This window comes from Streptomyces sp. NPDC057287 (assembly GCF_042667905.1).
Lineage (GTDB): Bacteria > Actinomycetota > Actinomycetes > Streptomycetales > Streptomycetaceae > Streptomyces.
In genome coordinates this window covers 352408-409781 of the sequence record NZ_JBHUYV010000001.1, presented here as the reverse complement: position 1 = coordinate 409781, position 57374 = coordinate 352408, and the positions used below count along the sequence as shown (strand labels likewise).

Annotated in this window: 45 protein-coding genes and 1 pseudogene; 22 read left to right on the top strand and 24 right to left on the bottom strand. The window is 72.3% G+C overall.

What is annotated here, in order from left to right:
• Nucleotides 1-131: 131 nt before the first annotated feature.
• The 4 genes from ACFUNE_RS01775 to ACFUNE_RS01760 form a co-directional block, all read right to left on the bottom strand.
• Nucleotides 132-3047, bottom strand: a complete 2916-nt coding sequence (locus ACFUNE_RS01775; protein WP_383561111.1) for an AAA family ATPase — start codon at nucleotides 3045-3047, stop codon at nucleotides 132-134.
• Between the two features lie 80 nt (nucleotides 3048-3127).
• On the bottom strand, nucleotides 3128-3322 hold the full coding sequence (locus ACFUNE_RS01770) for a hypothetical protein (RefSeq protein WP_383561109.1): 195 nt from the start codon (nucleotides 3320-3322) through the stop codon (nucleotides 3128-3130).
• An 11-nt stretch (nucleotides 3323-3333) separates the two neighbouring features.
• The gene (gene lanM, locus ACFUNE_RS01765; protein ID WP_383561107.1) at nucleotides 3334-6600 is read right to left on the bottom strand and encodes a type 2 lanthipeptide synthetase LanM; all 3267 of its coding nucleotides are present in this window, start codon (nucleotides 6598-6600) and stop codon (nucleotides 3334-3336) included.
• Nucleotides 6601-6685: 85 nt separating this feature from the next.
• Nucleotides 6686-7750: a LacI family DNA-binding transcriptional regulator gene (locus tag ACFUNE_RS01760; protein WP_383561105.1), complete on the bottom strand. Its 1065-nt coding sequence runs from the start codon at nucleotides 7748-7750 to the stop codon at nucleotides 6686-6688.
• 110 nt (nucleotides 7751-7860) lie between these two features.
• On the opposite strand from ACFUNE_RS01760, the gene ACFUNE_RS01755 reads away from it, so the two are divergent.
• From ACFUNE_RS01755 to ACFUNE_RS01745, 3 genes are read left to right on the top strand one after another with little or no spacing between them, the layout of a single operon-like run.
• Nucleotides 7861-9012 (top strand): Gfo/Idh/MocA family protein, encoded by a 1152-nt coding sequence (locus ACFUNE_RS01755; protein ID WP_383561104.1) that lies wholly within the window; start codon nucleotides 7861-7863, stop codon nucleotides 9010-9012.
• Complete coding sequence (locus ACFUNE_RS01750) at nucleotides 9009-10151, top strand: dihydrodipicolinate synthase family protein (protein WP_383561102.1); 1143 nt, start codon at nucleotides 9009-9011, stop codon at nucleotides 10149-10151. Before ACFUNE_RS01755 ends, ACFUNE_RS01750 begins: the two co-directional genes overlap by 4 nt.
• The gene (locus ACFUNE_RS01745; protein WP_383561100.1) at nucleotides 10148-10981 is read left to right on the top strand and encodes a sugar phosphate isomerase/epimerase family protein; all 834 of its coding nucleotides are present in this window, start codon (nucleotides 10148-10150) and stop codon (nucleotides 10979-10981) included. Before ACFUNE_RS01750 ends, ACFUNE_RS01745 begins: the two co-directional genes overlap by 4 nt.
• A 323-nt stretch (nucleotides 10982-11304) precedes the next feature.
• Here ACFUNE_RS01745 and ACFUNE_RS01740 read toward each other — a convergent pair whose 3' ends face one another.
• Nucleotides 11305-11685: a winged helix-turn-helix transcriptional regulator gene (locus ACFUNE_RS01740; protein ID WP_383561098.1), complete on the bottom strand. Its 381-nt coding sequence runs from the start codon at nucleotides 11683-11685 to the stop codon at nucleotides 11305-11307.
• A 128-nt stretch (nucleotides 11686-11813) separates the two neighbouring features.
• Here ACFUNE_RS01740 and ACFUNE_RS01735 point away from each other — a divergent pair, with 128 nt between their 5' ends.
• Both ACFUNE_RS01735 and ACFUNE_RS01730 read left to right on the top strand, forming a co-directional pair.
• The gene (locus ACFUNE_RS01735) at nucleotides 11814-12221 is read left to right on the top strand and encodes a RidA family protein (protein ID WP_383561096.1); all 408 of its coding nucleotides are present in this window, start codon (nucleotides 11814-11816) and stop codon (nucleotides 12219-12221) included.
• A gap of 285 nt (nucleotides 12222-12506) precedes the next feature.
• A complete protein-coding gene (locus tag ACFUNE_RS01730) occupies nucleotides 12507-13913 on the top strand; it encodes a hydrogenase expression protein HypA (RefSeq protein ID WP_383561094.1) in 1407 nt (468 codons plus the stop codon).
• Nucleotides 13914-14032: 119 nt separating this feature from the next.
• Here the strand turns inward: ACFUNE_RS01730 and ACFUNE_RS01725 are convergent, their stop codons facing one another.
• Nucleotides 14033-14779, bottom strand: coding sequence for a class I SAM-dependent methyltransferase (locus tag ACFUNE_RS01725; protein WP_383561092.1), 747 nt, complete (start codon nucleotides 14777-14779; stop codon nucleotides 14033-14035).
• Between the two features lie 412 nt (nucleotides 14780-15191).
• Complete coding sequence (locus tag ACFUNE_RS01720; protein WP_383561090.1) at nucleotides 15192-15575, bottom strand: VOC family protein; 384 nt, start codon at nucleotides 15573-15575, stop codon at nucleotides 15192-15194.
• A gap of 103 nt (nucleotides 15576-15678) precedes the next feature.
• Here ACFUNE_RS01720 and ACFUNE_RS01715 point away from each other — a divergent pair, with 103 nt between their 5' ends.
• Both ACFUNE_RS01715 and ACFUNE_RS01710 read left to right on the top strand, forming a co-directional pair.
• The gene (locus ACFUNE_RS01715) at nucleotides 15679-17946 is read left to right on the top strand and encodes an ATP-dependent RecD-like DNA helicase (RefSeq protein ID WP_383561088.1); all 2268 of its coding nucleotides are present in this window, start codon (nucleotides 15679-15681) and stop codon (nucleotides 17944-17946) included.
• A 197-nt stretch (nucleotides 17947-18143) separates the two neighbouring features.
• Nucleotides 18144-19442, top strand: coding sequence for a citrate synthase (locus tag ACFUNE_RS01710; RefSeq protein WP_073746777.1), 1299 nt, complete (start codon nucleotides 18144-18146; stop codon nucleotides 19440-19442).
• Nucleotides 19443-20014: 572 nt separating this feature from the next.
• Here ACFUNE_RS01710 and ACFUNE_RS01705 read toward each other — a convergent pair.
• From ACFUNE_RS01705 to ACFUNE_RS01695, 3 genes are all read right to left on the bottom strand, one after another.
• On the bottom strand, nucleotides 20015-22516 hold the full coding sequence (locus tag ACFUNE_RS01705; RefSeq protein ID WP_383561086.1) for a heavy metal translocating P-type ATPase: 2502 nt from the start codon (nucleotides 22514-22516) through the stop codon (nucleotides 20015-20017).
• Between the two features lie 269 nt (nucleotides 22517-22785).
• Nucleotides 22786-23088: a heavy-metal-associated domain-containing protein gene (locus ACFUNE_RS01700; protein WP_383561084.1), complete on the bottom strand. Its 303-nt coding sequence runs from the start codon at nucleotides 23086-23088 to the stop codon at nucleotides 22786-22788.
• Nucleotides 23089-23185: 97 nt separating this feature from the next.
• Complete coding sequence (locus tag ACFUNE_RS01695) at nucleotides 23186-23932, bottom strand: TetR/AcrR family transcriptional regulator (protein ID WP_383561082.1); 747 nt, start codon at nucleotides 23930-23932, stop codon at nucleotides 23186-23188.
• 151 nt (nucleotides 23933-24083) lie between these two features.
• Between ACFUNE_RS01695 and ACFUNE_RS01690 the strand changes: the two genes are divergently transcribed.
• Both ACFUNE_RS01690 and ACFUNE_RS01685 read left to right on the top strand, forming a co-directional pair.
• Nucleotides 24084-26330: an MMPL family transporter gene (locus tag ACFUNE_RS01690; RefSeq protein WP_383561080.1), complete on the top strand. Its 2247-nt coding sequence runs from the start codon at nucleotides 24084-24086 to the stop codon at nucleotides 26328-26330.
• Between the two features lie 197 nt (nucleotides 26331-26527).
• Nucleotides 26528-27580 (top strand): zinc-dependent alcohol dehydrogenase family protein, encoded by a 1053-nt coding sequence (locus ACFUNE_RS01685; RefSeq protein ID WP_383561078.1) that lies wholly within the window; start codon nucleotides 26528-26530, stop codon nucleotides 27578-27580.
• Nucleotides 27581-27599: 19 nt separating this feature from the next.
• On the opposite strand, the gene ACFUNE_RS01680 is transcribed toward ACFUNE_RS01685, so the two are convergent.
• Entirely contained in the window at nucleotides 27600-27791 is a 192-nt protein-coding gene (locus tag ACFUNE_RS01680) for a helix-turn-helix transcriptional regulator (protein WP_383561076.1), read from the bottom strand.
• A 157-nt stretch (nucleotides 27792-27948) separates the two neighbouring features.
• On the bottom strand, nucleotides 27949-28875 hold the full coding sequence (locus ACFUNE_RS01675; RefSeq protein ID WP_383561074.1) for a sugar phosphate isomerase/epimerase family protein: 927 nt from the start codon (nucleotides 28873-28875) through the stop codon (nucleotides 27949-27951).
• A gap of 168 nt (nucleotides 28876-29043) precedes the next feature.
• Here ACFUNE_RS01675 and iolC point away from each other — a divergent pair, with 168 nt between their 5' ends.
• From iolC to ACFUNE_RS01640, 7 genes are all read left to right on the top strand, one after another.
• On the top strand, nucleotides 29044-30069 hold the full coding sequence (iolC, locus tag ACFUNE_RS01670; RefSeq protein WP_383561072.1) for a 5-dehydro-2-deoxygluconokinase: 1026 nt from the start codon (nucleotides 29044-29046) through the stop codon (nucleotides 30067-30069).
• Nucleotides 30066-30956, top strand: coding sequence for a deoxyribose-phosphate aldolase (locus tag ACFUNE_RS01665; protein ID WP_383561070.1), 891 nt, complete (start codon nucleotides 30066-30068; stop codon nucleotides 30954-30956). The genes iolC and ACFUNE_RS01665 overlap by 4 nt, the downstream gene beginning before the upstream one ends.
• 204 nt (nucleotides 30957-31160) lie before the next feature.
• A complete protein-coding gene (gene iolB / locus ACFUNE_RS01660) occupies nucleotides 31161-32045 on the top strand; it encodes a 5-deoxy-glucuronate isomerase (protein WP_383561068.1) in 885 nt (294 codons plus the stop codon).
• The gene (iolD, locus tag ACFUNE_RS01655; RefSeq protein WP_383561066.1) at nucleotides 32042-33958 is read left to right on the top strand and encodes a 3D-(3,5/4)-trihydroxycyclohexane-1,2-dione acylhydrolase (decyclizing); all 1917 of its coding nucleotides are present in this window, start codon (nucleotides 32042-32044) and stop codon (nucleotides 33956-33958) included. Before iolB ends, iolD begins: the two co-directional genes overlap by 4 nt.
• A 13-nt stretch (nucleotides 33959-33971) precedes the next feature.
• The gene (locus ACFUNE_RS01650) at nucleotides 33972-35480 is read left to right on the top strand and encodes a CoA-acylating methylmalonate-semialdehyde dehydrogenase (protein ID WP_383561064.1); all 1509 of its coding nucleotides are present in this window, start codon (nucleotides 33972-33974) and stop codon (nucleotides 35478-35480) included.
• Between the two features lie 117 nt (nucleotides 35481-35597).
• Nucleotides 35598-36194 carry a DUF4291 domain-containing protein gene (locus ACFUNE_RS01645; RefSeq protein WP_383561062.1) on the top strand — a complete coding sequence of 199 codons (597 nt, stop codon included), beginning with the start codon at nucleotides 35598-35600 and terminating at the stop codon, nucleotides 36192-36194.
• Nucleotides 36191-36952, top strand: a complete 762-nt coding sequence (locus ACFUNE_RS01640) for an SDR family oxidoreductase (RefSeq protein WP_383561060.1) — start codon at nucleotides 36191-36193, stop codon at nucleotides 36950-36952. Before ACFUNE_RS01645 ends, ACFUNE_RS01640 begins: the two co-directional genes overlap by 4 nt.
• 108 nt (nucleotides 36953-37060) lie before the next feature.
• Here the strand turns inward: ACFUNE_RS01640 and ACFUNE_RS01635 are convergent, their stop codons facing one another.
• Nucleotides 37061-37480, bottom strand: a complete 420-nt coding sequence (locus tag ACFUNE_RS01635; protein ID WP_383561058.1) for a GNAT family N-acetyltransferase — start codon at nucleotides 37478-37480, stop codon at nucleotides 37061-37063.
• A gap of 131 nt (nucleotides 37481-37611) precedes the next feature.
• Here ACFUNE_RS01635 and ACFUNE_RS01630 point away from each other — a divergent pair, with 131 nt between their 5' ends.
• The 3 genes from ACFUNE_RS01630 (at nucleotide 37612) to ACFUNE_RS01620 (ending at nucleotide 43028) form a co-directional block, all read left to right on the top strand.
• Nucleotides 37612-40419 (top strand): alpha/beta fold hydrolase, encoded by a 2808-nt coding sequence (locus ACFUNE_RS01630; protein ID WP_383561056.1) that lies wholly within the window; start codon nucleotides 37612-37614, stop codon nucleotides 40417-40419.
• Nucleotides 40416-41306 (top strand): ABC transporter permease, encoded by an 891-nt coding sequence (locus ACFUNE_RS01625; RefSeq protein WP_383561054.1) that lies wholly within the window; start codon nucleotides 40416-40418, stop codon nucleotides 41304-41306. Before ACFUNE_RS01630 ends, ACFUNE_RS01625 begins: the two co-directional genes overlap by 4 nt.
• Nucleotides 41307-41432: 126 nt before the next feature.
• Nucleotides 41433-43028, top strand: coding sequence for a von Willebrand factor type A domain-containing protein (locus ACFUNE_RS01620; RefSeq protein ID WP_383561674.1), 1596 nt, complete (start codon nucleotides 41433-41435; stop codon nucleotides 43026-43028).
• Between the two features lie 113 nt (nucleotides 43029-43141).
• Here the strand turns inward: ACFUNE_RS01620 and ACFUNE_RS01615 are convergent, their stop codons facing one another.
• The 9 genes from ACFUNE_RS01615 to ACFUNE_RS01575 all read right to left on the bottom strand — a co-directional run bounded on the left by ACFUNE_RS01615 (nucleotide 43142) and on the right by ACFUNE_RS01575 (nucleotide 53624).
• Entirely contained in the window at nucleotides 43142-43456 is a 315-nt protein-coding gene (locus tag ACFUNE_RS01615; RefSeq protein ID WP_383561672.1) for an L-rhamnose mutarotase, read from the bottom strand.
• A gap of 14 nt (nucleotides 43457-43470) precedes the next feature.
• A complete protein-coding gene (rhaS, locus tag ACFUNE_RS01610) occupies nucleotides 43471-44556 on the bottom strand; it encodes a rhamnose ABC transporter substrate-binding protein (RefSeq protein WP_383561051.1) in 1086 nt (361 codons plus the stop codon).
• Between the two features lie 35 nt (nucleotides 44557-44591).
• Nucleotides 44592-45644 (bottom strand): ABC transporter permease, encoded by a 1053-nt coding sequence (locus tag ACFUNE_RS01605; RefSeq protein ID WP_383561049.1) that lies wholly within the window; start codon nucleotides 45642-45644, stop codon nucleotides 44592-44594.
• Nucleotides 45628-46680 carry an ABC transporter permease gene (locus ACFUNE_RS01600; RefSeq protein WP_383561047.1) on the bottom strand — a complete coding sequence of 351 codons (1053 nt, stop codon included), beginning with the start codon at nucleotides 46678-46680 and terminating at the stop codon, nucleotides 45628-45630. The genes ACFUNE_RS01605 and ACFUNE_RS01600 overlap by 17 nt, the downstream gene beginning before the upstream one ends.
• A complete protein-coding gene (locus tag ACFUNE_RS01595) occupies nucleotides 46677-48200 on the bottom strand; it encodes a sugar ABC transporter ATP-binding protein (RefSeq protein WP_383561045.1) in 1524 nt (507 codons plus the stop codon). Before ACFUNE_RS01595 ends, ACFUNE_RS01600 begins: the two co-directional genes overlap by 4 nt.
• Nucleotides 48201-48471: 271 nt before the next feature.
• Complete coding sequence (locus ACFUNE_RS01590) at nucleotides 48472-49038, bottom strand: GNAT family N-acetyltransferase (protein ID WP_383561043.1); 567 nt, start codon at nucleotides 49036-49038, stop codon at nucleotides 48472-48474.
• Nucleotides 49039-49307: 269 nt separating this feature from the next.
• Entirely contained in the window at nucleotides 49308-50447 is a 1140-nt protein-coding gene (locus ACFUNE_RS01585; RefSeq protein WP_383561041.1) for an FHA domain-containing protein, read from the bottom strand.
• A 26-nt stretch (nucleotides 50448-50473) separates the two neighbouring features.
• On the bottom strand, nucleotides 50474-52255 hold the full coding sequence (locus ACFUNE_RS01580; protein ID WP_383561039.1) for a serine/threonine-protein kinase: 1782 nt from the start codon (nucleotides 52253-52255) through the stop codon (nucleotides 50474-50476).
• Nucleotides 52256-52331: 76 nt separating this feature from the next.
• Nucleotides 52332-53624 carry a phosphoribosyltransferase family protein gene (locus ACFUNE_RS01575; RefSeq protein WP_383561037.1) on the bottom strand — a complete coding sequence of 431 codons (1293 nt, stop codon included), beginning with the start codon at nucleotides 53622-53624 and terminating at the stop codon, nucleotides 52332-52334.
• A 145-nt stretch (nucleotides 53625-53769) separates the two neighbouring features.
• Between ACFUNE_RS01575 and ACFUNE_RS01570 the strand changes: the two genes are divergently transcribed.
• Nucleotides 53770-54579 (top strand): HAD-IIA family hydrolase, encoded by an 810-nt coding sequence (locus tag ACFUNE_RS01570; RefSeq protein ID WP_383561035.1) that lies wholly within the window; start codon nucleotides 53770-53772, stop codon nucleotides 54577-54579.
• 191 nt (nucleotides 54580-54770) lie between these two features.
• Here ACFUNE_RS01570 and ACFUNE_RS01565 read toward each other — a convergent pair.
• A pseudogene (locus ACFUNE_RS01565) lies at nucleotides 54771-54971 on the bottom strand (DNA polymerase III); the annotation flags it as partial.
• A 127-nt stretch (nucleotides 54972-55098) separates the two neighbouring features.
• Entirely contained in the window at nucleotides 55099-55938 is an 840-nt protein-coding gene (locus tag ACFUNE_RS01560; RefSeq protein WP_383561033.1) for a helix-turn-helix domain-containing protein, read from the bottom strand.
• A gap of 112 nt (nucleotides 55939-56050) precedes the next feature.
• On the opposite strand from ACFUNE_RS01560, the gene ACFUNE_RS01555 reads away from it, so the two are divergent.
• Together ACFUNE_RS01555 and ACFUNE_RS01550 are read left to right on the top strand one after the other, a co-directional pair.
• On the top strand, nucleotides 56051-56647 hold the full coding sequence (locus ACFUNE_RS01555; protein ID WP_383561031.1) for an NADPH-dependent FMN reductase: 597 nt from the start codon (nucleotides 56051-56053) through the stop codon (nucleotides 56645-56647).
• A gap of 243 nt (nucleotides 56648-56890) precedes the next feature.
• The coding region (locus ACFUNE_RS01550; protein WP_383561029.1) for a hypothetical protein at nucleotides 56891-57374 on the top strand (484 nt) is incomplete at its 3' end.

The following is a 57374-nucleotide window of genomic DNA, read 5'->3' as shown; positions in this document are numbered from 1 at the left end:
ACATCGGTGCGCACCCCGCATCTTCCGGGGCGGGCACCCGACCCCTGCCGCCCGGGGCCCCCATGTTGCGGGGACGTTCCCCCACCCTCCCGGCCCCCGCCCCGCAGCCTCCCGGGCCGGCCGACGCGCCCTCAGGGCTGGTCGACCACGCACTCCGCGGCGAACTCGCACAGGGCCGTACGGTTGGCCCGCCCCGTCTTGCTGATGAGACTGGCCAGGTGCTTCTCCACCGTGCGGGGCGAGATGGACAGCCGCTGGGCGATCTGCTGGTTGCCCGGACGCTCCGCCAGCAGCACGAACACCTCGTACTCACGCGGCGTCACCCCGTTGGTCCGCAGCGGCGGGGGGATCCGGTCCCGGCCACCGCGGTGCTGGGTCACGCTCACCCCGGCCTGCCGCAGAGCGGCCCGGCACGCCGCCGCCGGCGGCTGCGCCCCGGCACCGTAGAAGTACTCCTCCGCGGTCCGCAGCCACAGGACCGGCTCGCCCCACCCGTCGGCGAGCGCCGCTTCCGCGACCAGCCTCAGACCGAGATGACGGGCCACCGGGAAGGCCGCGGACCGGGCGTGGAAGGCGGCCGTCCGCTGTGCGGCACCCGCGTGGTCGCCCTCCCGGCCGAGCAGCACGGCCTCCGCCAGTTCGAGGAACTGCCGGTTCCAGGCCAGGGCCGCACCCGGCGCACCCGCCACGTCCTCGTACTCCCCGCGGTCCGCCTCACCGGCCAGCACCCGCAGGAGCGGGCGGAGCCCGAAACGGCCGCTCAGGTAGTAGTAGCTGGGATGGTCGCGCTCCCAGGCGAGGACGGCGTCCAGTTCGGCCAGGGCGCGGGGGCGGTCCTCGTCCAGCAGCGCCCCGATCGCCCCGCAGAAGCCCAGCCGCAGGGGCACCAGCGCGGACCGTTCCCCTCCCGCCCGGCGGAACGCGGCCAGGGCCCGGTCCGCCTCCCGTCTTCGGCCGCGGTGCGCCGCCATCGCCGCCCCGGCCAGCAGCAGGTACCGGTGGGCGCCGTGGTTGCCGATGCGGGCGCTCGCCTCCACCGACCGCCCGGTGATCTCCTCCGCCTCGTCCCACCGGGCGGACATCACCGCGTTCATCGCGAGCAGCCCGTCGACCGTCTGCGCCAGCAGCAGCGAACCCAGCTCCGCCGCCGCGGTCCGCGCCGAGTGGAGACGGGCCGCGTCACCGGTCCGCATGAAGGCGTTCACCCCCAGGCGCACGAGTGCCTCCACCCGCCACAGGGGCAGGGAGTGCTCGGTGGACAGGGAGAGCATCCGCTCCAGGCACGCGTCGGCGGCGTCGAACCCCCGCTCCCTGGACAGCAGCGCCAGTAACTGCCAGGCCTGACAAGCCACGACCGGCAGCCCCTCCGCCTCGGCGGTCTCCGCGGCCGTGAGGGCGGCCCGCTCGGCCGCCTCCGGCTCCCGCCGGTCCTCACCGGGGAGCAGCGAGAGATGCCCGTCGACGACCGCGAGCGACGCCCGGCGCGCGGGGGACGGCGACGGGCCGACCAGGCCTCTGGCCGCGGCGATCTGACGGGCCGTGTCGGTGGCCCGCTCCGCCATGACGGCCACCCAGGCGATCTTGATGTGGACGTCCCCGCGCCGGGCCGCCGCCTCGGAGTGCGCGGGGACCGGGGGCAGGGCATCGGCCAGCGCCAGGGCGCCGTCCAGGTCGCCGCCCTCGGCCCGGGCCACCGCCAGGGACTCCTGCACGCCGGCGAGGTCCGCCTCGGCCGCCAGGGAGAGGGAACGTTCCAGCAGCACCACGGCCGAGCCGTGCGAGCCGGCGGCGAGCATCCGCCGCCCCGCCTCCGCGAGCTGGAGGGCAGCGCCCGCGCGGTTGCCCGCCGCGAGCTCCAGCGAGGCCACGAGCTGCCGCCGGTCCTCGTCGAGCGGCTCTCCCGAATGCTCGACGGCCGATGCGGCACGGCGGGCGAGCGCGGCGCGCTCGGCCGGTGCGAGGGAGGAGACCAGCGCCTCCGCGGTGAGGGCGTGACGGAAGGTGTAGCGGTCGGGAGCCGCCCCGTCGGGGGCGATCACACCCGTCTCGACGGCGGACCTCAGGTGGGTGAACAGGGCCCGGTCCGCCAGCCCGGTGACGGTCTGGAGGACCGCCACGGAGAACTGGCTGCCCAGGGTGGCGGCCGTCAGCAGAAGGTCCCGCACCGGCTCGTCCATCCGGTCGAGCCGCTGGGCCCAGCTCCGGAGAATGCGCGACGGAAGAGTCCCGTCCGGCTGGTCCGCGGCCTCCCAGCCGTCCCCCGCGCGCCGCAGCCTGCCGGTGTCGAGCAGGTCGTCGAGCAGTACCTCGACCAGGTACGGGTTGCCCGCCGCGCGTGCGACGAGCCGCTGGTGGACCGCCTCGGGTATCCGCTCGGGCGGCGTCTCCAGGCAGGCGCCCGTCAGGGCCCGCACCTGGGCGTCACCGAGCCCCCGTAGCTCCACCACCGTCGCGGTGTGGCGCTGCTCGGCGGAGCGTACGAGGTCCAGTGCGGTCCCCTGCTCGGGGCGCAGGGTGCCCAGCAGCAGGACCGGGAGGTCCGCCAGGTTGTCGATGACGTACTCGACGACCGCGACGGTCTCCGTGTCGCAGTCGTGCAGGTCCTCCAGCAGCACCACGCAGCCCGTGTCCCGGCCCAGGACCGACAGCAGCCGCAGCAGGGCCTCGGCCAGCTCGACGACGGTCTCCGTGTAGCCGGCGGCCGCACCGTTCCTCCACTCCGGCACGAGCCTGGCCAACGCCGGGTGGTAGGGGGCCAGTTCCGGATCGGACGGTGTTCCCGCGGCCCGGAAGTGGGACGACAGGGCCTCCACCAGGGGTCGGAAGGGGACGACCAGACCGGTGGAACCGGCCCGGCCACGCAGCACCGGCATCCCCAGTCCGTAGGCCCGGTAGGCGCATTCGCCCACCAGCCGGGACTTGCCGATCCCCGCTTCACCGACGAGGAACAGCGCGCGCCCCGAACGCCGTCGTGCGGCGTCCAGGGCGCTGCTCAGCAGGCCGATCTCCTCGTCACGTCCGACGACGACCGGCGAATTCGCACGCATGGCCGCAGGCTACTGGAGCCGTACAGAGTGCGGCAGTAGGCGCATTCCCGCTCATGACGGTGCGCCCCGGTGGGAAAGGGTTACATCGGGACCGTGAAGGTGGTCCACGGCAGGTCGGGGCCGGTCGGGTCCCCGTCCGAGGCACTGAGGAGCCTGCTGCGCAGACCGAGTCCGCCCCTGTTGCCGAGCGATATCCGGCCCGCGGGGTGTTCGCATGCGCCCTCGTGCGCCGTGGCGGTGTCCGCGTATCCGGCCGATTCGCTGATCTGCGTCATCTCTGCCTCATCTACTGGTCGTTGGTCGACAACGTCATGGGTGCGGGAGACCGGTCGGCCCCCGCGGAGTGGCGCATGAGCAGTGCCGGGCCTATCCGGTCGGGGAACCCCGCCCGCAGCAGCCCGTGTCCGATGCCCGACAGACCGGTGAGCAGTCCCGGGTGAGGTACGTGTCCTGGCGTCCCGCAGCGCGACTGCGCCCGGTCGGCCGCGGCCAGCAGGGTGCCGGTGCGGCGCAGCCAATGGGGGCGCAGGCGGGGCAGCGCGGCGTGGCCGAGCAGCTCCAGCACGCCCAGCTCGCCGTGGCAGAGGCTGTCGTCGCCGGGCGGCGCGGACTCCGCCACCTCACCGGCCCGTTCCGCCAGCCAGTCGCACAGCTCCGGATCGGCCAGGGCCTCGGGGCTGTCGGCCACGGCGAGAGCGATTCCCGCCGCCCCCTCGCACCAGGCCCCGCCCGGTCCCGCGCCGCGCGCGGCGCCGCGCAGGACGTTCAGCCCGGCGCTCCGGTGGCGCGGGCCGCCGCCCGCCCCGGCGAACCGCAGCAGCGCCCAGCCGGTGCCCGCCGCCCCGTCCGCGAAGCCCCCGGACGCGGGTGGCGGCGCCGCCACGAGCCGTTCGGCGCAGAGCTCGGCGCCACGCCAGGCCTCGGCCCGGCCGGTGGTCCGGTGCACGGCGAGCAGCGACACCAGGCCGCCGGCCGCCCCGCCGCGCACCCCGAGTCCCTCCTCGGCGGAGCCCGCCGCAGCGGCCAGCCGGGTGGCCGGGCCCGCCCAGTCCAGCACCCGGCTGTCGTCCAGCAGCGTTCCGACCTCGGCCAGGGTGTACGCGATGCCGCCCAGGCCGGAGAAGGCGCCGGAACCGAGCAGTCCGAGATCGTCCCCGTGCTGGTGCAGCGCGTCCAGGAGCCCCGGTACCGGAGCCAGCGCGGCCCGGGCGGCGTCGGCGTAGCGGGCCGCCCCCGTCAGGGACGCCAGCTGCGCGAGGAACAGTGCCGGCCCGGTGTAACCGCCCGCGAGATCGGCGGCCAGCGGTGTGAGACGCCAGTAGCGTTCGCCGAGCAGCTCCAGGCCGATCCAGTTGGTCCGGCTGCCGCTGTGGTACGCGAGCGAGACGAGCTGGTCGCCGACCGAGCGCGCGGCGGAGAGCAGGCGCTCCGGTTCCGGTGCGGTCGCCTCGGTCCGCGGCCTGCCGCACCCGGCGCCGCGGTGCGGGGGCTCGGTGGAGGTGCTCACCATGGCCGTGCGGATGATCCGTTCCTGGTCCTGCCGGTCCACCGTGTCCAGGGCGCGGACCTTCGCCTCCACCCGCGCCAGCCCGGTGGGCCCCGCGGGCCCCCGCATCCGCAGCCCGTTGCCGCTCCACACCTCCGCGGTGTCAGGGCGGGTGGTGAACACCGGTACGTCGCCCTGCCACAGCTCCGCGATCTCCTCGTCCTCCAGACCGGGCAGCGCGGGAGTGCCCAGGGCCCCGGTGCGCAGCAGCGCGAACACCTGCTGGCGCTCGGCGGCGTCCCGCATCAGGTCGGGGTGGGTCGACTCGTGCAGCAGCGTGGCGTACGTCCAGGTCGGCCTGGGCACGAAGCGGATCTCGTCATCGGCGAACAGGCGCAACAGCCCGTTCGGGCCGAGGAGTTCGTCGCGGGCGTCACTGACGGCCGTGTACGCGGCGCGGAAGCCGTCGCAGAGCGCGTCGGTGAAGCGGAAAGGATCGGCCGGGACCCCGTCCAGCGTGGGGCGGTTGGCCGATGCGGCGAACCGCCCCGCGCTGCGCACCAGGTGCATGGTGTCGGTGCCCGTCGCCGCCCAGGAGGCCGTCTCCAGCGGGGAGGAAGCCGCCCGGCCGCCTCCGACGGCGGACATGTCGAGCGCCGCGCTGTCCCCGACCAGCAACTGCGGGAGCAGTCCGACGCGGTGGACCGAGGCGTGGAGGGCGCGGGCGGCCGGATCGGCGGGCGGGGCCGGGGTCAGGGGCGGGTGGAACAGGGTCTCCACGTCGACCAGGACGGGATGGGAACCGCAGGCGATGAGGTTCTCGTGGTGCAGGTCCGTGCCGTCCAGCACGTGCAGCAGCGCCAGCAGCGCGCCCAGCCGCCGGTAGAAGAGCGTGGTCTCGGCCGTCGAGCGGCAGGGAGCGCTGGTGACGAACTCCGCCCAGCCGTACGCGCCCCGGTCCAGGACCCGTGGCGCACGCAGAACCGGAGCCCCGGCAGGGGAGTCCGTGCGGGGGTTCGCAGGGGAGTCCGCCCGGGAGTTGAACCACTCCACCAGGGTGTCGAAGTGCCGGTGCGCGGCGAGCGGGCGCGGCTTGTAGACCAGCCGGGCGCCGTCGGCGAACCGGAGCAGCATCACCGACCGGCCTCCGCGATGACTGTCACCCGTGCCGGACTCGACCCCGGTCAGCATGTGCGGCCCGTAGTCGGCGGACCGTCCCGCTCCCCGGTCCCCGAGCACCGCGGAGGAGCCGAGGAGCTGTCCGTCCGCCGCGAGCCTGCCGAGCATCTCGGCGAAGGCGTCGGCCGCGTTCATGGCCGTCTGCGCGAGGACCCTGGCGAGGACCGGGTACCGGGAGAGCAGGGACGAGAGGCCGGCCCGGCCCGCGGTCAGCCGCAGGAAGTCCCGGAAGCGCTCACGGGGCCCCTCGCCGATCAGCCTGCCGCCGGTCCGCGCCTCGTGCAGTTCCGACACGAGGGTCCTGGCGGCCAGCAGGGCCAGGCGCCGGCCGACGTCGTTCCGGAAGCCGTCCAGCACACCCGGGGGGCAGCTGGTCTGCCCCGGCCGTGCGGCACCCCCGGACACCGCGCCCGCCAGCCGGTCCGCGGCCCGGGCCGCGAACGGCGCGACGACCAGGAGGAAGCCGGTCAGGTCCGGGTACTCGCGGTCCGGGATCCGTGCCTCCCGCGGAGCCCGGGCGACCGCCTCGCGGACGAATCCGGCCCAGCCGGGCTCCGTGTCCGGACGGGGCCCGACGGTGCCGGGGGCCCACCACGGATCGCCGTGCTCCCGGGCGCCGAAGAGGTGGGTGGCGTCCGGCACCGGTGCGTGTCCGGGGCCTTCGTCGGGCGCGGGGGCGCCGACGGGTGCGGGGCGTTCTTCGGCCGCGGGGGCGCCGACGGGTGCGGGGCGTTCCGCGTGTCCGGGGACGCGGGCGTGTCCGGGGCCTTCGGCGGCCGCCGGGACGCGCGGTGCGGTCGCCCTGTTCGTGCCCCCGGTCGCTTCCTTCTCCACCACCGCGTTCACCTCCCCGGTCGAGGGAGGCCTCAGTGGTTCTCCCGCGCCCATCCTGGAGGGGGCCCGCGCCCGGCACATGGGGGAGTCGCCCCCATCTTTCGGGGTGCGGCGCCGCGGGCCGTACGGGCACCGCGGTTCAGCGGGCCGGGGCGGCTGTCGATCCCCGTTCCATGAGTTCGGCGGTGATGGTCGCCATGCCGCCCGGCGGAGGTGTCTCCTTGCCCATCGCCAGGCGTCCGGCCCGCGCCCCCGCCTCGTACAGGGGCAGCCGCACGGTCGTCAGGGCCGGCACGGCGTCCACCGAGAAGGGCAGGTCGTCGAAGCCGGCCACCGAGACGTCCTCGGGAATGCGGAGCCCCCGGTCCCGGACCGCCGCACAGGCACCCAGTGCCACGGTGTCGTTGGCGGCGACGACGGCCGTCACCTCGGGTGCCCGGCGCAGGAGTTCGAGCGTGGCCTCGTAGCCGGAGCTCCGGTCGTAGGGGCCGTGCACGGTGATGTTCTCCTCGTCCCCGTAGAGCCCCGCCGCCTTCATGGCCTCGCGGTGGCCCTCCAGCCGGTGCCGGGTCGTGGTGCGCTCCGAGGGGCCTGCCACGTATCCGATCCGCCGGTGTCCCAGGGCGATGAGGTGCTCGGTGAGGCGCCGGGCGCCGCCCCGGTTGTCGAAGGCCAGCGCGGCGTGGACCGCGTCGGTGTCCTGGAGCGGTGGGCGCCCGCAGAAGACGATCCGGGTGCCGGCGTCCGCGAGCTTGGCCAGCTTCGCCGCCATCGCGGCCTGGTGGGCCGGGTCCTCCAGCGCGCCGCCGGTGAGGACGACGGCCGCGGCGCGCTGACGCTGCAGGAGGGTGAGGTAGGTGAGCTCCCGCTCCGGGGACCCGCCGGTGTTGCAGACGACGGCCAGCTTCTCGCCGCCCCCGCGGCCGGACCCGTCGCCCGGACCGCCGATCTCGCTCTGCGCGGCTCCGGCCATGATGCCGAAGAACGGGTCCGCGATGTCGTTGACGAGGATCCCGACCAGGTCGGACGTGGCGGCGGCGAGGGAGCTGGCCGGGCCGTTCAGCACGTAGTCCAGGTCGTCCACCGCGCGCAGGACCCGCTCCCGGGTGGACGCGGCCACCGGGTAGTTGCCGTTCAGGACACGGGACACGGTGGCCGGGGACACCCGGGCGCGGGCCGCGACGTCCGCCAGGGTGACTGTCATCGCTCTCCTCCGAGGAGTTGTGAAGCGGTCCCCCTTGTCCGGGCCGCTGTCGGCAGGCTAGCGTCATACCGTATAGAAAGCGCTTGCTACGGCTGTATGGAGGGAACTTCGTGACACGCAGGACAGTGCGCATCGCCATGAACGGCGTCACGGGACGCATGGGATACCGGCAGCACCTGGTGCGCTCGATCCTCGCGATCCGCGAGCAGGGCGGCCTCGACCTCGGCGGCGGGCAGGTGCTGTGGCCCGAACCCGTGCTCGTCGGCCGCCGCGCCCACGCGCTGGAGGCACTGGCCGCCCAGCACGGTCTGACCGAGTGGTCGACCGACCTGGACGCGGTGCTCGCCGACGAGTCGATCGACATCTACTTCGACGCCCAGGTCACCTCGGCCCGCGTCGAGGCGATCAAGAAGGCCATCGCCGCGGGCAAGCACATCTACACCGAGAAGCCCACCGCCACCGACGTCGAGGGTGCGCTCGACCTCGCCCGCCTCGCCCGCGACGCCGGCATCAAGCACGGCGTGGTCCAGGACAAGATCTTCCTCCCGGGCCTGCTCAAGCTGAAGCGCCTCATCGACGGCGGATTCTTCGGCGAGATCCTGTCCGTACGCGGCGAGTTCGGCTACTGGGTCTTCGAAGGCGACTGGCAGGACGCCCAGCGCCCCTCCTGGAACTACCGCGCGGAGGACGGCGGCGGCATCGTCGTCGACATGTTCCCGCACTGGGAGTACGTCCTGCACGAGCTCTTCGGCCAGGTCACGAGCGTCTCGGCACACGTGCAGACGCACATCCCGCAGCGCTGGGACGAGCAGGGCAAGCCCTACGCCGCCACCGCCGACGACGCCGCGTACGGCACCTTCCAGCTGGCGGGCGGCGCCGTCGCCCAGATCAACTCCTCCTGGGCGGTCCGCGTCAACCGCGACGAGCTCGTCGAGTTCCAGGTCGACGGCACCCACGGCTCCGCCGTCGCGGGCCTCCGCAACTGCCGGGTCCAGCACCGCTCGGCCACCCCCAAGCCCGTCTGGAACCCGGACCTCCCGGTCACCGAGCCCTTCCGCGACCAGTGGCAGGAAGTCCCCGACAACGCCGAGTTCGACAACGGCTTCAAGGCCCAGTGGGAGCTCTTCCTGCGCCACATCGTCCTCGACGAGCCCTACACCTGGGACCTGATGGCCGGCGCCCGGGGCGTCCAGCTCGCCGAGCTCGGCCTCAAGTCCTCCGCCGAGGGCCGCCGCTTCGACGTACCGGAGCTGAGCCTGTGACCATCCACCTCCCGCAGGGCCCGTACGAACCCCGGACCACCCCGCTCGACCTGGCGCCGAACGGGGCACCACTCGCCTCCCGTACGGTCTTCTCGGCCGCCCATGTCGTCGCCGACCCGTACGCCGACATCAGCCCCGACGACCCGGCCGCCGTCGACTGGGACGCCACCCTCGCCTTCCGCCGCCATCTCTGGTCGCACGGGCTGGGCGTCGCCGAGGCCATGGACACCGCGCAGCGCGGCATGGGCCTGGACTGGGCCGGCGCGGCGGAGCTGATCCGCCGTTCGGCCGCCGAGGCGAAGTCCGTGGGCGGCAGGATCGCCTGCGGCGTGGGCACCGACCAGCTCACCGGCCCCGCCGGCCTGCCCGAGGTGCGCGCCGCCTACGAGGAGCAGCTCGCCCTGGTCGAGGAGAGCGGCGCCCAGGCCATCCTGATGGCCTCCCGCGCACTGGCCGCCGCGGCGAACGGACCCGAGGACTACCTGGAGACGTACGCCCATCTCCTGCGCCAGGCCACGGAACCGGTCGTCCTGCACTGGCTCGGCCCGATGTTCGACCCGGCGCTGGAGGGCTACTGGGGCAGCGCGGACCTCGACGCCGCCACCGACACCTTCCTGAAGGTCATCGCGGAACACCCGGACAAGGTCGACGGCATCAAGATCTCGCTGCTGGACGCCGAGCGGGAGATCGACGTACGGCGCCGCCTGCCCGGCGGGGTGCGCTGCTACACGGGCGACGACTTCAACTACCCCGAGCTGATCGCGGGCGACGACCGCGGCTTCAGCCACGCGCTGCTCGGCATCTTCGACCCGCTCGGCCCGCTCGCCGCCCACGCGGTCCGGGTCCTGGACACCGGCGACGTCCAGGGATTCCGCGACCTCCTCGACCCCACGGTCGAGCTGTCGCGCCACCTGTTCGAGGCCCCGACCCGCTTCTACAAGACGGGCGTCGTGTTCCTCGCCTGGCTCGCGGGTCACCAGGACCACTTCACCATGGTCGGCGGCCTCCAGTCCGCGCGCTCGCTGCCGCACCTTGCGAAGGCGTACGAACTGGCCGACGGCCTCGGCCTGTTCCCTGACCCCGGGCTGGCCGAGTCCCGAATGCGCGCGCTGCTGACCGTCCACGGAGGAAGCCGATGAGCCCCGACCTGTCCCGCCTCTCCGTCAACCAGGAGACGGTCAGGCAGCTCTCCCTGCCGGAGCTCGTCGAGGGCTGCGCCAAGGCGGGCATCGGGAAGGTCGGCCTGTGGAGGGCCCCCGTGCAGGAGTACGGCGTCGAGCGCGCCGGGCGGCTGATGAGGGAGGCGGGCCTCACCGTCACCAGCCTCTGCCGCGGAGGTTTCCTCACGGCGTCCGATCCGGCGGCGCGGGCCCGCGCGCTGGACGACAACCGGGCGGCGGTGGACGAGGCCGCGGGGGTGAACACCGACACCCTGGTCCTGGTCTCCGGCGGGCTCCCCGAAGGGGACAAGGACCTGTACGGCGCCCGCGAGCGCATCGCCGACGCGCTGGCCGAGCTGGCCCCGTACGCGCGGGAGCGGGGCGTGCGCCTCGCGATCGAGCCGCTGCACCCGATGTTCGCGTCGGACCGCTGCGTCGTCTCCACCCTGTCCCAGGCCCTTGACCTCGCGGAACGCTTCCCCGCCGAGCAGGTCGGGGTGGTCGTCGACGCGTACCACGTCTGGTGGGACGACCAGGTCCCCGCGCAGATCGCCCGGGCGGGGGCGGGCGGGCGGATCCACTCCTTCCAGCTGGCCGACTGGATCACCCCGCTACCGGCGGGTGTTCTGGTGGGCCGTGGCCAACTGGGCGACGGATGCGTGGACTTCCGGACGATGCGCCGGCAGGTCGAGGCGACCGGCTTCGACGGGCCGATCGAGGTCGAGATCTTCAACGAGGGGCTCTGGGCCCGCGACGGTGCCGAAGTGATCGTCGAGGTCGCCGCCCGGTACCTGGAACATGCCTGCTGAGAGCCGGTCGACGGCGCGAAGGTAAAGAGATCGTCAAGTCGTGCAACCTTTCGGTACCTTCCCCGGTCGTACTCAGCGTCGGGACTTCCGGGGAGGGGTCCGGGGGGATCGGGAAGCCCGACGGAGGGGGAAAGCGAGGGGGGTCCGGCCTTATGGCCGGGCCCCATTCCGCTGTTCGGGGCAGTGCGGGTGCGCCGTCCCGACCTGGCCCCCGGCGCTGTCACGGCTTGCTCTCCGGCCCCGGGTGCCGACACGGCTTGCTCTCCGGCCCCGGGTGCCGACACGGCTTGCTCTCCGGCCCCGGGTGCCGACACGGCTTGTTCTCAGGCGTCGAAGTCCCGGCGGGCCGCGTCGATGTGACCGAGATTCCGGTGGGTCCACTCACACATCACGTCGACCGTCTTCCGCAGCCCCTGACCCGGCTCCGTGAGGGTGTACTCGACCTTCGGCGGGACCGTCGGGTACACGGTCCGCCCGACCAGGCCGTTGCGCTCCAGCATGCGCAGGTTCTGCGTGAGCATCTTGTGGCTGATCCCCCCGACGGCGCTTCGCAGCTCGCTGAAGCGCAGGGTTCCGTCGCCCAGGGCCTCGATGATCAGGAGCGCCCACTTGTTGGCGACGTCCGAGAAGATCTCCCGCGCCAGCGAATCCGCGCGCCGCAGGTCGGCCTGCTCGTCCGGTGAGCCGCTGAACTGCTTGGTCACCTTCTGGTTCCCCTGTCACCGAAAAGTGCGTTCTTCCACGTCAGCCCTGACTCTCCTACGGTTTCCCAGTAACCACAAGAGAGCACGTGCCGTCCCAGTCGGGGCCGCGCGGCGAGGAGGCGGACAGCATGGCCATCACCCTGACGAACCCCACGGGCCTGCCGGAGACCGGCGTCTACCGGCAGGTGTCGGTCGCGACCGGCTCGAAGCTGGTCTTCGTCGCCGGACAGGTCGCCTGGGACCGCGACGGCGTCACGGTCGGCGAGGGCGACCTGGCGGCCCAGGTCGAGCAGTGCTACGTCAACGTCGCCACCGCGCTGGCGGGTGTCGGCGCCACCTTCGACGACGTGGCGAAGCTGAACGTCCACGTCGTGGACTGGACCCCGGACAAGATGCCGCTGCTCCTGGAGGGGATCGACCGGGCGTCCGCCCGGCTGGGGACCACCCCGGCGTCGCCGGCCACCCTGCTGGGCGTCGCCGCACTGGACGTCCCCGAGCACATGGTCGAGGTCGAGGCCACAGCCGTCATCGACTGAGGGGGCCGGGCCGGTCCCGCGCCAGGGCGAGGGGTGCGCTCCGTCGACGTCATACAAGGGGCGTGCCGTCGGTGGCGGGCTCCGTCGGCCGACCATGGTCAACGGAGTTCCTGTACCGTCGTCCCGGGCCCGGACCGTTCAAGCGTGTCAGCCCTCTACGCCTGCCAACACGCCTGCGGTGACCGGGACTTCGCTCATCTGACGGACGGGGAGGGTGAGGTCCGGTCGTGCGTGGATGCGGAGCACGGCACGGTGCCGAACCTACATATGAGTAAGGAAATCGGCATGGCACGTCAGCGTGATCCTTCCAGACACATACCGCCGGGCCCGGGCACGTCCTCCGGCGCCCCCGATGCCTCCGGTGCGTCCGGGAGTTCGCCGGTGTCGGCCCGCCGGGCGGAGCCGACGCAGGGGGTCACCGGGGACCCCGGTGAGGCCCTGGGGCCGGACTCCCCGAGCGGCCGCACGGACACGTCGTCCACGGCGGCCGACCCGGGCGCCGGTGTCCGGGGCCCGACGGGCGGGAGCCCGGAGGGCGGAGGCTCCGGGAACGAGGCGGGGGAGGGCGCGGACGCCCGGACGCGGAGCGCGCAGCGAGCGGGTACCGCCGGAACCGCTTCCACGGCTTCCGGCACCGGTACCGCGCCGGGCACCGGCGGCCCGGTGCCGTCGGCGGAGGAGGTGTCCGAGCCGGCGTCGGCGGACTCCGAGGAGAGCACGACGACTTCGGCTTCGGCGGCGCCCGCCTCCGGCCCGGCTGCGGCGCACGCGGCCACCGGTGCCGTCGGCGGGCAGCCGCGCACCGCAGTCGCGGTCGCGGCGGCGAGCGGCGGTGGCGCGGGAACGGGAACGGGTACGCGCGCGGCCGGCGAACTGCTCGGCAGCCGGCCGAAGAAGCCGATGCTGGCCGCAGCGGCGATCATCGGCGCGATCCTGGTCTCCGTACCGTTCCTCGTGGCGGGCCAGGACGACGGAAAGCCCGAGAAGGAACGCACGCAGAACGCGGCAGGCACGGTCCTGGGCGCCGAACGCTCCGAGCAGCCGGAGAACTACACCAGCAAGTCACCCAGCCCTTCCGCGACTCCGAGCAAGGAGAAGGAAAAGGTGAAGCCGTCCGAACCGCCGGCCGCCAAGCCGGTGGCCGTACCCCCGCCGGTCACGCCCGAGCGCAAGCCCACGGCCACGGTCACGGCGAAGGCCCCGCCGAACACGGCTGCCAGCGCGTTGAGCGGCCTCGCCAAGAGCGACCCCGAGGGGCGGCACATCTGCTACCGGGCCTTCGTGTCCGGGAGTGGCTGGCAGACGCCGGTGTGCGACGGGACGATGGCCGGGACGGCGGGCCAGGGCAAGCAGATCACGGCCCTCAACATCGCGGTGTGGAACGTCGGCGGTTCCTCCGCCAACGCCCTGCAGCACGACCAGGGTTCGACGAGCGGCAGCGCCAAGTGGGCGCCGAGCTGGACGGCGACCGTCGCAGACGGCAAGAACAACTACATAGGCAGTTCGAAGAAGGGCGCCCCGTTCCTGACGGGCTTCGCCATGAACGTCGGCAAGGGCAACGTCTGCCACACGGCCAGGCTGGACGGCGGTGGCTGGGGCCCGCAGTACTGCAAGAACAGCCGGCCCGAGTACATGTTCGTCGGCACCACGGACAACAGCAAGTGGTTCGAGGCCGTGAAGCTCACGGTGTGACCACGGGCTTCGGCCCGCGAGATGGAGCCCCCCGGTTGTCGCCGGGGGGCTCCACGCCTCTCGACCCCCGGAACGCGCTGCTGGGCGTCCCCGGGACCCGGCGGCCGAGGCCGCGGCGGTCACCGACCGAGGGTGCCGGGCTCGTCCGGCTTCCTGAAGAGCGCGGCCCAGAGGAAGTCCTCACCGAAGTACGGGGATGCGGCCGGCTCGTCCCGCATCCGCCGCAGTTCGATCTCCTCCATCCCGGAGAAGATCCAGCGCAGCGACTCGGGCGTGTAGGCGAGGCCGCCCCGCCGCCCCGTGCCGCCGTAGAACTCGGCGTCGGGCAGTTCGGAACCCATCGCGCCGGAGGCGAAGCAGCTGAGGGCGAGACGGCCGCCGGGGACGAGAGCGCGCCCGACGAGTTCGAGATAGCTGACGCGCCGGTGCGGCGGGAGGTGGTGGAAGCAGCCCGAGTCGTAGATCAGGTCGTACGGCCCGGCAGGCGCACCCTCCGCGAAGACGTCACCGCAGTGGAAGCGGATGTCCGCCCCCGCCCCGGCGGCCCGCTCCTCGGCCCAGGCGATGGCCCCGGGCGACAGGTCCACCGCGTCCACCTCGAAGCCGAGCGAGGCGAGGTGCAGCGCGTTACGCCCCGGCCCGCAGCCGACGTCGAGGGCGCGCCCCGGGGTGATCAGCCCGCGCTCGGCGTACGACACGAGGCTCTCGTCGGGCTTGGCCACGAAGAACGGCACGGGCTTGGACCGGTCCTCGTAGAACCCGTCCCACCAGCCGGCCCCTTGCTCCGTCCACCGGTCGGCCTCCGGTGCGAACAGGCTGTCCATGAGCCGCAGGACATCGTCCACCGAGCGTATGTTCCGGTGCATCCGGAACCCCCTTCCCGAGGTGTCGATTCTAGCCGAGCCAGGGGAATAACCCCAGGTCAGAGGTGGTGAGGTGTCGTCGCGTACGGGCGGCTGCGGGGGCCTCGCGCGAGGACCGGGCGGGGAGGTCCGAGGCGAGCCGTAGCTGTCCCGAACGGCCGCCCGACGGGCGTGAAGGGGGCGCTGAGCGGGGCGCCGAGGCGCCTTTCCGCGGACGTCCACGCACGGCGCGGCCAACAGGGCCTTCGCGAAGGGCGGAAGGGCAGCGGCGCTGTACGACCGCGCCGCCGAGGGCGATCCCGATGCGTTCTGCGTCCCCTCCGGCTCCTGTGCGGGACGGGGGAGCGTGGCGGGAGGCCGGCCGGGCTGCTGGGCGGGCGGCGTCCCGCCATGCACGACGCGTCGGGTGCCGGCCTCAGGAAGCCGTCGCCGCGCGGTCGGCCGCACTGCGGAGAACACAGAATTCGTTGCCCTCGGGATCCGCGAGGACGACCCATCCGGCACCATCGGGCTCCCGGCGGTCGTCGAGGAGGGTGGCGCCGAGACCCAGCAGCCGCTCGACCTCCTCCTCGCGCGTGGTCTCCGGGCGCAGGCACAGGTGGAGCCTGTTCTTGATCGTCTTGGGCTCCGGCACCTGGTTGAAGTGCAGCAGCGGGCCCTCCGGCAGCATCACGTCGATCTCGGGATCACCCGGGCCGTCCTCCGGATGCAGAGGACGACCGAGCACCCCACTCCAGAACCGAGCCAGTTCATAGGCATCCGCACAGTCGACCGCCACGTTCTGCAACACCGAGACCATGCACGAGAGCCTGCCTGGAACACCGCAGCACTATCAAGCCCCTCTGTCGGTGGCGGGCGATAGCCTCCCAGGGACCAGGAACACGGGATGAGCAGGTGGGGTCGTGCCGAGCAGGGGAGTTGAAGCCGAGCGGGGTGGCCGCGCAGGTGTCTGCGAGGTCACCGGCGTCCTTGAGCGCATCACCTACGCCAACGAGGAGAACGGGTACACCGTCGCCCGCGTCGACACCGGACGCGGTGCCAACGACCTCCTCACCGTGGTCGGCTCGCTGCTCGGCGCCCAGCCCGGCGAGTCCCTGCGGATGGAGGGGCGTTGGGGGTCCCACCCGCAGTTCGGGAAGCAGTTCACCGTCGAGAACTACACGACGATTCTCCCGGCCACCATCCAGGGCATCCGCCGCTACCTCGGCTCCGGCCTGATCAAGGGCATCGGGCCGGTCATGGCCGACCGCATCACCACCCACTTCGGCGTCGACACCCTCGACATCATCGAGCAGCATCCGAAGCGTCTGGTCGAGGTCCCCGGACTCGGCCCGAAGCGGACGAAGATGATCGCCGCGGCCTGGGAGGAGCAGAAGGCGATCAAGGAGGTCATGGTCTTCCTCCAGACCGTCGGCGTCTCCACCTCCATCGCCGTGCGCATCTACAAGAAGTACGAGGACGCCTCCATCTCCGTCGTGAAGAACCAGCCCTACCGGCTGGCCGCCGACGTCTGGGGCATCGGGTTCCTCACCGCCGACCGCATCGCCCAGGCCGTCGGCATCCCGCACGACAGCCCGGAGCGGGTCAAGGCCGGACTCCAGTACGCCCTGTCGCAGTCCACGGACCAGGGGCACTGCTTCCTCCCCGAGGAGCGGCTGATCGCCGACGGGGTGAAGCTGCTCCAGGTCGACACCGGCCTCGTCATCGACTGCCTGGCCGAGCTCGCCGAGGACCCGGAGGGCGTCGTGCGGGAGAAGGTGCCGGGGCCCGAGGACGGGCAGCCGGTCACCGCCGTGTACCTGGTCCCCTTCCACCGCGCCGAGATCTCCCTGGCCTCCCAGGTGCAGCGCCTGCTGCGGACGCCGGAGGACCGGATGCCGGCCTTCCAGGACGTCGACTGGGACAAGGCGCTGGTCTGGCTCGCGCGGCGGACGGGGGCGACGCTGGCCCCCGAGCAGGAGGCGGCCGTCCGGCTCGCGCTCAGCAGGAAGGTCGCCGTCCTCACCGGGGGCCCCGGCTGCGGGAAGTCGTTCACCGTCCGCTCCGTGATCGAGCTGGCCCGCGCCCGGAACGCGAAGGTGGTGCTGGCCGCCCCCACCGGACGCGCCGCGAAACGGCTCTCGGAGCTGACCGGTGCCGAAGCGTCCACGGTGCACCGGCTGCTGGAGCTGAAGCCCGGCGGGGACGCCGCGTACGACCGCGACCGGCCGCTGGACGCCGACCTGGTCGTCGTCGACGAGGCCTCGATGCTCGATCTGCTGCTCGCCAACAAGCTGATCAAGGCGGTGGCACCCGGTGCCCATCTCCTGCTGGTCGGCGATGTGGACCAGCTGCCTTCCGTCGGTGCCGGCGAGGTCCTGAGGGATCTGCTCGCCGAGGGCGGACCGGTCCCCGCGGTGCGGCTGACCACCGTCTTCCGGCAGGCGCAGAAGTCCGGTGTCGTCACCAACGCGCACCGGATCAACTCCGGGGTGCCGCCGCTGACCCAGGGGCTGGACGACTTCTTCCTGTTCGTGGAGGACGAGACGGAGGACGCCGGGGTGCTCGCCGTGGATGTGGCGGCCCGCCGCATCCCCGCCAAGTTCGGCCTGGACCCCCGCCGTGACGTGCAGGTTCTCGCCCCGATGCACCGAGGTCCGGCGGGTGCCGGTCATCTCAACGGACTGCTCCAGCAGGCCATCACCCCGGGCCGTCCCGGCCTGCCGGAGAAGCGCTTCGGCGGCCGGGTCTTCCGAGTGGGCGACAAAGTGACGCAGATCAGGAATAACTACGACAAAGGAGAGAATGGGGTATTCAACGGTACGGTCGGTGTCGTCACCGCTCTCGACCCGGACGAGCAGAAGCTGACGGTCCTGACCGACGAGGACGAGGAGATCGTCTATGACTTCGACGAACTGGACGAACTGGCCCATGCCTACGCGATGACCATCCACCGTTCCCAGGGCAGCGAGTATCCGGCGGTCGTCATCCCCGTCACCACGAGTGCCTGGATGATGCTCCAGCGGAACCTCCTGTACACCGCTGTGACCAGGGCCAAGAAGCTGGTCGTGCTGGTCGGTTCACGCAAGGCGATCGGTCAGGCGGTCCGCACGGTTTCCGCAGGCAGGCGCTGTACGGGACTGGATTTCCGGCTCCGTGGCGGTACGGCAGGAGGTGTCCCGGAAAAATGATCGATCAAAACGGTGGGATACATCACTGAGCTCTTCCGGAACCGGGGTCCAGGGGGCAGGATGAGAAAGTTGACGGCACTCAGTGCCGCCAGTAGGTCCAATGGACGACCCCGAGTGCACTCTCCTGAGCCAAATGGGGGAGGGTGGAGACAGTCAGGGCACCTCGAAGAAGAGGCACTACGTCGGTGAGGGATGACGTGAGCGAGCACACCAACAACGCTGTAGTACTGCGGTACGGCGATGACGAGTACACCTACCCGGTGATCGACAGCACCGTCGGCGACAAGGGCTTCGATATCGGGAAGCTCCGGGCCAATACGGGCCTGGTCACGCTGGACAGCGGATACGGCAACACGGCCGCCTATAAATCCGCCATCACCTACCTCGACGGCGAGCAGGGCATCCTGCGGTACCGCGGCTACCCGATCGAGCAGCTCGCGGAGAGCTCGACGTTCCTCGAGGTCGCCTACACGCTGATCAACGGTGACCTTCCCAAGGTCGACGAGCTGTCGGCCTTCAAGAACGAGATCACCCAGCACACGCTGCTGCACGAGGACGTCAAGCGCTTCTTCGACGGCTTCCCGCGCGACGCCCACCCGATGGCCATGCTGTCCTCGGTCGTCAGCGCGCTGTCCACCTTCTACCAGGACAGCCACAACCCGTTCGACGAGGAGCAGCGTCACCTCTCGACGATCCGGTTGCTGGCCAAGCTCCCGACGATCGCGGCGTACGCGTACAAGAAGTCGATCGGTCACCCGTTCGTCTACCCGCGCAACGACCTCGGCTACGTCGAGAACTTCCTGCGCATGACGTTCTCCGTCCCGGCCCAGGAGTACGTGCCGGACCCCGTCGTCGTCTCGGCGCTGGAGAAGCTGCTCATCCTGCACGCGGACCACGAGCAGAACTGTTCGACCTCCACCGTGCGTCTGGTCGGTTCCTCGCAGGCGAACATGTTCGCCTCGATCTCCGCCGGCATCTCGGCCCTGTGGGGCCCGCTCCACGGTGGCGCCAACCAGTCGGTGCTGGAGATGCTCGAGGGCATCCAGGCCAACGGTGGCGACGTCGACTCCTTCATCCAGAAGGTGAAGAACAAGGAGGACGGTGTCCGCCTGATGGGCTTCGGCCACCGGGTGTACAAGTCCTTCGACCCGCGCGCCAAGATCATCAAGGCCGCCGCCCACGACGTGCTGTCGTCGCTCGGCAAGTCCGACGAGCTGCTCGACATCGCGCTCAAGCTGGAGGAGCACGCGCTCTCCGACGAGTACTTCGTCTCGCGCAACCTCTACCCCAACGTGGACTTCTACACCGGCCTGATCTACCGCGCCATGGGCTTCCCGACCGAGATGTTCACCGTGCTGTTCGCGCTCGGCCGCCTTCCCGGCTGGATCGCCCAGTGGCACGAGATGATCAAGGAGCCGGGATCCCGCATCGGCCGCCCGCGCCAGATCTACACCGGCGAGGTCCTGCGCGACTTCGTCCCGGTCGAGGGCCGCTGAAGCCCGTAGACCGCTGACACACCCCGGCCGCTCCGGCCGGCATCCTTCGCCCCGCGTACCGCGCTCGCACATCGGAGCGCGGTGTCCGGGGCGATTCGGCTTTTCCGGGCCCCTGAGGGGCGCCCCGGCTCTCCGGCGCCCGGCTGGGCCCCCTCGGAGCCCGCGGTGCCGGTCGTCCGCCCGTCGGAGCCCGGCGGTGCTGGTCCGCCCGTACATGCGAGAAACGCCCTGCCGTCGATCCCCCCACGGGTCGACGGTCAGGGCGTTTCCCATATCCCGGAGCGGATTCCCCCCACGGGATCCGGCCGGGCGTCTGAAGGGAGCCTGAACTCCCGTTGTTCTTCCGGTGGTGCGTATTCAGTTCGGTCCTGCTGTGCGGCTGCCGGGGTACGTACGGGAGGGCCGCTCAAAGCTCCCCGGTGCACGTGCCCCGGCCGACATCTGCCATGGAGCGTCCCCCAAGACACTCCATCGGACGTCCCCCAAGACATCCTTGGCATCGCACTCTTAGACTCACCAACTCATCAGATGGTTACCCTCAAATCGGTGTGATCTAAGTCTCTTTGTAGAAATTATGTGAAGGAGCGCAACCTCAGGCTGTTCGTCACGACGAAGACCGACGAGAACGCCATAGCCGCACCCGCGATCATGGGGCTGAGCAGCCCGAACGCAGCCAAAGGCAGTGCGGCCACGTTGTAGCCGAAGGCCCAGAAGAGGTTGCTTCTGATGGTGGACAGAGTACGCCTCGACAGGCGGATGGCGTCAGCGGCAACCTTAAGATCTCCACGAACCAGTGTGAGGTCGCTCGCTTCGATCGCCGCGTCGGCCCCGGTGCCCATCGCCAGCCCCAGATCGGCCACCGCGAGCGCCGCCGCGTCGTTGACGCCGTCGCCCACCATGGCGACGGACCGGCCCTCGGCCCGGAGGCGCCGGACGACCTCGGCCTTGCCCTCCGGCAGGACCTCCGCGTGGACCTCGTCGATCCCCACCGCGTGAGCCACGGCCTCCGCCGCCGCCCGGTTGTCGCCGGTCAGCAGAATCGGGTGGAGGCCCAGCGCGCGGAGCTCGGCGACGGCCTCCGCACTGCTCTCCTTCACCGTGTCGGACACCTCCAGCACGCCCCTGGCCGCACCGTCCCAGGCCACGGCGACCGTCGTGCGGCCCTCGCCGGCCGCGTCGGCCAGCGCGCCGGCCAGGGAGGGCGGGAGGGCGATCCCGGCGTCGGCGAGGAGCTGCGGCCTGCCGGCCACCACGTGGTGTCCCTCGACGGTGCCGTGCACCCCGAGGCCGGGCACGTCGGTGAAGTCCACCGGTGCGGGCAGCGCCGTGTCCGTGCGGGCGGCAGCGCCGGCGGCGACCGCCCGGGCCACGGGGTGCGCGGAGGCGTGTTCGAGGGCGCCGGCGAGGCGGAGTACGTCGGACTCGGCCGTGCCGGGCAGGGTGTGGACGCGCCCGAGCGTCATGCGGCCGGTGGTGACCGTGCCGGTCTTGTCGAGGACGACCGTGTCGATCCGGCGGGCCGTCTCCAGGACCTCGGGGCCCCTGATGAGGATTCCGAGCTGTGCGCCGCGCCCGGTGCCGGCCATGAGGGCGGTGGGGGTGGCGAGGCCCAGCGCGCAGGGGCAGGCGATGATCAGTACGGCCACGGCGGCGGTGAACGAGGCCGTGATGTCGTCGGTGGCGAGCAGTTGGGCCACCAGCGTTCCCAGGGCGATCAGCAGCACCACGGGGACGAAGACCGCCGAGATCCGGTCCGCGAGGCGCTGCGCGGCGGCCTTGCCGCTCTGGGCGTCCTCGACGAGAGCGGCGATCCGGGCCAGCTGGGTGTCGGCGCCCACGCGGGTCGCCTCGACGACCAGACGCCCGGAGACGTTGAGTGTGGCGCCGGTGACGGAGTCGCCCGGGGCGGTGTCCACCGGGAGCGACTCCCCGGTGAGCATGGAGGTGTCGACGGCCGAGCTGCCCTCGACGACGGTGCCGTCGGTGGCGATCTTCTCGCCCGGTCGCACGACGAAGCGGTCACCGACGAGGAGTCTGCCGACCGGGACGCGGACCTCCACGGGGCCGGGTCCGCGTCGTGGGACGCCGGGCACGGGGCCCGGGGCGGCCTCCGGGCGTGCATCCGTGGGCCCGTGCCCGGTGTCCGGGGCGGCGTCCGGGCGTCGATCCGTGGATCCGTGGCCCTGTTCCGCTTCCGGGCGCAGGACCGTGACGTCCTTGGCGCCGAGGCGGAGCAGCGCGCGCAGGGCGGAGCCCGCCTTCCGCTTGGACCGGGCCTCCAGGTAGCGGCCGAGCAGGATGAAGCCGACGACTCCGGCCGCCACCTCCAGGTAGATGGTGGAGGCGGGGGCGGTCCGGGAGGCGGTGACGTCGAAGCCGTGCCGCATCCCGGTCATGCCCGCGTCGCCGAGGAAGAGGGCCCACACCGACCAGCAGAACGCCGCCAGCGTGCCGATCGACACCAGTGTGTCCATCGTCGCGGCCCCGTGTCGCAGGTTCGCCCACGCGGCCCGGTGGAAGGGCAGCCCGCCCCACACCACGACGGGAGCGGCGAGGGTGAGCGAGAGCCACTGCCAGTTGTCGAACTGGAGGGCGGGGACCATCGCCATGAGGATCACCGGCACGGCCAGCACCGCCGAGACCAGGAGGCGCTGCCGGAGTGCTGCGAGGGACTCGTCGGCCGCACGGTCGGCCGCGTCGCGGGAACCGTCGGCCCCGCCGCCGGCCGCCTCGTGGAACCCGTCGCCTCCGGTGTCCCGGTGCGTGGTGGTGGCCGGCGGCGGGACTTCGGCTTCGGGCGTCGGGACCTGCGGCGCGGATGCCGGGCGGACGACGGGCAGGGCCGTGTAGCCGGTCTTCTCGACGGTCGCGACGAGGTCGTCGAGCGTGGTTCCTGCGCCGTAGGAGACGCGGGCCTTCTCGGTCGCGTAGTTGACGGTGGCGGTGACGCCGTCCATCCGGTTGAGCTTCTTCTCGACGCGGGCCGCGCACGAGGCGCAGGTCATTCCGCCGATCGTGAGCTCGGCGTCCGAGGCCTCCGGCGCCGGGGCCTCGGATGCCGTGGTGCTGGCCATGTGTGCGGACTCCTGGGTCGAGCAGTCGGGCCGTTCCCCACCAGTATCTGCCTCTCCTGGCGGCGGGACCGGCCCGACGGAAATCGCTGGGGGCGCGGGCCCCGGGGCCGGCGGTGCGGCCGGTCGTGGGGGCCCGCAGGCCTCGGGAAGGCGGAGGCCGCCCGCGGGTGCAGTGGTGGAAGCGTGCCGCGGACGCCCGGGGCGGGCGCGGACGGTGGGTGCGGCGGGTGGGTGCGGCGGTGGGTGCGCCGGTGAGGTGCGGCCGGGTTTCAGGCGCGGCCGACGAGCTCGTAGCCCGCCTCGTCGACGGCGGAGCGTACGGCTTCGTCGGTCAGCGGCGCCGCGGAGGCGACGGTCACCCGGCCGGTGGCGGCCTCCGCCTTCACCGAGGTGACCCCCGCGAGCCCGGAGAGCTCCTCGGACACAGCCCCTTCGCAGTGGCCGCAGGTCATGCCCTTCACCTCGTACACCGTGGTGACGCCCGCCCGGGCGTCCGCGGCCCCGTCGTGGCAGGAGCCGGTGGACGAGCAGCAGGAGCCGGCGGCCCGGGGCGTGTCGGTTTCGGCGGTCATGACGTTCTCCTCTTCGCAGGCACATACGGATGTGGCGGATGAGGCGCGAGGGGCGCCGGAGAGCCCGGTGCGTCTACCCGTACGAGCAACTATACCCCTAGGGGGTATCGATGCCCCCGGGTGGCACCCCTTCGGGCGTGTCGCACACCAGTGGCTCCAGGTAGCGGTAGATCACGTCCTTCAACTCCCTGATGTACGCCTCCCGTTCGGCCCCCTCGTGCTCCATGACCAGGTCGAGGCCGGCCTTGAAGAGGACGAAGGACATGGTGGCGGTGCGGGTCGCCCGGTCGGCGGGGAGTTCCGGCAGGAAGGCGCGGAGCAGCTGCTCGGTCCTGGTGAGCATGCCGGCGTGCAGGGCGTCGTGCTCGCGGGTGATCACGCCGGGGATCTCGGAGCCATGGGTGAGGACGGCGAACGCGGGGTTCTCGCAGTTGAAGGCGATCAGTGGGTCGAGGACCGTGTCCAGCAGTCTGTCGAGGGGCAGTTCGATGTGGCTGAGGACGAACGCGGCGCCGTACGTCTCCCGCCAGCGGTGCATGAGCCGTTCGCCGAGCTCTATGGCGATCGCTTCCTTGTTGGGGAAGAACTGGTAGAGCGTGCCCGGTGAGACGCCTGCCTCGCGGGCGATGGCGTTGGTGCTGGCGCCGTTGTACCCGCTGGAGCTGAAGACGTCGGCGGCGGCTTCGAGTAGCTGGGCGATGCGCGCCTCGCCGCGCGCCTGACGCCGGCGAGGGCGCCCCGGCGCCCCGTCTCCGGCGTCGGGGTTCGGGTCCGCGCCTGTGGTGCGCTTGCCGCTCTGTGCGGCCGCGGCGGCTTCTTCGGCTCTGCCCTCCGGCACGGTCATCCCCAGCTTTCACGACGCGGTTGACAAATACGAGCAGCCACTCGCATTCTGAGGAAACACGAGCGAGGACTCGTGTTTGCCAGTCTACGTGGCAGTGGCCGACCCATGCTGCCTTGTGCTGCCCGGGTCCCGGTGAAGGGGGCACCGCACCATGTCCGAAGTCGAGAGCCCGGAGCGAGTCGGGGGATGGACCCGTCTCGTCACCGCGCGACCACGGCTTTCCCTGTTGGGCGCCCTGTTGATCACGGCGCTCGCCGTGTTCGCGGGCAGCGGAGTGGCCGACCGGATGGGCAGCGGCGGCTGGGAGGCGCCGGACGCCGAGTCGACGTACACGACACAGGTGCTGGAGCGGGAGTTCCCCGACTCGCAGCCCAATCTCCTTCTGCTCGTCGACAGCGGCGGTGCCTCGGTCGACGACCCCGCGGTGGCCGCCGAGGCCGCCCGGCTCGCCGAGCGGCTGTCGGCCGAGCCCGGCATCAGCGGCGTCGGCTCGTACTGGCGGACGAAGTCCCCCGCCCTGCGCTCCGGCGACGGGCACGAGGCGATCCTCGCCGCCCGGATCGGAGGGGACGAGAAGGGCGCCGGGGAGGTCCTCGACCGGATCGCTCCTGCCTACCGGGGCACCCACGGCCCCGTCGAGGTCTCCGTCGGCGGCCCCGTCGCCGTACGGCACGAGATGCAGAGCATCATCCAGGAGGATCTCCTGCGGGCCGAGCTCATCGCCCTGCCGGTGACACTGGTGCTGCTGGTGATGGTCTTCGGCAGCGCGATCGCCGCCCTGCTGCCGCTCGCCGTGGGCATCGTCGCGATACTCGGCACCAACGCGGTGCTGCGGGGCATCACCGAGTTCACCGACGTCTCGGTCTTCGCCCAGAACCTCACCACGGCGCTGGGCCTCGGACTCGCCATCGACTACGCCCTGTTCATCGTGCGGCGGTTCCGGGAGGAGATCGCCGCCGGAGCGGAGACCCGGGCCGCGATCGGCACGACCCTGCGCACGGCGGGCCGCACGGTCCTCTTCTCCGCGCTGACGGTGGCGGTGTCGCTGGCCGCGATGATGGTCTTCCCCCAGTACTTCCTGCGCTCCTTCGCCTACGCGGGCATCGCCGTGGTGCTGCTCGCCGCCGCCGCTGCCCTGATCCTGCTGCCGGCCGCTCTGATGCTGCTCGGTCCACGGGTGAACTCCCTGGACCTGCGCCGGCTGCTGCGCCGCCGCGAAAGGACGGGCGCGGAGGCGGGCGCGGGTGAGAGCCCCGGCAGGGGGTGGGCCCGCTTCTCGGTGCTCGTGATGCGCAGGGCCCCGGTCTTCGCCGTCGTCACCACCGTCGGGCTCGTGCTCCTGGGGCTCCCCTTCCTCGGCGTGAAGTTCGGTACGGCGGACGACCGGCAGCTGCCGGCCGCGGCTGAGTCCCGCGTCGTCCAGGAGCACATCCGGGAAGGGTTTCCCGGCAGCCCGGGCGGCGGACTCGAAGTGCTCGCCGAAGGCGCGGCGAGCCCCCGCGAGTACGCCGCGTTCCGGGAGCGGATCGACGCGCTCCCCGGAGTGCAGCGGGTCGACGGACCCGTCACGGGAGACGGAGTCGCGTACTACGACGTCCTGCCCGAGGGGGAGTCCGTCGGACAGGGGGCACAGGACCTGGTCCGGAAGCTGCGGGCCGAGCCCGCACCGTTCGACACCAAGGTGACCGGCACGGCGGCCGTCCTGGTCGACTCCAAGGACGCCATAGCCGACCGGCTGCCCTGGGCGGTGGGAATCATCGTTGTGGCGACGCTGCTGCTGGTCTTCCTGCTGACCGGCAGTGTGCTGATCCCCCTCCAGGCGGTCGCCCTCAACGCGCTCAGTCTTACCGCGATGTTCGGAGCGGTGGTCTGGGTCTTCCAGGAAGGAAACCTCTCAGGTCTCCTCTCCTTCACCAGCACGGGTGACATAGAGACGACCCTGCCCGTGCTGATGTTCTGTGTGGCCTTCGGCCTCTCCATGGACTACGGCGTCTTCCTGCTCTCCCGGATCAAGGAGGAGTACGACCGGACCGGCGATCACGAGCACTCGGTGACCTTCGGGCTGCGCCGTACGGGCGGACTGATCACCGCGGCCGCCGTCATCCTGGCCGTGGTCATGGTGGCCATAGGTACCTCGCGCGTGACCAACACGAAGATGCTCGGCCTCGGGATCGCGCTGGCCGTGCTGATGGACGCCATGGTGGTGCGCAGCCTGCTGGTGCCGGCCGTGATGAAGCTGATGGGACGGGTCACCTGGTGGGCCCCCGCGCCGCTGCGCGCGTTCCACGAGCGGTTCGGGCTGAGCGAGGGGGAGCCCGCCCGAGCCGGTGCGCGGAGCGACGGGGAGATATCCGCGGCGGGTGACCGCGAGCGGGACAAGATCACGGCCGGAGCGTAGATTCGCCGGGTCGAGGAGCCGGGCGGAGCAAGTCGTCCGGATGGAAGTGAGCAGTACGGAGTGAGCCGTCCGGACCGTGCGAGCAGCACGGAGTGAGCCCGACGGAGTCAGCCGTCCATCCGGTGCGAGCCGTCCGGTGCGAGCAGTCCGTCCGGTGCGCACCGGACGGAGCGAGTCGGACCATGGGGGCGGGGCGGATGCGGGCAGTGGTGTTCGAGGAGTTCGGGCGGGAGGCCCGGGTCCGGGACCTCCCGGATCCCGCCCCCACGGCCGGGGGAGTCGTGGTCCGGGTCGAGGCCACGGGTCTGTGCCGGAGCGACTGGCACGGCTGGATGGGCCATGACCCGGACATCGCTCTCCCGCACGTACCCGGGCACGAGCTGGCCGGAGTGGTGGAGGAGGTGGGTCCTGACGTCCACAACTGGCGGCCCGGCGACCGCGTCACCGTGCCCTTCGTCTGTGCCTGCGGCCGGTGCGCCGCCTGCGCGGCCGGCGCCCAGCAGGTCTGTGAACGGCAGACCCAGCCCGGCTTCACCCACTGGGGGTCCTTCGCCGAGTACGTGGCGCTGGAGGCGGCCGACGTCAATCTGGTCGCGGTGCCCGACGGGCTGTCGTCCGCCACGGCGGCAGGACTGGGCTGCCGGTTCGCCACGGCGTTCCGCGCCGTCGTGGGGCAGGGGCGGGTGGCTCCGGGCGAGTGGGTCGCCGTGCACGGCTGCGGCGGGGTCGGGCTGTCGGCCGTGATGATCGCGGTCGCGTGCGGAGCCCGGGTCGTCGCTGTCGACGTCTCCCGGCAGGCCCTCGACCTTGCACGGGCGTTCGGGGCGTCCGCGTGCGTGGACGCCTCGGCTCACCCTGCCGGAGCGGACCCGGCCGTTCGTGAACTGACCGGCGGCGGTGCGCATCTGTCGCTCGACGCGCTGGGCTCCCCGGTCACCTGCGCCGCCTCGGTGCGGAGCCTGCGACGGCAGGGCCGTCACGTCCAGGTCGGGCTGTTGCCGTCGGCCGCCGGCGATCCGGTCGTGCCGATGGCGCGAGTGATCGGACTGGAGCTGGAGATCCTCGGCAGCCACGGCATGGCCGCCCACGCCTACCCGCCGATGATGGACATGGTCCGGGCCGGCACCCTGCGCCCCGACCTGCTGGTGACGTCCACCATCACTCTGGACGCCGCCCCGGCGGCCCTCGCCGCGATGGGCACCGCGCCCGGAGCGGGTGTCACCGTCATCGAACCGGCGAAGGAGGTCTGAGCCCCGGGAGCGCCCGGACTCAACGGCCCCGGTTGCTGGGCCTGGACGCGATCCACGCGAGGACGGTGTCCACGTACCAGTAGGGCTTCCCGTTCCGGACATCGTCGGGCGGCGGGAGGAGGCCGTGCTTGCGGTACGAGCGGATCGTGTCCGGCTGGACGCTGATGTGCGCCGCAATGTCCTTGTACGACCAGAGTGTTCTGTCCGTCATGAATGACACCTCTCTGTACGTCCGTGCGCCTCTGTTCCGGTGAACGAGAAGGCCCTGGTCCGGGCAGGGGGCGTCGCGAGCCCGTGACAGAGGCCCAGCGGAACGCGGACATACGTGACGGAGAAGTGACCACTGGGGCGGAAGGGGGCGGGGAGGCTCAGGAGGACGGGCGTGCCGGCCCGCAGCCGCGGAGGAACTCGCGGGTACGGCGGGCGATGGGCAGTGGCTTGTCGGGCGGGCACGGATACATGTCCTGCTCGACGATGGCGAACAGGTCGGTGCCCAGGGAGCGCGCGGCGTCCAGCACGGGCTCCAGCGCGGGCACTCCGCCCGGCGGCTCGCACATCACGCCGCGCGCGACGGCGGGACCGAACGGCACCTCGTCCGCCACGACATCGGCGAGCACCACGGGGTCGACCTGCTTGAGGTGCAGATAGCCGATCCGTTCCCCGTACGTCCGGATGAGCTTCACGCTGTCCCCGCCGCAGTACGCGTAGTGGCCGGTGTCGAGGCAGAGGGAGACCAGGTCCGGGTCGGTCGCGTCGAGGAAGCGGTTCACGTTCTCCTCGCTGTCGATGTGCGTGTCGGCGTGCGGGTGCACGACGATCCGCAGCCCGTACCGGTCCCGCACCTCGCGCGCCAGGCGTTCCGTCTGCGTGGTGAGGTCGTGCCACTGTGCGGCCGTGAGCGTGCGGTCCTCCAGCACCTCGCCCGTCTTGTCGTCCCGCCAGAACGAGGGGATGACCACCAGATGCCCGGCGCCCATCGCCCGGGTGAGTGCCGCGATGCCCGCGACATGCTCCCAGGTCCGGTCCCAGACCGAGGGGCCGTGGTGCAATCCGGTGAAGACGGTGCCCGCGGAGACGGCGAGATTCCGGCGTGCGGTCTCGTCCGCGAGCCGGGCGGGGTCGGTCGGCAGATAGCCGTACGGGCCGAGCTCGATCCACTCGTAGCCCGCCTCGGAGACCTCGTCGAGGAATCGCTCCCAGGGCACCTGCTGCGGATCGTCGGGGAACCACACGCCCCACGAGTCGGGTGCCGAACCGATGCGGATGCGGGCCGGAGAGGGTACGGAGGAGGTCATATCGCCCACCCTCCAGTCCTCCTGGAGGAGTGTCAAGAGTTCGTCCGAATGTCCGGACAAAGTGTTGACAGGGTTCCGGGCGCGGGCTAGACCTGGGAGCGGCCGTCCGGCCGTGGCCGACTCCCGGGACGATGCGCCGGGCCGGAGCACCGGGTCGAAGGGATGCGTATGCCTGAGCCGTACGACGTGATCACCATCGGGCGTATCGGGGTGGACATCTACCCGCTGCAGACCGGCGTACCGCTGGCCCGGGTCGAGACCTTCGCGAAGTTCCTCGGCGGCTCGCCGTCCAACGTCGCCGTGGCCGCCGCCCGGCTGGGACGGCGTACGGCGGTGATCACCCGGACCGGCAGGGACGGTTTCGGCGACTACCTCCACCAGGCGCTGGAGGAGTTCGGAGTGGACGACCGCTGGGTGGGTGCCGTCGCGGACCGTCCGACACCGGTCACCTTCTGCGAGATCTTCCCGCCCGACCACTTCCCGCTCTACTTCTACCGGCAGCCCAAGGCCCCCGACCTGGAGATCCACCCGGAGGAGCTCGACCTGGACGCGGTGCGGTCCGCCCGGGTGTTCTGGATGACCGGCACCGGGCTGTGCGCCGAACCCAGCCGCACCGCGACCCTCACCGCCCTCCGGGCCCGCAGCGCGGCAGCGGCCACGGCGCCGCACGCGTCCGGAACCCCGCGCGCCACCGTCTTCGACCTCGACTGGCGCCCCATGTTCTGGGGCGACGGCAAGGGCGGGGACGACGAGTCGGCCCGTGCCCACTACCGCGAGGCGCTCGCCCACGCCACGGTCGCCGTAGGCAATCTCGACGAGTGCGAGATCGCCACCGGCGAACGGGAGCCGCACGCGGCGGCCCGCGCCCTGCTCGCGGCCGGACCCGAACTCGCCGTCGTCAAACAGGGTCCGGCGGGTGTACTCGCCGCCCGCAGGGACGGCACCGTCGCCGAGATCCCGCCCCTCCCCGTGGACGTCGTCAACGGGCTCGGCGCAGGGGACGCGTTCGGCGGTGCCCTCTGTCACGGCCTCCTCTCCGGGTGGGACACGGAGCACGTGATGCGCTACGCCAACGCGGCCGGGGCCATCGTCGCCTCCCGCCTCGCCTGTTCGTCCGCGATGCCCTTCCCGCACGAGGTCGAACAGGCCCTCGCCGACGGGGTGGTCGGCGCATCCGGGGGGACCGCCCCGTGACCCCGCCCGCCGCGGCGGGCGTCGCCGATCTCGTAGGGCTCCGCGCCCGCCACCCCGAAGCCGTCGCCGAGGCCGCCGCTGCCCGCCGCAGGCGCCCTCTCGTGGGCCCCACCGGGCGCCTGATGATCATCGCTGCGGACCATCCGGCCCGCGGAGCCCTCGCCGTCGGCGACGACGACCTGGCCATGGCCGACCGCTTCGACCTGCTGGAACGCCTCTGCCTCGCCCTCGCCCGCCCCGGCGTCGACGGGGTGCTCGCGGGCGCCGACGTCCTGGAGGACCTGCTGCTCCTCGGCGCACTGGAGGGCAAGGTCGTCCTCGGGTCCATGAACCGCGGCGGACTCGCGGGGGCGGCCTTCGAGCTCGACGACCGCTTCACCGGTCACCGTCCCGCCGACCTCGCCCGCCACGGCTACGACGCGGGCAAGCTCCTGCTGAGGATCGACCACGACGACCCGGGCTCACTGGACACCCTGCACACCGCCGCGCGCGCGGTGGACGAGATGGCCGCGCTCCGGCTCCCGGTCTTCATCGAGCCGTTCCTCTGCCACCGCACCCGCGACGGGCTCCGCACGGACCTGGGTGCCGCCGCCGTCACCACCTCCATCGCCATCGCCTCGGGTCTGGGCGGCACGTCCGCGTACACCTGGCTCAAGGTCCCCGTCACCGATGACCCCGACGCCATGGACCGGGTGATGCGGGCCTCCACCCTCCCCGCCGTCCTGCTCGGCGGGGAGGTCGCCGGAGACCCCGACGCGGCGTACGAGAGATGGCGCAGCGCGCTGCGGCTGCCCACCGTCCAGGGGCTGGTGGTCGGGCGCTCGCTGCTCTACCCCGCCGACGGGGACGTGGCGGGCGCGGTCGACACGGCCGTGGGGCTTCTGTGACCGCGCGCCGCCGGTCCTCCGTCCACACCGCGGGTCTCCGCGAACGGACCGCGGCAGGGTCCCGCGGACGCACGGCGGGTCTCCGCGGACGCACGGCGGCAAGGCCTCGCGGGCACACGACCGCGGGACGTCCGTGGAAGGGACGGGACGACGGGTAGGGATGGGACGACGGGTAGGTACGGGACGACGGGTAGGGATGGAGCCATGACGACGACCGACGAGCAGCAGAGGCACCACCTCAGGGCCGGACACGCGTCACGTGGCCCCTACGCCCTCGACATCGACCCCGAACGGGCCGGATGGGAGCGGTCGAGTCTGCGTGTCCTGGAGCTCGAGCCGGGAGGCGTTCACACCCTGGTCACCGGGGAGAGCGAATGGATCGTCCTGCCGTTGTCCGGTGGCTGTACGGTGCAGACAGCAGGTGAGGTCTTCGAACTGCTGGGCAGGAAAGACGTGTTCGGCGCCGTGACCGATTTCGCCTATGTCCCACGCGACGCCCGCGCCCAGATCGCCTCCGGCGCAGGAGGCCGCTTCGCCCTGGCAGGAGCGAAGTGCGAGCGACGACTCCCCGCTCGCTACGGCCCCGCGCCGGAGGTACCGGTCGAGCTCCGCGGTGCGGGCACCTGCTCGCGCCAGGTGAACAACTTCGCCGCCGCCGACACGTTCGAGTGCGACCGGCTCATCGCCGTCGAAGTCCTCACGCCCGGGGGCAACTGGTCCTCGTACCCGCCGCACAAGCACGACGAGCACCACCCCGGCACCGAGTCCGTCCTGGAGGAGATCTACTACTTCGAGGTCGAGGGCGACGGCCTCGGCTACCACCGGGTCTCGCCGTCCCGCCCCGGCGGCACGGACGTCCTCGCCGAAGTCGCCACCGGTGACGCGGTCCTCATCCCCGACGGCTGGCACGGGCCGTCCATCGCGCCGCCCGGCCGCACCCTGTACTACCTGAACGTGATGGCCGGCCCCGGCGAGCAGCGGGAGTGGCTGATCCGCGACCACCCGGGCCACCGCTGGATCCGAGACACCTGGCCCGGTCTGCCCGTCGACCCGCGGCTTCCGCTCCTCGGCCCGGAGACCGCCCGATGACCACACCGCGCACCGCGCCGGGCCCCGCCCCGGAGCCCACCCGCAGGCTCACCACGGCCCAGGCCCTGATCGCCTTCCTCGCCCGCCAGTACACCGAACGCGACGGCCGGCGCCACCGTCTCATCAACGCGACCTGGGGCGTCTTCGGCCACGGAAACGTCGCCGGCATCGGACAGGCGCTCGTCGAGGCCGGGCCCGCGATGCCCTACCTCCAGGGCCGCAGCGAACAGGCCATGGTGCACGCCGCCGTCGGGTACGCCCGGCAGTCGGGCCGGCTCTCCGCCCACGCCGTCACCACCTCCATCGGCCCCGGAGCCACCAACCTCGTCACCGGTGCCGCCCTCGCCACCGTCAACCACCTGCCCGTCCTCCTCCTCCCCGGCGACACCTTCGCGACCCGCCCCGCCGACCCCGTGCTCCAGCAGATCGAAGTGCCCCACGCCGGCGACGTCTCGGTCAACGACTGCCTGCGCCCCGTCTCCCGCTACTTCGACCGGATCACCCGCCCCGAGGCGCTGATCCCGGCCGCCCTGCAGGCCATGCGCACCCTCGCGGACCCGGTGGCCACAGGCGCTGTCACCCTCGCCCTCCCGCAGGACGTGCAGGCCGAGGCGTACGACTGGCCTGCGGAGTTCTTCGCGACGCGCGTCTGGAACGTACGCAGACCGGCCCCCGACCCGTACGAACTCGACCAGGCCGTCCGTGCGGTGCGCGCCGCGCGCCGTCCGCTGATCGTCGCGGGCGGCGGCGTCCACCACAGCGCCGCCGAGGAGACCCTCGCCGCCTTCGCGGCGGCCACCCGCATCCCCGTCGCCTCCACCCAGGCGGGCAAGGGGTCCCTGCGCCACGACCACCCCGCCGACGTCGGCGGCATCGGCCACACCGGCACCGCCACGGCCGACGCGCTCGCCCGCGAGGCCGACCTGGTGATCGGCATCGGCACCCGCTACACCGACTTCACGACCGCCTCCGGCACCCTCTTCGCCGACCCGGCCGTCCGCTTCCTCAACCTCAACATCACCGGCTTCGACGCCCACAAGCTCGCGGCCCTCCCCCTCGTCGCGGACGCCCGCACCGCCCTCGAAGCGCTCGGCGAGGCACTCCGCTCCCGGGGCCACCACGTCGACCCCGCGTACGAGAGCGCGTACACCGACGCCAAGGACCGCTGGGAGCGCCGCGTCGACGCCGCCTACGCCACCGCCGACCCGGGCGCCCGCCCCACGCAGGCCCAGGTCCTCGGACTGCTCGACGAGCTGGTCACCGAGGACGACATCCTGATCAACGCGGCCGGCTCCCTCCCCGGGGACCTCCACAAGCTGTGGCGGGCCCGCTCCCCACGCCAGTACCACGTCGAGTACGGCTACTCCTGCATGGGATACGAGATCCCCGCCGCCCTCGGGGTCCAGCTCGCTGCGCCGGACCGGCCCGTCTGGGCGCTCGTCGGCGACGGCACCTATCTGATGAACCCCACCGAGATCGTCACCGCCGTGCAGGAGGGCCTGCCGGTCAAACTCGTCATCCTGCAGAACCACGGATACGCCTCCATCGGCGGCCTCTCCGAGTCCGTCGGCGCCGAACGCCTCGGCACCGCCTACCGGCACCGCACGGAGTCGGGGGCCTTCAGCGGTGCTCCGCTGCCCGTCGACCTGGCGGCCAACGCGGCCTCGCTCGGCATGCGGGTGCTGCGGGCGGACACGGTGGGGGAGCTGCGCGGGGCGCTCGCCGAGGCACGCGAGGCGGACCGTCCCACTTGTGTCTACGTCGAGACCGAAACGGCAGACACAGTGTCGGGGCCCCCTCCCGCACAGGCGTGGTGGGATGTTCCCGTAGCCGAAACCGCGACCCGCCCGTCGGCGGTCGAGGCCAGGAAAGAGTACGACCGGCAGATCGCAGCCCGACGCCGCCACCTGTGAAGGAGACCCCGTCATGAAGACCGTCAACCACTGGATCGGTGGCAGGCCCTTCGAGCGGGCCGCGGGCACGTCGGGCACCTACGGTCCGGTCACCGACCCGGCGACCGGCGCCGTCTCCACGCAGGTCGCGCTCGCCTCCATCGAAGAGGTCGACGCGGCGGTGTCCGCGGCGAAGACGGCGTACGAGAGCTGGGGCACCTCCTCGCTCTCCGCCCGCACCGCCGTCCTCTTCCGCTACCGCGCCCTGCTGGACTCCCACCGGGACGAGATCGCCGCCCTGATCACCGCCGAGCACGGCAAGGTGCACTCCGACGCGCTGGGCGAGGTCGCCCGCGGTCTGGAGATCGTCGAGCTGGCCTGCGGCATCACCACCCAGCTCAAGGGGGAGCTGTCGACCGAGGTGTCCAGCCGGGTCGACGTCTCCTCGATCCGCCAGTCCCTCGGCGTCGTCGCGGGGATCACGCCGTTCAACTTCCCGGCCATGGTGCCGATGTGGATGTTCCCGCTGGCCATCGCGTGCGGGAACACCTTCGTGCTGAAGCCCAGCGAGAAGGACCCGTCGGCCGCCAACCTGCTGGCCGAACTGGCCGCCGAGGCGGGACTGCCCGACGGTGTGCTGAACGTCCTGCACGGTGACAAGGTGGCCGTGGACGGGCTCCTCGCCCACCCCGACGTCGCCGCCGTCTCCTTCGTCGGCTCCACCCCCATCGCCCGCTACATCCACGCCACCGCCTCCGCCAACGGCAAGCGGGTCCAGGCACTCGGCGGCGCGAAGAACCACATGCTGGTCCTCCCCGACGCGGACCTGGACGCCGCGGCCGACGCCGCCGTCTCCGCCGCGTACGGCTCCGCCGGTGAGCGCTGCATGGCCATCTCCGCCGTCGTAGCCGTGAGTTCCGTCGCGGACGAGCTGGTGGCGAAGATCCGCGAGCGTGCCGAGAAGATCAAGATCGGCCCCGGCGCCGACCCCTCCTCCGAGATGGGCCCGCTGATCACCGCCGCCCACCGTGACAAGGTCGCCTCCTACGTCACCGGAGCAGCCGCGCAGGGCGCCGACGTCGTCCTGGACGGCACCGGCCACACGGTCGAGGGCTTCGAGGACGGCCACTGGATCGGCCTGTCGCTCCTGGACAACGTCTCCACCGACTCCGACGCCTACCGCGACGAGATCTTCGGTCCGGTCCTGTGCGTCCTGCGCGTGGACACGTACGAGGAGGGCGTCGCCCTCATGAACGCCTCGCCGTTCGGCAACGGCACCGCGATCTTCACCCGCGACGGCGGTGCGGCCCGCCGCTTCCAGCTGGAGATCGAGGCCGGCATGGTCGGCGTCAACGTGCCGATCCCGGTACCGGTGGGCTACCACTCCTTCGGCGGCTGGAAGGACTCCCTCTTCGGCGACCACCACATCTACGGCAACGACGGCGTGCACTTCTACACCCGGGGCAAGGTCGTCACCACCCGCTGGCCCGACCCGGCCGACGCCCCCGCCGGCGTGGACCTCGGCTTCCCCCGCAACCACTGACCCACGCCCCGGCCGTCCCCGCTCACGGGTCCCGGCTCCCGCGCCGGACCCGTGAGCCCGGCGCGGGAGCCGGAAAACCCGTGGCCGGGGGCGCGGCGCCCCGCCATCCTGGGTGCCATGACCGCACCGCAACACGAGATCCGCGCCCGGCACACGGCCACCACGGTCACCGTCTACCAGGCGTACCGACCGGACATCGGGCTGCCCGCCGCCCGGGACGGCCGCTTCCCGCCGGCCTGGAAGCGCGACCGCATGACCTGGATCAAGCCGAGCTTCCTGTGGATGATGTACCGCTGCGGCTGGGGCACGAAGGAAGGCCAGGAGACCGTGCTCGCCGTCGAGATCACCCGCGAGGGCTTCGCATGGGCCCTGGAGAACGCCGAGCTCTCCCACTACGTCAGGGGCGTGCACCCCGACCGGGCCACCTGGCAGCGCGGCCTGCGCCGCAGCCCCACCCGTGTCCAGTGGGACCCCGAACGCGACCTTCACCTCAACCCGCTGCCCTACCGCTCCCTCCAGCTCGGGCTGAGCGGTGAGGCGGCACGGCGCTACGCGGACGAATGGCTCGTCTCCGTCACCGATGTCACGCCGCTCGCGCACGAGGTACACCGGCTCGTCGGGGCCGGCGAGCGGGACCGGGCGGCCCGGCTGCTCCCGGCGGAGACGCCGCTCGCCGGCCTCGGCGCGCCCCGGCCCGTACCCGCGGGCCTGTGAACGCCGGTAGCCGCCCGACGGCGCTGGTCACGGGGGCCGGACGGTCGGCGGGGATCGCCGCATCCGTGGCGCTGGACCTGGCAGGGGCCGGCTGGGACGTGGCCTTCACGTACTGGACCCCGTACGACGCGCGGATGGCGTGGGGCGCTGATCCCGCTGCGCAGGACGAGCTTGGGAAGGCGGCGGCGTCCCTCGGGGCGCGGACACTCGCCGTCGAGGCCGACCTGAGCGACCCGGCCGTGCCGGCTCAGCTCTTCGAGCGCGTGGAGAGCGAGCTGGGAAACGTGACCGCCCTGGTGCTCTGCCACGCCGAGTCCGTCGACTCCGGGCTGCTGGACACCACGGTGGAGAGCTTCGACCGCCACTTCGCGGTCAACGCACGGGCGACCTGGCTGCTGATCCGCGAGTACGGGCTGCGCTTCGGAGGGCGGCACGGGACCGGGCGGATCGTCAGCCTGACCAGCGACCACACCGCCGGGAACCTGCCGTACGGGGCGAGCAAGGGGGCGATGGACCGGATCACGCTGGCGGCCTCGCACGAGCTGGCCCACCTGGGCGTGAGCTGCAACGCCGTCAACCCCGGACCGACCGACACCGGATGGATGGCGGAGGACCAGAAGTCCGACCTGGCCCGCCACACGCCCCTGGGGCGCCTCGGCATGCCGCAGGACTGCGCGAACCTGGTCACCTTCCTCTGCTCGGCGGAGGGCGGCTGGGTCAACGGCCAGCTGCTGCAGAGCAACGGAGGCCTCGCGTAGCGGGCACGCCCCCGGCCCGCCGCCTGAGGGCAGTCCCCGGGACCGTCGCCGGAGGACACCCCCCGGCCCGCCGCCGGAGGGCATGCCTCCTGGTCCGCGGCCGGCCGGTCAGCGACCCGTGGTGAACTCCCAGGTCAGCATGGCGAACACCCCGTCGTCCGCCGCTCCCGCCGAGCGGTAGGTGGCGAGCGCCGCCTCGTTGTCGCGGTCGACGCCGACCCACATGTCGTAGCAGCCGCGCTCCCGGGCCTCGGCCGCCAGGGCCTCCGTCAGGGCGCGCCCGATTCCCCGGCGGCGGGACCCCTCGCCGACGGAGAGCTCGTACAGGCACATCTCGGTGCCCTTGTCCGGGTGGAGCATCTCGATGCCGGAGACGAACCCCGCCGGGGCACCGTCCACGTAGGCGATCAGCATCAGATGCCCGTCCGCCGCCAGGAAGCGGGCCGCCCACTCAGGACGCGGCGGGGCGTCGTAGAGGTGTGCCGCGGCGAGGAGCTCCGCCGTGGTGTGCGCGGGCCGGATGTCCATGAATGAGCCTTTCGTGACGGCCGTGTACCGCAAGCGGAGTACGGGGAGAGCCGGTCCTACCTCCCAGGGATGCCGCGGACCTCCCCCCGGGGGCTCCCAGGGGCGCGGACCGCTCCGTCTAGGGTCGAGTCATGGAGAATCCGACTTCCCGGTGGCGGCACCGGCTGCCCCGCACCCCAGGCCGGTGGGCCGCGGTCGTCGCCGCCCTCGCCGTACTCGTGGGTGCCGGTACCTGGACCGCCGCCGCCGCCGACAGTAAGCCGTCCGTGCACCGGCACGACCGGATGATGAAGATGAACGGGGTGTCGGTCGACACCTCGTACTTCACCACCGGAGGCTCGGAGCGCCGCCCGGCCGTCCTCATCGGGCACGGCTTCGGCGGCAGCAAGAACGACGTGCGTGCCCAGGCCGAGAAGCTGGCCGCCGACGGGTACGCCGTGATGACCTGGTCCGCCCGAGGATTCGGGAGGACGACCGGGGAGATCACGCTCAACGCACCCGACGCCGAGGTCAAGGACGTCTCCGGACTGATCGACTGGCTGGCGCAGCGTCCCGAGGTGGAGCTCGACGCGAAGGGCGACCCGCGCGTCGGAGTCACCGGCGCGTCGTACGGCGGCGCCATCTCGCTGCTCGCAGCCGGGCACGACGACCGGGTCGACGCCATCGCACCTGTGATCAGCTACTGGAACCTCGCCGACGCGCTCTTCCCGAACGGCGTGTTCAAGAAGCTCTGGGCCGGGATCTTCGTCAGCTCCGGTGGCGGCTGCGAGAGGTTCTCGAAGCAGCTGTGCGAGATGTACGAGCGGGTCGCCGTCAACGGCAAGCCGGACGCCGCCGCGCGTCAGCTCCTGACGGAACGTTCCCCCGAGGCCGTGGCCGACCGCATCGACGTACCCGCGCTGATCCTCCAGGGACAGAGCGACTCGCTCTTCCCGCTCGGCCAGTCCGACGCCATGGCCCGGGCCATCAAGGACAACGGTGCTCCGGTGTCCGTCGACTGGATCGCCGGAGGCCACGACGGCGGCGACGACGAGGGCGACCGTGTCCAGGGCCGGATCGGCGACTGGTTCGACCGGTACCTGAAGGAGGACGAGGGCGCCGACACCGGGCCGGGATTCCGGGTCACCCGGACCGGCGGCGTCGACTCCACCGACGGCGCGGCCCTCAAGCGGGGCGCGAGCAGCGCCACCTACCCCGGCCTGACCAGCGGAGGCCGGAAGATCCCCCTGACCGGTGCGGGGCAGCAGCCCGGCGCCGGACCGCAGGGCATGACGCCCGGCGGCCAGGACACCCCCTCGAACGGTGACCAGGACGCCCCCTCGACCGGTGGCCGGGACGACTCCTCGACCGGTGGTCAGGGCGGCGGGGGCAGGAGCGCCGCTGCCGGCGGCCTCACCCAGACCTTCCGCAACCCCGCCGGGGCCAACCCGCCCTCCATCTCCGCCGTCCCCGGCATCGGGGGCGGGCTCTCCCAGCTGTCCTCGCTCGGCGTCGGGTTCTCCCTCGACTTCCCCGGGCAGTACGCGCGCTACGACTCGGCCCCGCTGGACAGCACCGTCCACGTCACCGGATCGCCCACGGTCCGTGTGAACGTCAATGCGGACAAGGGCGACGCCGTGCTGTTCGGCAAGGTCTACGACGTGTCGCCGGACGGCAAGCAGCAGGTTCTGCCCTCCCAGCTCGTCGCCCCCTACCGGATCACACCCGGCGAGCAGGGCAAGCCGGTCGAGCTGGCGCTGCCCGCCGTCGACCACGAGGTCGAGGCCGGCCACCGGCTCCGCTTCGTCCTCTCCGCGACCGACCTCGCCTACGCGTCACCCGCCGAGCCCGCGACGTACACCGTCTCCCTCGACGGGCCGCTGACCGTGCCCACCGCGCCCGCCGTGAAGACCGCGGCCGCCACGCTTCCGTGGTGGATCTGGGGCCTCCCGGCCGCCGCGGCCGTCATCGCGGCCGCGCTCCTGCTCACGGCACGGCGGCGCACCGCGACCCCCGCCCCCGATGCGGCGCTGGCCGGCGTGCCGCTGCAGATCACGGACCTGTCCAAGAAGTACGCGAAGTCCTCGGACCGGTACGCCGTCCGGGACCTCGGCTTCCGGGTCGAGAAGGGGCAGGTCCTCGGCCTGCTCGGACCCAACGGCGCGGGCAAGACCACCACCCTGCGCATGCTCATGGGGCTCATCACCCCCGACGCCGGTGAGATCCGCGTCTTCGGACACGCGATCCGGCCAGGGGCGCCCGTGCTCTCGCGCGTGGGGTCCTTCGTCGAGGGGGCGGGCTTCCTCCCGCACCTGTCGGGCCGCTCCAACCTGGAGCTGTACTGGCAGGCCACCGGGCGGCCCGCCGAGGACGCCCACATCGACGAGGCCCTGGAGATCGCCGGACTCGGCGACGCCCTGGCCCGCGCGGTGCGCACCTACTCCCAGGGGATGCGGCAGCGCCTCGCCATCGCCCAGGCCATGCTCGGCATGCCGGATCTCCTCATCCTCGACGAACCGACCAACGGGCTGGACCCGCCCCAGATCCGCGAGATGCGGGACGTGATGATCCGGTACGCGGCCGGGGGCCGGACCGTGATCGTCTCCAGCCATCTCCTCTCCGAGGTCGAACAGTCCTGCACCCACCTCGTGGTGATGGACCGCGGGCAGCTCGTGCAGGCCGGTCCGGTCGCCGAGATCACCGGTTCCGGCGACATGCTGCTCGTCACCACGGCCGCCGAGGTCGCCGAACCGGTCGTGGAGAAGGTGGCCGCGCTCCAGGGCATCGGCTCGGCCGTCCCCCTGGGCGAAGGCCACGGCCTGCTGGTCCGTCTCGACGGGGCCACGGCCGAGCAGCTGGTCTCCGAACTGGTGCGTCTCGACGTGCCGGTGACGGGCGTCGGGCCGCACCGCCGCCTGGAGGACGCCTTCCTCACCCTCATCTCCCAAGGATCCGCATGAGCTCCGCACCAGAGATCCAGGCCCTCGCCGAAGCCCCGGGATACCACGCCCGCCGCACCCTGCCGCTGCGCGTGGAGGCGATGAGGCAACTGCGCAGGCGGCGCACCCTGCTCATGGGCGGGGTGCTGGCCGCCCTGCCGTTCATCCTGATCGTCGCCTTCGCCGTCGGCGGTACACCGGGCGGTGAAGGGGGCGGCGGCGGAGGAGGCGGCTCGCGGATCAACCTCATGGACGTGGCGACGGAGTCCGCGGCGAACTTCGCGGCGACCTGCCTCTTCGTCTCCGCCGGCTTCCTGCTCGTGGTGCCGGTGGCCCTGTTCTGCGGGGACACCGTGGCCTCCGAGGCGAGCTGGTCCTCGCTGCGCTACCTGCTCGCGGCACCCGTGCCCCGGTCCAGGCTGCTGTGGAGCAAGCTCGTCGTGGCGCTCGGCTTCAGCCTCGCCGCGATGGTGCTGCTGCCGCTCGTCGCGCTGGTCGCGGGAGCCGCGGCGTACGGGTGGGGGCCGCTCGAACTGCCCACCGGCGGCGCGCTCGCCACCTCGGACACCGTGCCGCGCCTCGCGCTCGTCGTCGCCTTCATCTTCGTCTCCCAACTCGTCACCGCAGGACTGGCGTTCTGGCTGTCGACGAAGACGGACGCACCGCTCGGCGCGGTGGGCGGCGCGGTCGGACTGACCATCGTCGGCAACGTCCTGGACGCCGTCACCGCGCTCGGTTCCTGGCGCGATTTCCTGCCCGCGCACTGGCAGTTCGCCTGGGCCGACGCCCTCCAGCCCGATCTCGAATGGGGCGGGATGGCCAAGGGGGCGGCCGTGTCCGTGACCTATGCCCTGATCCTGTTCGCACTCGCCTTCCGAGGGTTCAGCCGTAAGGACATCGTGTCCTGAAGCTGATGTCCCGCCGCTCCACCGTCCGTCGTTGCGGCATCGAGACGGTTCCGCAACGCTTCTGACGACTCCGGTCGCCGGCCTCACACGTCACATTCACAGATGTCGACGACGTGGGGGGTACGGATGGAACGCAGGGCAGGGACGTATCGGGGAGCACTGGCGCTGCTGCTGGCGGGCGGCGTCCTGATGACGGGCTGCGCGGGGTCTGGTGAGGAGTCCGCCGCCGACCGCAGCAGCGGCAGCAACGGGCCGGCCGGGGGCAGGCAGCCCGCCCCCGCCGCCCCGTCCGCCGCACCGGGACAGCGGGAGGACGGGGCGAGAGCGGCGGAGGACGCCCCGGCCCGGGAGAGCGCGGCCCCCGACTACCTGTCCACCTTCGCCCTCGACGTGGACACCGCCAGCTACGGATACGCGCGCCGCACCCTGGGCGACGGGCAGCTGCCCGAGGCCGGCACGGTGCGCCCGGAGGAGTTCGTCAACAGCTTCCGCCAGGGCTACGAGCGCCCGGAGGGCAACGGCTTCTCGGTCAATCTCGACGGCGCCAGGCCCGGCGCCGGTGCCGCCGACTGGTCGCTGGTACGGGTCGGGCTGGCCACCGCGACCGCCTCGGACGCCGGCGAACGCCCGCCCGCCGCACTGACCTTCGTCGTCGACATCTCCGGATCGATGGCCGAACCCGGCCGCCTCGACCTGGCGAAGACCTCGTTGGGCATCCTCACCGACGAGCTGCGCGACGACGACTCCGTCTCCCTGGTCACCTTCAGCGACGAGGCCGAGACCCGGCTGCCGATGACCCGCCTCCGGGGCAACCGCACCAAGATCCGGGACGCGATCGAGGTGATGGAACCCGCCGACTCCACCAACGTGGCGGCCGGCGTCGAGCAGGGCTACGAGGAAGCGGTCGACGGCCACCGGAAGGGTGCCAACAACCGGGTCGTCCTGCTCTCCGACGCGCTCGCCAACACCGGCGAGACCGATGCGGACGCGATCCTGGAACGCATCGGGGAGGCGCGCGAGGAGTACGGCATCACCCTGTTCGGGGTCGGGGTCGGCAGCGACTACGGCGACGAGCTGATGGAGCGCCTCACCAACAAGGGGGACGGCAACACCACCTACATCAGCGACGAGACCCAGGCCAGGAAGGTCTTCGTCGACCAGCTGCCCGCCCACGTCGAGCTCCGGGCCCGCGACGCCAAGGCCCAGGTGGAGTTCGACCGCAAGACCGTCGAGCAGTTCCGGCTGATCGGCTACGAGGACCGCAAGGTCGCCGACGAGGACTTCCGTGACGACGGGGTCGACGGCGGCGAGGTCGGCCCCGGCCACACCGTGACCGCGCTCTACGCCGTACGGCTCCGCGAGGGCGCCTCCGGCCATGTGGCGACGGCGACGGTGCGCTGGCTGGACCCGAAGACACGGAAGGCTCACGAGGAGACCGGATCGGTGGGGACCGGTGCGATCGGCGGGAAGCTCTGGGACGGCGCCGGGGCACGGCTCCAGGTGACCGCCGTGGCCGCGTACTTCGCGGACACCCTGCGCGGCGGTGACCTGCCCGGAACGCCCGCCCTCGGCGAACTCGCCTCCAGGGCGGAGAAGCTGGCCGCCTCCACGGAGGACAGCTCGGTGGCGAAGCTCGCGACGATGATCGGGCAGGCCGACCGGATCAGGAACGGCGGGGGCGACGGGCCGCCCGGCGCCGGAAGCGAGGGTGAGATCGGCTGAGGGACGGCGGTCGGGCCCGGCGGAGGAGCTCTCCGCCGGGCCCGGTCCGGTCCAGCCTGTTCGTGCCGGTCCCGCCGGACCGCCCCGGCCCGTTCGTGGCGGTCCGAGGAGGATCAGGCCAGGTGGAAGACCTCGGTCAGTGGGACCATCGCCTCGTCGGCTGCTTCCGACTGCTCGAAGAACCCGGCCATCTCCCGCTGCCACCGCCCGTTGACCTCCGTCGCCGCCATGGCCTCCCGGGCGGCGTCGAAGTCCTCCGTCTCCAGATAGCCGACCAGCAGGCCGTCCTCGCGCAGGAACAGCGAGTAGTTGTGCCAGCCCGCCTCCGACAGCGCGGCGAGCATGTCCGGCCACACCGAGGCATGGCGCTCCCGGTACTCGTCCTTGCGGTCCTCACGGACCTTCAGCAGAAAGCAGACGCGCCGCACGGAGCCGGCCCCCATCAGAAGTCGAACGTGTCGATGTTCTCGGAGTCGAAGACGGTCGGCTCGCCCAGGATGACCTCGCCGTCCTTGCCGACGGTGTACTCGCCGAGCTTGCCCGCCTTGAACTTCTCGCCCTCCGCGCCCGTGATCTGCCCCGACGCCAGCGCCGCCGCCGCGTACGAGCCGAGGTAGCCGAGCTCCTCCGGGTTCCACAGCGAGAACTGCTCGACGGTGCCGTCCTTGACGTACTTGCGCATCTGGTTCGGCGTGCCGAGTCCGTTCAGCACGACCTTGCCCTTGTACGAGGAGTCGCTCAGGTAGCGCGCGGCCGCGGCGATGCCGACCGTCGTGGGCGAGATGATTCCCTTGAGGTCGGGGTAGGCCTGCATCAGGCCCTGCGTCTGCTGGAAGGACTTCTGGTCCGCGTCGTCGCCGTACGCGACCTTGACCAGCTGCATGTCCTTGTACTTGGGGAGCTTCAGCTCCTCCTTCATGAACTCGATCCAGGTGTTCTGGTTCGTCGCGTTCTGGGTGGCCGACAGGATCGCGACCTTGCCCTTGTAACCGACCTGCTCCCCCAGGTGCTGGACCAGGCTGCGGCCGATCTCCTCGGAGCTGGCCTGGTTGATGAAGAGCTGACGGCAGTCCTTCGCGGTGTCCGAGTCGTACGCGACGACCTTGATGTCCTTCTTCATGGCCTGCTTGAGCGGGCCGCAGACCGCGTTCGGGTCGTTCGCCGCGATGAGGATCGCGTCCTGGCGCTGCTGGATCAGGGTGTTGATGTAGGAGACCTGCGAGGACGCGTTCGCGTCGGACGGGCCGACCTCCTTGCCCGAGCCGCCGTACTCCTTCGCCGCCGCGATGCCCGCCTCGTCGACGATCTTCTCGTACGGGTTGTTGATCTGCTTCGGCAGGAAACCGAGCTTCAGTCCCTTCTTCAGCGGGGCGTCCGGGTCGGCCTTCGCCGAACTGCCGGCCTTCGCGCCGCCGGTGTCCTCGCTGTCCTTCGTGGTGCCGGAACAGGCCGTGAGGGCGAGGGCGAGGGAGACGGCGGTGGCTGCGGTCGCGACGGCGCGGCGCCCGGCGGCATTGCGGAGCATCATGGCGGCGTGTGCCTTTCGAAGAAGGGGAGGAGGGACTACTGCTGGGGCGCGGGGGTGTTCGCGGCCCGCCTGTGCCGTCGTTCGACGACCGTGGCGATGACCCGTGGGGTCAGGACGGAGGCCACGAGCAGCAGCCCGGTCACGATGACCTGCACCTCGTTGGCGATGTCGTTGAGCGTGAGCAGGTTCTTCAGCAGGCCGATCAGCAGGACACCGGCGACCGCGCCGAAGAGCGTGCCCCTGCCGCCGTCGAAGTCGATGCCGCCGAGCAGGACGGACGCGATCACGAGCATCTCGAAGCCGAGTCCGTTGTCCGCCCGGGCACTTCCGTACCGGAGGGTGAAGACGACACCCGCGAAGGCGGAGAACAGCCCGGTCACCACGAAGAGCAGCAGCTTGATCCGCTTGACCCGGATGCCCGCGAAGTACGCGGCCTCCTCCTGGGCGCCGATCGCGAAGAGCGACCGGCCGAGCCCGGTGGCGTGCAGTACCACCGCCGTGATCGCGGCCAGGACGATGAAGAGCAGCACCGGATAGGTGAGGAAGGTGCCCGGGACGGTCGTCGTGTCGACGGCCCAGTCCGCGTAGACCTGCGGGAAGTCCGTCACCGCGTCGCTGCCGAGGGCCACCGATGCCAGACCTCGGTAGAGCGCCAGGGTGCCGATCGTGACGGCCAGGGACGGCAGCCCCACCTTGGTGACCAGCCAGCCGTTGAGGAGGCCGCCGGCGACGCCCACCAGGAGCACCACCGGCACGATCGTCTCGAAGGCCCAGCCCGCCTCCCACAGGGCGCCGGTCAGCGCGCTGCCCAGGCCCAGCATGGAGGCGACGGACAGGTCGACCTGTCCGGCGACGACCAGAAGGGTCATCGGCAGGGCGATGAGGGCGACCTCGGCGATGTCGTTGAAGGCGAACGCGAGGTTCTCGGCCGAACCGAACCCCTCCGTGCTGCCCAGCCCGACGACGAGGACCGCGACCAGCAGGACACCGACCGCGGTGTCCCAGCGCAGCGCCAGGCTGCGCACGAGAGAGGGTTTCGTCACGGCCCGCGGTGCGGGAGCCGTCTTCGTGTCAGGCGCCGTGGTCATGACGGGCGTTCCTCTTCCTCAGTGCGGCGGTCATCCGCAGGTTCACGATCCGGTCGACACTGATGGCCAGCAGGAGGAGAGCACCGGTGATGGCGCCCTGCCAGAAGGAGTCCACCTTGAGCACGACCAGGACGCTGCCGATGGTGGTGAGCAGCAGGGCGCCGAGCGCGGCGCCCCAGACGGTGCCGGTGCCGCCGGTGATCGCGACACCGCCGACGACGACGGCGCTGACGACGGTCAGCTCCCAGCCGTGCGCGTTGTCCGCGACGACGGTGCCGAAGCGGGCCAGCCACAGGGCACCGGCGAAGCCCGCGACGGCTCCGGAGAAGGCGTAGGCGGCGAGCACCCGGCGGCGGATCGGGATACCGGCGAGACGGGCGGCCTCGGGGCTCGACCCGATGGCGTACAGCTCACGGCCCGAGCGGTAGCCGCGCAGGAAGTACGCCGTCGCCGCGAGCAGGACGAGCGCGATCAGCGGCAGGTACGGGACGCCCAGCACACTGCCGCTGCCGAGGCCCAGGACCGCGTCCGGCACGTCGGATGCGCTGATCTGCTCGCCCTGCGCCCACCAGTAGTCGACGCCCTGGATGATGTAGAGCATGCCCAGGGTCACCACGAGCGCGGGCACCTTGCCGAAGCTGACGAGGGCGCCCGAGACCAGCCCGCAGGCGATCCCGATGGCGATGCCGAGCAGCATCACCGTCAGCACACCGTGGTCGCTCCCGGCGACGAACTTGCCGCAGGCGAAGGCGGACAGCCCGACGACGGAGCCGACGGACAGGTCGATGTTGCGCGTGATCACGACGGCGGACTGGCCGACCGCGAGCAGCACCAGGATCGACGCGTTGAGCAGCAGGTCCTTGATGCCCTGGTCGGACAGGAAGCGCGGATTGGCCAGGTAGGTGCCGAGGATCAGCAGGACCAGCGCCCCGGCGATGGAGATCTCGCGCGCCCGGAAGACCGCGTCCACGAGCGAGGAGGCACTCCGCTCCGGCGTCTTCGCCGTGTCCGGGGGGCTCTCGATGGTCGTGGTCATGCCGCTGCCCTCTCGTTGCGTCCGGTGGCCGCGGCCATGACCGACTCCTCGGTGGCGCTCCCGCGCGGGATCTCGGCGACGAGCCGTCCCTCGTGCATCACCAGCACCCGGTCGGCCATGCCGATGACCTCGGGGAGGTCGGAGGAGATCATCAGTACGGCGAGGCCGTCCGCCGCGAGCGAGGAGAGCAGCCGGTGGACCTCGGCCTTGGTGCCGACGTCGATCCCGCGGGTCGGTTCGTCGACGATCAGCACGGCGGGTCCGGTCGCCAGCCACTTGGCCAGGACGACCTTCTGCTGGTTGCCGCCGGACAGCACGCCCACGGAGTCGGCCAGCCGGCTGTACTTGAGCTGGAGCCGCACCGCCCAGTCGGCGGCCCGGTCGTGCTCCAGGGCCCGGCTCACGAGCCCGCGCTTGCGGACCTCGGCCAGGCCGGTGAGGCCGATGTTGCGCTCGATCGACATATCCATGACCAGCCCGCGCTGGCGCCGGTCCTCGGGTACGAGCGCGAGCCCGGCGTCCATCGCGGCGGTCGGCGAACCGGGGCGCAGGACCGTGCCCGCCACCCTCACCTCGCCCGCGTCGGCGCGGTCGACGCCGAAGACCGCCTGGGCGACCTCCGTGCGTCCGGCGCCGACGAGTCCGGCGAGGGCGACGATCTCGCCGCGGCGGACGTCGAAGGACACGTCGCGGAAGACGCCCTCGCGGGTCAGCCGGTGCACCGACAGGGCGACCTCGCCGACCTCGGCGTCCTGCTTGGGGTAGAGGTCGTCGAGGTCGCGGCCGACCATCCTGCGCACCAGGTCGTCCTCGGTGAGGCCTTCGAGCGGCTCGGAGGAGATCCACCGGCCGTCGCGCAGGGTCGTGACGCGCTGGCACAGCTCGAAGATCTCGTCCAGGCGGTGCGATATGAACAGCACCGCGGCGCCCTCGGAGCGCAGCGTCCGGACGACCGAGAAGAGCCTGGCGGTCTCGCTGCCGGTCAGGGCGGCCGTGGGTTCGTCCATGATCAGGACGCGGGCGTCGAAGGAGAGCGCCTTGGCGATCTCGACGATCTGCTGGTCGGCGATCGAGAGTCCGCGCGCGGGCCGGTCCGGTGCCAGGTCGACGCCGAGCCTGCGCATCAGCGCGGCCGTCGTCGCGTGCACGGCCTTGCGGTCGATCCGGCCCAGGGACCGCCGGGGCTGACGGCCCATGAAGATGTTCTCGGCGATCGACAGGTCGGGGAAGAGCGTCGGTTCCTGGTAGATCACTGCGATGCCGGCGTCCCGTGCGTCCGCCGGGCCGTGGAAGACGACGGGCTTCCCGTCGAGGAGCACCTCGCCGCCGTCCGGACGGTGCACTCCGGCGAGGGCCTTGATCAGGGTCGACTTCCCGGCGCCGTTCTCACCCGCGAGTGCGTGCGCCTCGCCGGGGAACAGTTGCAGGGACACGTCCTGCAGGGCTCGTACGGCACCGAAGGACTTGCTCACGCCCTTGAGGGCCAGGACCGGGGCCGGGTCCGGGGCGGACTGGTTCATGGGAGCTCCTCAGCGGTGGGACTGTTCCGCTCCACTCGCCGTGAAAGGTTTCAATGAGGTTGCTCGGAAGCTAAACGGGGATTGCGGGCGCAGTCAATGGGTTGATGGCGAGAAGTTCCAGGAAGGGAGGCGATGTACGACCTGGACGGGGGGCATGGGTGGGCGCCCTTGACAGTGTTCGGGGTGGGCCACTATCTTTCCGCCGCTTGAATCGATTCACGTAACGGTCGCGCATCGCTCCACTCACCACGTGCGCACCAGGTGCCCCGGCTCACGGACCGGGAGTGGGCCCGGGGGCTGCCGGGTGGTCCGGGCCGAGGAGGACGGCGAGTCCGGCCCGGCCGGGTACCGGCTCCGGGACCCGGTACCAGCCCGCGCGCCGGTAGAAGCGCAGCGTCGCCTCGGCGTGCGCGTACGTGAGCAGCCAGCACCGTCCGTCCGGGGCGGCCCCGGTGACCGCCGACAGCAGCGCCGCGCCGAGCCCGGTGCCGCGTGCGGCCGGGGCGACCGCCAGTTCGTCCACCTCCACCGCTCCGCACAGCCACGCCTCGACGCGGCCGGGGCCCAGGGCCTCGGCGACATGCCCGTAGCTACGGTCGGAGGGAAAGGTGCCCGGGGTGGTCCAGGCGGTCGCGAAGCCGCTCACCGCACCCTCGTCGAGGGCCAGTGCGGCGGTGAACCCGGGGCGTCCGGCGTCGGAGGCGAGCCGCTCCACGTACCGCGCGCCCCCCGAGGGGTCCTCGTTCCACGGCGGCGCCGAGAACACCTCGGCATAGACCTGCCGGATCCCGTCGGCGTACTCCGGAAGGCTCCCGCCCTCGACCAGCCGGACCCGCATGACCGCACCACTCCCCGCCCCTGGACCGTTCCGGAAAGGATAGGGCGCACGCATGTGGCGTGGAGGTGTGCCTGCCCGGGGCGCGAGCGCCGACGCCCCGCGGTCCCGGGGCCTGCGACGGGGCGGTGGACGGGAGCGCCGATACCCCTCGGCACCCGGGTCCTGCGACGGGCGCGGCGGGCGGGACCGTCCCGGTGCCGGACGGAGGGGGCGCCACCGCCCCGCGTCCCGGTGCCGGACGGAGGGGGCCCCACCGCCCCGCGTCCCGGTCAGCGCATCCGCGTCACGTCCGTGGCCCCCGGCGGGAGCGGCCCGCGCCGCTGCCACTCCTGTGCCAGCTCGGTCGGGAACCGGCGCCCGCTGCGGGCCAGCACCACCCCTTCCACCAGCAGGAGTTCGTCCCCGCCGCCGAAGCGCTCCTCCGCCGTGCCCAGTCCGCACCAGCGGCCGGGACCGCCGCGGCCCGCCGCGGAGCGCCGGCGGGTGGTGCCGTAGCTGCTCCGGTCCAGGACGTGGACGAGGCCGTCGCTGATCCGCAGGGTCAGATGGACGCGGCTCAGGCCGGTGGTCCGCTCGGGAGGGACCAGGCCGTGGAGCGCGATGCCGCCCGGCCCGGGTGCCCGGCCGACCGGCACCGTGGTGCCGTTCTCCAGGGTGAACCTGGCCCTCAGCTCCCCGTCCAGCAGCAGCTTCAGCTGGACCGTCGCCGTGCGAGGGCCGTCGTCGACGAGGACGCCGCCGTGCAGCTCGCAGGTGGGGGCGGCCCGGCGCATCCGGGGGAGCAGGGCCGCGGAGCCCTTGGTGGTGTCGTACAGGGTGCAGCGCCGGTCCGCGCACCGCCAGTTGCGCGACACCACGTCGAAGCGGGGCCGGCGGTGGGTGTCCAGCAGCCCCTGCTTCTTGAGGGCGTCCTCCTCCAGCTTCATGGAGATGGCCGAGGCGTGCGCGACGCCCATGTCGACGGGGGCGAGGCGCACGGTGCCGCCCGGGCCCGGGAGCGGCTCCAGGAAGTCGTCCGTGTTGCCCTGGAGCCAGGGGCGTTCGCCGCGTGCGCCACGGAAGCGGTCGCCGGTGATCACCGGGATGCCCGTCAGCTCGCAGAGCTCCAGCAGCCGGTCGTCCGCGTCGGGCAGCTCCTCGACCAGGCCGCGCCGGACCCAGCTGCCGAGCTGCCGGATGTCGCCCAGGTCGCTGAACTCCCGGCGCCCGCCGTGCCGCAGACTCCGGTCGGCCACCAGGTAGAGCTTGACCTCCGGATCGCGGGCCAGTGACTTCGCGGCGTCCGCGAGCAGGCGCAGCCGTCGCAGGGACCGCGCGCCGGGAGCCCCGAGCCGCTGGTCGCGCACCACGTTGGACAGATCCACGAGGAAGCAGGCCTCGTTGAAGTCCGTGGTCAAGTGGTTGTCCATCGGATCACCCTCCGCCCGGCCGGACGCTACTCGTCGATCTTCCAGAGGGTCACCTGCGTCACGAAGTCCGGCAGCTCGTTGGCCAGGTCGCCCTTGACCGAGTTCGGAAGGACGTCGGTGACCTCCAGCATCGCGAGAGCGCCCTCCGCCGTCACCGTGCAGAGGATCGTGCCCTTTCCGATGATCTCGCCGGCCTGCAGGTCCTCCGACAGGATGCTCGACGGCAGGGTGTCGGTATCGGCACCGTCCCGGCACTCCTGCGGGCTCGTGCCCTTGCTCCTGCCCATGGGGGTGAGGAACTTCAGGTCGTCGTTGGACCAGTCCTGGTACGTCATCTCCAGGTCCTCGACCTCACCGATCATGCCGTTCGGGAACAGCTTCGGCGCGTCCAGGTCGATATGGGTGCCGGTGCCGTAGGAGGGCGCCCGGATCGTCAGCGGTTTGTCCGCGAAGACCTCGGTGTACGTCGCCTTCGCCTCCGGCGCGGAGGAACCGTCCGGCTCCCCGCCGGCGGCCCCGTCCTCCTTCGGGGAGGCCGGACCACCTCCCGTCTGCGACGACTTGTGCGGCCCGGCCGCGTCACCGGTGCCGCCGTCGTCGGGGCGCGCGATCATCCAGGTCACCGTGACGACGAGGACGAGGGCGACCACCGCGCCGGCCGCGAGCAGGGCGGGCGGCACGCGACGGGCCGGAGCCGTGGGCCGCGTGGGTCCGGGCGGTGCCGTGGCGGGGGGCCGGGGCGCGGTGCCCGGCGCGGTCGGCGTCCAGGTGCCCGACGGTGCGGGCTGCCCGGCGGCCGGGCCGGAGCCGGGCGGCACCGTGGCACCCCCGCCGGTCCCCGCCGTTCCCGTGGCGGGAGCGGGCGGCTGCTGCCTGGACGCCTGCTCCCGGCGTGCGATCTCCGCGGTGAGGGCGGGCGGCAGCCAGCCGCCGAAGTCGCGCAGCGACCGGCCCGCCGCACGCTCGCACAGCTGGGCCAGCTCGGCCGGGGTGACGCGGTCCTCGGGAGCGGCGGTGAGGCAGCGCTCCAGGAGAGGGCGCAGCGGCTCCGGGTAACCGTCCAGCAGGGGCGGCCGGTGGGAGGTGTTGGCTATCTGGGCGGCGATGGTGATGGCACCGCCCTCCCCGTACGGGTGGCGTCCCGTGGCGGCGAGGGCCGCGATCAGGCCGAGCGAGAAGACGTCGGTGGCGGGGCCGACGGCGTCGCCGAGCGCGTGCTCCGGCGACATGAACTGCGGGGTGCCGATGAGGCCGCCGCTGCGGGTGAGCTGGGTGGCGTCGGCGGCGCGGGCGATGCCGAAGTCGATGACGCAGGGACCCGCCGGGCCGAGCAGGATGTTGCCGGGCTTGAGGTCCCGGTGCACGACTCCGGCGGAGTGGATCGCGGCCAGGGCCTGTGCGGTGCAGCCGACGAGCTGGAACACCGCCGGGAGCGGCAGCGGTCCGTACGTCTCCAGCGCGGTGTGGAGCGCCACTCCGGGGACGTAGGCGGAAGCCAGCCAGGGCGACGGTCCCGAGGTGTCGTGGTCGACCACGGGGACGAGGTGGTACCCCTGCACCCGGCGGGCGGCCTGCACCTCCTGTTCGAACCGGCGGCGGAATTCGGGATCGTCCCCGAACTCCTGCCGGATGAGCTTCAGTGCCACGGCCTGCCCGCCCCGTGTGTGCGACAGGTAGACGGTGCCCATCCCTCCCTCGCCGATGCGGGCGAGGAGCCGGTATCCGGCGGTCTCGCGCGGATCCTGGGGGCCGAGAGGTCTGAAGATGTCGCCGCCGGTGCTGATGGGGAGCCTCCCCTGCTCGTCCATGCCAAAAATGCCCGAACGGAGCCTACGACAGCTAATGACCTGTCAAATCACTTCTTGGGAAAGTGAGTTCGTACTTTCAGCGCGTCCTGGGAGGTTCCGGCCGATGCGGGAAAAGATGTGCCGTGAACCAGTCCTGGGCGAGATCCGCGACCCGGTCCAGGGCGCCCGGTTCCTCGAACAGATGCGTGGCGCCCGGGACGGTCTCCAGCCGGTTCTCGCAGTGCAGCGCCGCCTGGGCCTGGCGGTTGAGGCCGATCACCGTGGTGTCGTCGCCGCCCACGATGAGCAGGGTGGGTGCCCGCACTCCGGACAGGTCGGCGCCGGCCAGGTCGGGACGCCCGCCCCGGGAGACCACGGCGCCGACGCCCGAGTCCGTCGCCGCGGCGGCCCTCAGCGCGGCGGCCGCCCCCGTACTCGCCCCGAAGGAACCGACGGGCAGGGCGACACGCGTCCTCAGCCAGCGGGTGGTGTCCGCCAGTCGCCCGGCCAGCAGCCCGATGTCGAAGACGTTGGCGCGGTAGACCTCCTCGCCCGGCGTGAGCAGGTCGAAGAGCAGGGTGCCGAGGCCGGCGCGGTTCAGGGCCGCCGCCACGGAGCGGTTGCGCGGGCTGTGGCGGCTGCTGCCCGAGCCGTGGGCGAACACCACCACGGCGCCCGCGTCCGCGGGCAGCGCGAGGTCTCCGGCGAGCGGTACCCCGCCGGCGTCCACCTCGACCTCCTCCGCCGTGACGGTGGCGCCCGAGGCCCGCGCCAGCAGGGCGACGACCTCCTCGTCGGAGGTCTGGGAGAAGTCCCTGTACCACTCGCCCACGGCGGAGAAGAGGCTCGGCGTGGAGAGGCACACGACCTCGTCGACGTCCTCGCGCAGCCGGGCGGCGGCGTCCGGCGACGCCACCGGCACGGCCAGCACGACGTACGCGGCGCCCTGCGCCCGCACCACCTGGCACGCGGCCCTCGCCGTCGCCCCGGTGGCGACGCCGTCGTCCACCACGACGACCGCCCGGCCCGTCAACGGCAGACGGGGCCGGCCCTCCCGGTACGTCCCGGCCCGCCGCAGGAGCTCCGCCTCCTCGGCGCGCTCGACGGACACGAGATCCTTCTCCCGGATCCCGGCGTGGCGGACGATCTCGTCGCTGATGACCCGTACCCCGCCCTCGCCGATGGCGCCGAACCCGAGCTCCGGGTGGTACGGCACCCCGAGCTTGCGGACCACGATCACATCGAGCGGGGCGCCGAGCTCCCGCGCCACCTCGTAGGCCACCGGAACCCCGCCGCGCGGCAGTCCCAGGACGACGGGGTCGCGCCGCCCCAGGTTCCGCAGTGCCACGGCGAGCCGGCGCCCGGCATCCGTGCGGTCGGTGAACAGCACGGTGGTTCACCTCCAAGGGGGAGCGGAACACACGCGGGCGTCCCCGCGGAACGCGCGCGCTCGTCCCTGCGGAACAGAGGCCGCATCCCCACCTTCGAAACAATCCCATTTGCGCGGGTTCGGCAAGTCGGGGACGGTCGGTCGTATGGAGCGAACCGGCGCGGTCCTGATCGACATCGACGGCGTGCTCACGGTGTCGTGGGAGCCGCTTCCCGGCGCCGTCGAAGCCATGGAGCGGCTGCGGGCCGAGGACGTCCCGCTGGCGCTGGTCACCAACACCACCTCACGGACGCGGGACCGGATCGCCCGGAGGCTCACGGACGCGGGCTTTCCCGTCGGCCCCGACGACATCCTCACCGCGCCGGCCGTCACCGCCGCCCACCTGCGGGAGCACCATCCCGGGGCCCGGTGCCTGCTGATCAACACCGGTGACGTGCGCGGCGATCTGTCCGGGGTGACCCTGGTCGAGGAGGAGGACGCCGAGGGAGCCGTGCCCGACGTGGTCGTACTCGGCGGGGCGGGGGCCGCCTTCACGTACGCGGCGCTCAACCGCGCCTTCCGGAATGTGCGGCAGGGCGCGGCCCTCGTCGCCATGCACCGAAACCTGTACTGGCGCACCGCCGACGGGCTCGACCTCGACACGGGGGCGTTCCTCCTCGGCCTGGAGCGAGCGGCGCGCACGGAGGCCGTCGTCATGGGGAAGCCGTCCGGCGCCTTCTTCGCCGCGGCGCTGGCCCACCTCGGAGCGGACCCTGGCCGGACGCTGATGGTGGGCGACGACATCGAGACGGATGTGCTGGCCGCCCAGCGCCACGGCATCACCGGGGCGCTGGTCAGAACCGGCAAGTACCGGCCGGAGACCCACGCGGCGGCCGACGGCACCCCGGACCACGTGGTGGACTCGTTCGCGGACGTGCCCGCATTGCTGGAGCGACTGGGCCGGCTGGAGCGCTGACGCGGGACGGACCGACGGGCCTGCCGCCGTTCCGGCTGTGACCGCCTTCGGGTCGGACCGCGTCCGTGCCGTGACCGCCCGACGGGGCCGACGCGGCGGCCCCGTCAGTCCGCGACGTCCACTCCGTAACCACGGGCGAGGGCGCCGAGGCCGTAGTCGTACCCCTGGCCGACGGTACGCAGCCGCCATCGCGGCCCGCGGCCGCAGCCGGGGTCGAGAAGGGTCGAGAACTCGCCGGTCTGCTCGCCGTCGGGGCCGAGAGTCACCACGGCGACCGAAAGCACCCTGTCCCGGCGCGCCACCAGGCCGGAGGTCTCGACGTCCACCACCGCCCAGTCGAAGGCGTCATCACGCACACCGGACGGATCGAGCGCAGAGGAAGCGAGAGGCATGGCGGTAAGGATGATCGGATATAGGCCTGTCCTTCAACCCGGATGGCCATTCATCCCTCAATGTGCTCCCAGGCGGGCGGATACCGGCGGGAGGTCCCCTCCTGAACTCGCTCTTCGGTCGGGCCTGTTACGAGATGGCCCGGAGCCTGCCGTGCGGCGGCAGACCGCTGAGCCGGGCCACGGTTTCGGCCGTTCCCTCGTCCGCGGGGAGGAAGACGACCAGCTGCTGGGCGTCCGAGGAGAGGTCGAGCGTCTCGCGGAGCAGCCGGAGTTCGCCTCCGTACGGGTGGTTGAGGCGCAGGACCCCACGCCGGGGGACCACATGGCCGTTCAGGCGGCGTGTGAAGTCGGGGCCGGCGACGGGGGCGAGTTCCGCGGTGAACCACTCGGTGTTCTCGACGGCCGGTGCGAGCCACAGGTCGAAGGCCTGCTCGTCGGCGACGTCGTCCCAGTCGGCGAAGAACGTCCGGGCGCGGGGGTCGGTGAAGAGGTAGCGGGTGAGGTTCGGGGCGTCGTTGTCGAGCAGCCCGGTCCCGCTCGTCACCGACTCGTACGCACGGGTGCGGGCGAGGACGTCGCCCAGCCGGTTGGTCACCACGGCGATGCCCGGCTCGATGAGGCGGAGCGTCTCCAGGACCGGCGGCCTGACCTCGCGGGGCGCCGGGGAGGGCAGGGCGTGGGCCGTGCACTCGCCGCCGGTGATCTTCGCGAGATAGCGGAGGTGGCTGCGCTCAGCCGTGTCGAGAACGAGTGCGTCGGCGACCGCGTTCACCACCGCGACCGAGGGGTTGCGGTCCCGTCCCTGCTCCAGACGGGTCAGGTATTCCACGCTGATACCGGCCCGCCCCGCGAGGTCCGAACGCCGTAGCCCCGGTGCCCTGCGGCGTCCGTGGTCCGGCAGCCCCAGCGCATGCGGCTGGATGCTGTCCCGCCTGGCCCGGATGAAGTCTCCCAACGGCGTCCCCATGTTCCGAGCATAGGAGGGCGCACGCGGACGGAGGAGGGCTGAGGGTGGCCCTGCGGGGGCCAGCCTCAGCACGGTCTGGTCGAGGCGGCCGGGCGGTCCGATCGTGGTGGCCATGGACAATGACACGTACAGACTGGTGGTCCTCGTCGGAAGCGTGCGAGAGGGACGGTTCGGCCCGGTCGTGGCCTCCTGGTTCGCCGAACAGGCGGGAGAGCACGGCGCCTTCGATGTTGAGGTCGTGGATCTGGCCGACATCGACATCCCGTTGGAGCTGCCGGCAGCCTCGCCGAAGTACGCCGGGGACGACTACCCCCGTCCGGCGGGGATGGCGGCGCTGACGTCCGCGCTGGAGGGTGCGGACGCGTTCGTCGTGGTCTCGCCGGAGTACAACCACAGCTATCCGGCGTCGTTGAAGGCAGCGATCGACTGGCACTTCACCCAGTGGACGGCCAAGCCGGTCGCCTTCGTCAGTTACGGCGGGGCGGCAGGCGGCCGGCACGCGGTGCTGCATCTGGAGAACGTGCTGACCGAATTGCACGCCGTGACGATCCGGGACGGTCTCGCCTTCCCGAACTACTACACGGCCTGGGAGGACGGCCGCCCCGTCGACCCGGACGTCCCGGGGTACGCCAAGACGCTGCTCGAACAGCTGGCGTGGTGGGCGGGTGCCCTCAGGGCGGCGAGGGAGGCGAACCCCTACCCCGCCTAGGAACCCGGCTCCGGACCTCCCGGTGCTGCCCGGGGGTCCGGCGCTCCCGCGTGCGCCGCGCTCACCTGCGTCGACGCCCGATGCGGACTTCACGACGCGACCACCGTGATGTCACGAACGTGTCCTGAAGACGATCAAGAGGCAACTCGGGCAACCACACCGGCCGTCTCGGGAGGCAGAAGGCGGCACCGGCGAACAATCGCCCAGCTCGGCCGCCCGCTCCCCACGCAGAGGAAGACCAGCATGCGCACTCGGAAGATCTCGGTACTGACCATGACCGCCGTGGCCCTCAGCCTGGCACTGACGGCATGCAGCAACGACGGTCGCGACAGCGCGTCCCCCTCTGGGAGCAGCTCATCGGTGACGACCTCGAACACCCCGCAGTCCGGAACGGTGGAGGGCAAGTCGTCCGACACGCCCGCGGAGTCCGACACGAAGTGCACGGACCAGATCAACTATGCGGGTGACCCGCGGTCGAACGCCGAGATCAATTCCATCGGTGAGGACACGGGGACGTGTCCGCCGGTGCAGAAGGCCGGCGCGGGGTCGGGTACGCCGAAGGACCCGGAGACGAAGTGCACGGACCAGATCAACTACGCGGGTGACTCGCGGTCGAACGCCGAGATCAACTCCATCGGTGAGGACACGGGGACGTGTCCGCCGGTGCAGAAGGCCGGCGCGGGGTCGGGTACGCCGAAGGACCCGGAGACGAAGTGCACGGACCAGA

Excerpts from the sequence above, each read along its gene's own strand:
- iolC (WP_383561072.1), top strand. The coding sequence starts at position 29,044 with ATGCCTGAGCCGTACGACGTGATCACCATCGGGCGTATCGGGGTGGAC.
- ACFUNE_RS01770 (WP_383561109.1), bottom strand. The coding sequence starts at position 3,322 with ATGACGCAGATCAGCGAATCGGCCGGATACGCGGACACCGCCACGGCG.
- iolB (WP_383561068.1), top strand. The coding sequence starts at position 31,161 with ATGACGACGACCGACGAGCAGCAGAGGCACCACCTCAGGGCCGGACAC.
- ACFUNE_RS01745 (WP_383561100.1), top strand. The coding sequence starts at position 10,148 with ATGAGCCCCGACCTGTCCCGCCTCTCCGTCAACCAGGAGACGGTCAGG.
- ACFUNE_RS01570 (WP_383561035.1), top strand. The coding sequence starts at position 53,770 with ATGGAGCGAACCGGCGCGGTCCTGATCGACATCGACGGCGTGCTCACG.
- ACFUNE_RS01635 (WP_383561058.1), bottom strand. The coding sequence starts at position 37,480 with ATGGACATCCGGCCCGCGCACACCACGGCGGAGCTCCTCGCCGCGGCA.
- ACFUNE_RS01630 (WP_383561056.1), top strand. The coding sequence starts at position 37,612 with ATGGAGAATCCGACTTCCCGGTGGCGGCACCGGCTGCCCCGCACCCCA.
- ACFUNE_RS01590 (WP_383561043.1), bottom strand. The coding sequence starts at position 49,038 with ATGCGGGTCCGGCTGGTCGAGGGCGGGAGCCTTCCGGAGTACGCCGAC.
- ACFUNE_RS01625 (WP_383561054.1), top strand. The coding sequence starts at position 40,416 with ATGAGCTCCGCACCAGAGATCCAGGCCCTCGCCGAAGCCCCGGGATAC.
- ACFUNE_RS01685 (WP_383561078.1), top strand. The coding sequence starts at position 26,528 with ATGCGGGCAGTGGTGTTCGAGGAGTTCGGGCGGGAGGCCCGGGTCCGG.
- ACFUNE_RS01645 (WP_383561062.1), top strand. The coding sequence starts at position 35,598 with ATGACCGCACCGCAACACGAGATCCGCGCCCGGCACACGGCCACCACG.
- ACFUNE_RS01580 (WP_383561039.1), bottom strand. The coding sequence starts at position 52,255 with ATGGACGAGCAGGGGAGGCTCCCCATCAGCACCGGCGGCGACATCTTC.
- ACFUNE_RS01620 (WP_383561674.1), top strand. The coding sequence starts at position 41,433 with ATGGAACGCAGGGCAGGGACGTATCGGGGAGCACTGGCGCTGCTGCTG.
- ACFUNE_RS01705 (WP_383561086.1), bottom strand. The coding sequence starts at position 22,516 with ATGGCCAGCACCACGGCATCCGAGGCCCCGGCGCCGGAGGCCTCGGAC.
- ACFUNE_RS01680 (WP_383561076.1), bottom strand. The coding sequence starts at position 27,791 with ATGACGGACAGAACACTCTGGTCGTACAAGGACATTGCGGCGCACATC.
- rhaS (WP_383561051.1), bottom strand. The coding sequence starts at position 44,556 with ATGATGCTCCGCAATGCCGCCGGGCGCCGCGCCGTCGCGACCGCAGCC.
- ACFUNE_RS01700 (WP_383561084.1), bottom strand. The coding sequence starts at position 23,088 with ATGACCGCCGAAACCGACACGCCCCGGGCCGCCGGCTCCTGCTGCTCG.
- ACFUNE_RS01585 (WP_383561041.1), bottom strand. The coding sequence starts at position 50,447 with ATGGACAACCACTTGACCACGGACTTCAACGAGGCCTGCTTCCTCGTG.
- ACFUNE_RS01595 (WP_383561045.1), bottom strand. The coding sequence starts at position 48,200 with ATGAACCAGTCCGCCCCGGACCCGGCCCCGGTCCTGGCCCTCAAGGGC.
- ACFUNE_RS01600 (WP_383561047.1), bottom strand. The coding sequence starts at position 46,680 with ATGACCACGACCATCGAGAGCCCCCCGGACACGGCGAAGACGCCGGAG.
- ACFUNE_RS01735 (WP_383561096.1), top strand. The coding sequence starts at position 11,814 with ATGGCCATCACCCTGACGAACCCCACGGGCCTGCCGGAGACCGGCGTC.
- ACFUNE_RS01605 (WP_383561049.1), bottom strand. The coding sequence starts at position 45,644 with ATGACCACGGCGCCTGACACGAAGACGGCTCCCGCACCGCGGGCCGTG.
- ACFUNE_RS01725 (WP_383561092.1), bottom strand. The coding sequence starts at position 14,779 with ATGCACCGGAACATACGCTCGGTGGACGATGTCCTGCGGCTCATGGAC.
- ACFUNE_RS01650 (WP_383561064.1), top strand. The coding sequence starts at position 33,972 with ATGAAGACCGTCAACCACTGGATCGGTGGCAGGCCCTTCGAGCGGGCC.
- ACFUNE_RS01555 (WP_383561031.1), top strand. The coding sequence starts at position 56,051 with ATGGACAATGACACGTACAGACTGGTGGTCCTCGTCGGAAGCGTGCGA.
- ACFUNE_RS01690 (WP_383561080.1), top strand. The coding sequence starts at position 24,084 with ATGTCCGAAGTCGAGAGCCCGGAGCGAGTCGGGGGATGGACCCGTCTC.
- ACFUNE_RS01560 (WP_383561033.1), bottom strand. The coding sequence starts at position 55,938 with ATGGGGACGCCGTTGGGAGACTTCATCCGGGCCAGGCGGGACAGCATC.
- ACFUNE_RS01720 (WP_383561090.1), bottom strand. The coding sequence starts at position 15,575 with ATGGTCTCGGTGTTGCAGAACGTGGCGGTCGACTGTGCGGATGCCTAT.
- ACFUNE_RS01775 (WP_383561111.1), bottom strand. The coding sequence starts at position 3,047 with ATGCGTGCGAATTCGCCGGTCGTCGTCGGACGTGACGAGGAGATCGGC.
- iolD (WP_383561066.1), top strand. The coding sequence starts at position 32,042 with ATGACCACACCGCGCACCGCGCCGGGCCCCGCCCCGGAGCCCACCCGC.
- lanM (WP_383561107.1), bottom strand. The coding sequence starts at position 6,600 with ATGGGCGCGGGAGAACCACTGAGGCCTCCCTCGACCGGGGAGGTGAAC.
- ACFUNE_RS01695 (WP_383561082.1), bottom strand. The coding sequence starts at position 23,932 with ATGACCGTGCCGGAGGGCAGAGCCGAAGAAGCCGCCGCGGCCGCACAG.
- ACFUNE_RS01730 (WP_383561094.1), top strand. The coding sequence starts at position 12,507 with ATGGCACGTCAGCGTGATCCTTCCAGACACATACCGCCGGGCCCGGGC.
- ACFUNE_RS01760 (WP_383561105.1), bottom strand. The coding sequence starts at position 7,750 with ATGACAGTCACCCTGGCGGACGTCGCGGCCCGCGCCCGGGTGTCCCCG.
- ACFUNE_RS01675 (WP_383561074.1), bottom strand. The coding sequence starts at position 28,875 with ATGACCTCCTCCGTACCCTCTCCGGCCCGCATCCGCATCGGTTCGGCA.